Origin of the sequence: Nonomuraea deserti, from assembly GCF_004348685.1 — a bacterium.
Lineage (GTDB): Bacteria > Actinomycetota > Actinomycetes > Streptosporangiales > Streptosporangiaceae > Nonomuraea > Nonomuraea deserti.
Map to the genome: position 1 here is coordinate 1 of NZ_SMKO01000074.1, position 42,884 is coordinate 42,884.

Sequence of the window (42,884 nt, forward strand, 5' to 3'; positions counted from 1 at the left end):
GGCGCGGGCCACGCAGTCGATCGAGAGCGGCATCGGCGGGGTCAAGATCAAGGTCGGTCAGCCGGACATGAAGGAGGATCTGCGCAGGCTGGCGGCGGTGCGTGAGCACCTGGGCGAGGGCGTTCCGCTCATGGTGGACGCCAACCAGCAGTGGGACCGTCCGTCGGCGCTGCGGTTCGGGCGGGCGGTCGAGGAGCTGGGCCTGGTCTGGATCGAGGAGCCGCTCGACGCGTACGACGCCGAAGGGCACGCCCGGCTCGCCGACGCCCTCGACACCCCCATCGCCACCGGCGAGATGCTCTCCAGCGTCGCCGAGCACGTCCGGCTCATCGAGGCCCGCGCCGCCGACATCATCCAGCCCGACGCCCCGCGCGTCGGCGGCATCACCCCCTTCCTGCGCCTGGCCACCCTCGCCGACCACGCGGGCCTGCACCTCGCGCCGCACTTCGCCATGGAGATCCATCTTCACCTGGCCGCCGCCTACCCGCGCGAGCCGTGGGTCGAGCACTTCGAATGGCTCAACCCCCTGTTCGACGAGCGTCTGGAGACCCGCGACGGCCGCATGATCGTCCCCGACCGTCCCGGCCTCGGCTTCACGCTGAGCGAGCAGTGCCGCGCGTGGGTCGTCGACAACGTCGAGTTCGGGCGGGCGTGACCGTGACGCCGCCGGGCGACCGCGTCGAGTACGTGCGGTTCCGCCGCTACGCCGTTCCCCTCCCGTCCCCCGTGAGCGACGCCAAGGTCGCCACGGGACGCCAGCGCCCGCTGTCCCGGATCGACGTGCTGACCTGCGAGGTCGCCACGGCCGACGGCCTGGGAGGGCTGGGCTTCTCCTACACCACCCGCGCCGGCACCGCCGCCCAGTACGCCCACGCCAAGGAGACAGGGGAGCGCCTGCTGGGTCAGGATCCGTCCGACGTCGGCAAGGTCTACGACCTGCTGCTGTGGGCGGGGGCGTCCGTCGGCAGGTCCGGGGCCGCGACGCAGGCGCTCTCCGCCGTCGACGTCGCCCTCTGGGATCTGAAGGCGAAGCGGGCGGGGTTGCCGCTGGCGAAGCTGCTGGGCTCCTATCGCGACTCGGTCAGGACGTACAACACCTCCGGCGGCTACCTCCAGGCGCCGATCGAGGAGGTGAAGGCGCGGGCCACGCAGTCGATCGAGAGCGGCATCGGCGGGGTCAAGATCAAGGTCGGTCAGCCGGACATGAAGGAGGATCTGCGCAGGCTGGCGGCGGTGCGTGAGCACCTGGGCGAGGGCGTTCCGCTCATGGTGGACGCCAACCAGCAGTGGGACCGTCCGTCGGCGCTGCGGTTCGGGCGGGCGGTCGAGGAGCTGGGCCTGGTCTGGATCGAGGAGCCGCTCGACGCGTACGACGCCGAAGGGCACGCCCGGCTCGCCGACGCCCTCGACACCCCCATCGCCACCGGCGAGATGCTCTCCAGCGTCCCCGACCTGGTGCGCCTCATCGACCTGCGCGCCTGCGACGTCCTCCAGCCCGACGTGCCCCGCGCCGGCGGCATCACCCCCTACCTCAAGGTCGCCGCGCTGGCCGACCACGCCGGCCTCCAGGTCGCGCCGCACTTCGTGATGGAGATCCACGTGCACCTGGCCGCCGCACACCCGCGCGACTCCTGGGTCGAGCACATCGAGTGGCTGTCGCCGCTGTTCAACGAGCGGCTCACGATCGAGGGCGGCCGCATGCGGGTCCCCGACCGGCCCGGCCTCGGGCTCAGCGTCGCGGACGAGGCCGCGGCCTGGCGCCTCGACGCCGTCGAGTTCCGCGCGGCGGGCGGGTAGATTGTCACCCGTGCCGCCGGACAGAAAGCTCGATCGCGACACCGGGCGCGGCCTCGCCCACGAGCTCGTCGAACGGCTGAAGGCCCGCATCCTGGCCGGCGAGATCGCCCCCGGCCAGAAGCTGCCGACCGAGTCCTCGCTGGTCGAGGAGTTCGGCGTGAGCCGCACGGTGGTCCGCGAAGCCATCTCGCGGCTGCAGGCGGCGGGGCTCGTCGAGACCTTCCAGGGCCGCGGCTCGTTCGTGCTCGACCTGCCCGCCCCCGCGCCGTTCTCCGTGGAGGCCTCGCGCGTCCGCACGCACCGCGACGTCCTCGACATGATCGACTTCCGCATCGGGGTCGAGTCCGAGTCGGCGGGGCTGGCCGCGGAGCGCCGCACCGACCTGCAGCTCAAGGCCATCGAACGCGCCCTCGTCGACCTCGGGAGCTCCGACCGGCACCCCGGTCACGCCGTCGAGGCCGACTTCCGGTTCCACCTCAAGGTCGCGCTGGCCTCCGGCAACCGGTTCTACTCCGACCTGCTCGCCTCGCTCGGCCCCATGATGATCATGTTGCCGCGCACGCGGCTGGCGCACGGCTACACGGTCTCCGACGCCACCCACCTCACCCGGGTGACGCTCGAACACGAGAACGTCTACCGCGCCGTCGCCGACCAGGACGCGGCGGCGGCGCGGGCCGCGATGCGGCTGCACCTGTCCAACTCCCGGGCCCGGCTGCAGGCGCCCTAGCTACCAGCGGGCCGTGTTGGGCGTGAAGTCCGGCACGACCGTCCGCATGTAGGCGGTGTCCTCGCGGCCGCGCTGCCCGCACGTGACGTACTGCTCGTGCAGGGCCGCGAGCGCGTCCTCGTCCAGCTCCACGCCCAGACCCGGCCCGGCCGGCACGGCCACGCTCCCGTCGCGGAACTCCAGCACCCCAGGCCTGATGACCTCCTCGGTCTTCCACGGGTAGTGCGTGTCGCAGGCGTAGGTGAGGTTCGGGGTCGCGGCGGCCAGGTGCGTCATCGCCGCCAGGCTCACGCCGAGGTGCGAGTTGGAGTGCATCGACAGGCCCATGCCGAACGTCTCGCAGATGCCGCCCAGCAGCGCCGAGCGCCGCAGGCCGCCCCACAGGTGATGGTCCGACAACACGACCTGCACGGCGCCGGCGGCGACGGCGGGCTGGAGATGGTCGAAGGCGATGACGCACATGTTGGTCGCGAGCGGCAGGTCGCTCCGCCGGGCGACGGCCGCCATGCCGTCGATGCCCGGCGTGGGGTCCTCAAGATATTCGAGCACGCCGGAGAGCCGGCCCGCGACCTCGACCGAGGTCTCGACGGTCCAGGCGCCGTTGGGGTCGATGCGCAGGGCATGCCCGGGGAAGGCCGCGGCCAGCGCCTCGACGGTCTCGATCTCGTGGCGGGGCTCGTACACACCGCCCTTGAGCTTGATCGCGCCGAAGCCGAAGTCGTCGACCATGCGCCGCGCCTGGGCGACCATCTGCTCGGGCGTGCGGCCCTCGCCCCACGAATCGCCGTCCCCGCCCGGGTGGCCGGCCCACTTGTAGAACAGGTACGCCGAGTACGGAACGCGCTCGCGTACGGCGCCGCCGAGCAGGTCGCTGACCGGGCGGCCGAGCGCCTTGCCCTGCAGGTCGAGCAGGGCCACCTCGAACGGCGCCGCCACGGTGTCGACCGCGCTCGACAGGTCGAGCATGCCGCCGAAGCTGGCTCCCGCGCCGCCGGTGGACGCGCCGAGCGCCGCCTCGACCACGCGGCGCAGCCCGTTGAGGTCGAACGCGTCGAGGCCGGGAAGGGCGGCGGCGACGGCTTCGAGGCGCTGGAGGTGGGCCCGGTCGGCGTACGTCTCCCCGAGCCCGGCCAGCCCGGCGTCCGTGTGCACCTGGACGATGGCGCGCAGCACGAAGGGCTGGTGCACGCCGACGACGTTGAGCAGGGGCGGGTCGCGGAAGGCGACGGGGGTGACGGAGACCCAGCTGACCCGGCCGCCCGCGCGCGCTCCCGCGTCGACGGCCGCCTCCGGCCTGGGCTGGTCTCCGGCGGGCGTGGTCATGGCGCGTTCTCCTCCACGGTGTCGTCCGCGCGCCCGGCGGGTCTCCGCCGGCGCAGGGCCTTGAGGATCAGGGGCAGGACGGCGACCAGCACGACCAGCGCGAGCACCGTGCCCGAGATCGGGCGGGTGAAGAAGCCGGTCGGGTCGCCGCCGAAGATGAGCAGCGACTGCCGCGAGGAGTTCTCGATCATCGAACCGAGCACGAACGCCAGCACGAGCGGCCCCGGCTCGAAGCCGAGCTTCTTCATCAGGTAGCCGAGCAGGCCGAAGACGATCACCAGGAAGAGGTCGTAGACCTGGTTGTTCACCGTGTACGCGCCGAGCAGCGTGATGAGCACCGTGATCGGCGCCAGGATCGCGGGCCGGACGCGCAGGATCCGCACGAAGACGCCGACCATCGGGATGCTCATGATGAGCAGCAGGATGTTGCCGATGTACATCGAGTTGATGACGCCCCAGAAGACGTCGGGGTGCTGGGCGACGAGTTGCGGGCCCGGCTGGATGCCCTGGATGAGCAGCGCGCCGAAGATGAGGGCCATCGTGGCGTTGGCCGGGATGCCGAGGGTCAGCAGCGGGATGAACGACGAGGTGGCGGCCGCGTTGTTGGCGGTCTCCGGCGCGGCCACGCCCTCGACGGCGCCCTTGCCGAAGCGCTCGGGCCGCTTCGCGCGCCGCTTCTCGAACGCGTACGCGGCCAGGGAGGACAGCGTCGCGCCGCCGCCGGGCAGCACGCCGAGGAAGAAGCCGATGAGCGAGCCCCGCCCGATCGCGCCCTTGGACTGGCGGAGGTCTTTGCGGGACGGCCACACGTTGCCGACCTTGGCGGGGGAGTGGACCTGGTTGTGGCGTTCCTCGATGTTGTAGAGGATCTCGCTGAGCCCGAACAGGCCCATGGCGAGCGGCACGAAGTCGATGCCCTCGGCCAGGTTGAGGCTGTCGAAGGTGAAGCGCTCCGCGCCCGTGAAGGTGTCGCGGCCCACGGTCGCGAGCAGCAGGCCGACGCAGGCGGCGATGATGGCCTTGAGCTTGTGGCCGTTGCCCACCGACGAGATCAGCAGCACGCCGAGCACGCCCAGCGCCGCGTACTCCGGGGGCCCGAAGTCGAGCGCGAAGCCGGCGACGATCGGGGCCAGCAGCGTCAGGCCGAGGATCGAGACGGTGCCCCCGATGAAGGAGCCGATGGCCGCGATCCCGAGCGCGGTGCCGGCCCTTCCCTGCTTGGCCAGCGCGAACCCGTCGAAGACGGTCACCACCGAGGACGCCTCGCCCGGCAGGCGCAGCAGCACGGACGTGATGGTCCCGCCGTACTGGGCGCCGTAGAAGATGCCCGCCAGCATGATGATCGCCGGTACGGGCCCGATGCCGTACGTGAGGGGCAGCAGGATGGCGATCGTCGCGCCGGGGCCGAGCCCGGGGAGCACGCCGATGAGCATGCCGATGATGACGCCGGCGAAGCAGTAGAGCAGGTTGGCCGGCTCCAGGACGACGCCGAAGCCGTTGAGAATCGGGGAGATGTCCATGTGACTTTCTCAGATGAGGCGCGGGAGCGGGACCTGCAGCAGCAGGACGAAGAGCACGTAGAACGCGGCCACGGTGCAGACGCTGATCACGATGGACGACAGCCACGACTCCTTGCCCAGCCAGCGCAGCCAGACGAACATCAGCAGCAGCGACGGGATCTCGAAGCCGATCACGGGGAGGAGCGCGGCGAGCAGCACGAGCGTCACCAGCGCGACCAGGGTGAGCAGGCTCGCCTTCGAGAACCGCTCGGCGTCCTCCAGGCGGCGGCCCGCGGCGACGAGCGCCGCGGACAGCACGACGATGACGACGCTGATGGCGAACGGCCACAGGCCGGGCCCCGGCTGGGTGAGGCTGCCGAGCCCGAGCGCGTACGATCCGACCGCGCCGAAGATCCCGGCGCCGAGTCCCACCAGGGCCGCCGCGATCTGCGAGGGGGGTCCCGCGTGCGGCGGCCGTGACTCGTCCAGCTCGGCCTGGAGCCGCTCGGTCTCGACGGCGACGTCGTCGAGCGGATCGGGCGACCTGGCGGGGTCGGGCATGGACATGCTCACTCCTTGGTGGCGGGCGGACGAGCGGGCGGGGGCGGCCTGCCGGGACCTCGGTCAGCCGGCCAGGCTGATCCCGAACTCGTCCAGCTGCTTCTTGTAGGTGGCGGTGTCGCTCTGCAGGGAGCTGAGGACCTCTTCGGGGGTGACCTCCATCGGAGTGAGCGAGTTCTGCTCGTTGAACTTCTTGTACTCCGGCGTGGCGAACGTCTTCTTGGCCGCGTCGAGCAGCTTCGCCTTGACGTCCTGCGGCGTGCCCTTGGGCGCGGTGAGGAAGCGGTACTGCGTCACCTGCACGTCGAAGCCCTGCTCCGTGGCCGTCGGCACGTCGGGCATGTAGGGGATGCGTTCCTTCGAGAAGACCGCGAGCGGCACGAGCTTGCCCGCCTTGACGTTTTCGATCGCCTCGCCGATCTGCATGGTGGAGACGTCGACCTGGTTGCCGAGCAGGGCGGTCAGCGCGGGGGCGCCGCCGTCGAAGGGCACGGCCGTGGCCTTGATGCCGGCCGACTTGAAGGTCAGCGCGGAGGCCAGCTGGGCACCCGTGCCCACGCCGGTCGTGCCGTAGCGGATCGTCTTGCCGGCCTTCTTCATGTCCTTGATGGACGTGTAGCCGGACTTGGGGTTGGTCGCCATGACGTAGTCGTCGCGCGAGACGCCGGTGATGACGTCGAACGAGTCGATCTTCGTGGCCTCGGCGGGTGACACCGTGAGCGGCGTGATGGTGAAGAGCGAGGCGTTCTGGACGGCGATCTTGTAGCCGTCGGGGGCCGCCGACTGCAGCTCCTTGGCGTTGAGCGCGCCGTTGGCGCCCGGCTTGTTGAGCACCGGCGTGGAGACGCCGAGCTCCTTGGCCATGCCCTGGGCCAGCGCCCGGGTGATGAGGTCGGTCGAGCCGCCCGGCGAGGCGCCGACGCTGAACTCGATGTTGCCCGACGGATATTCGCCGCCGTCACCGCCGGTGGAGGTCGTCTTGACCCCACCGCACGCGGTCAGCGCGATGGCGGCGGCGGTGCCGAGGACTCCCGCGAGAACGCGGCGGGGGGCTGTCCGGGATGCCGGCATGGACTTCTCCTTCGTGCGGGCGGTGCCACGCGTGGTGGGCGGTGGAGCGGAGAATCGGACGGACGTCAAGTGTGGTTTTGTTCCGTTCTCGTAGTCTCCGGAGACTAGGGAGCAGCTTCGATGCCTGTCCAGGCTCAATTCGGTATTAAGTGATACTCTTTCCGCATCATGCTAACACTCGATCAGATCCGGGCATTCGTGGCAGTTGCCGAGGAGCTTCACTTCGGCCGGGCCGCTGATCGGCTGCGCATGACCCAACCCCCGCTCAGCCGCCACATCCAGAAGCTGGAACGGGTGGTCGGCGTGACCTTGCTGGAACGCGACAACCGGCGCGTGGTCCTCACCGACGCCGGCCGCTCCTTCCTGGACGACGCGCGGCGCATGCTCACGCTCGTCGACACCGCGGGCGACCGCGCGCGCAGGATCGCCAGCGGCGCCGCCGGGACCGTGCGGCTCGGCTTCACGGCCGTCTCGGCGATCAGCATGCTGGGCGCGCTGCTGCGGCGGCTGTCGGAGCAGCTGCCGGAGATCGACGTCATCCTGCACGAACGGGTCACCGCCGGGCAGGTCGACGGACTGCTACGCGGCGAGCTGGACCTGGGGCTCGCGCGCCCGCCGTTCGACATCGCCACGCTCGACTCGCGGGTCGTCTTCCGCGAGCCGCTGTGCGCCGTCGTGCCCATCGGACACCCGCTCGCCGGCCTCGGCCGGCCGCTCGTGCCCGACGACTTCGACGGCCTGCCGGTGATCAGCTACAACCCGGTGCAGTCGCGTTACTTCCACGAGCTCACCGTGCACTTCCTCACCAACGCCCACCCGAGGATCGAACAGCAGGTGCACCAGATCCTCACCGCGGTGCTCCTCGTGGCGGCCGGACGGGGCGTCGCGCTGGCGCCCGCCAGCGCGCGCTCGCTCGGCGTGGACGGCGTGACCTTCTGCGACCTGGCACGCGGCGGCGGCGATCCGCTGGAAAGTGACGAGAGCGCCACGGGCGAGCCGGTCGAACTGCACGTGATCTGGGACCGCGACTCGACCAACCCCGCGCTCTGGCGCGTCCTCGAGCTGCTTCCCGACCTGGGAGCGGCGCCCCAGGAGCGGTCCTTGATGCCTTGACGGCATCGCCGGATACGAAAATGCACTTGGACAGGAATCGCCCCTGCTCTCTAGCCTGGCGGCAACAGACCTGACCTGCGGCGCACGGGGGATCCCACTGCCGCGCGTAAACAAAGGACCGCCATGCCCAGCTTCACCCCGCAAGAGCTCGCGACCCAGCTCAAAAGCGGCCTGCTGTCCTTCCCCGTCACCCACTTCACCGAGGACCTCCGGTTCGACGAGGCGCGCTACCGCGAGCACCTCGCCTGGCTGAGCAGCTTCCCGGTGGCAGGCCTGTTCACCGCCGGGGGCACCGGCGAGGGCTTCTCGCTGACCTCCGCCGAGATCGACCAGGTGGTCCGCGCGGCGGTCGACGAGGTCGGCGGCAGGCTGCCGGTCGTGGCCCCCGCCACCGGCGGCACCGCCAACGCCGTCGCGCAGGCCCAGGCCGCCGAGGCCGCGGGCGCCGACGGGCTGCTGCTCATGCCCCCCTACCTCACGGAGGCCGGTCAGGCGGGTCTGATCGAGCACGTCAGCGCCGTCTGCCGCAGCACGGGGCTCGGCGTGGTCGTCTACAGCCGCGCCAACGCCGTCCTGACCGACCGTTCCGTCGAGATCCTGGCCGACAGGAACGAGACCCTCGTCGGCTTCAAGGACGGCGTCGGCAACATCGAGAACCTCGCCCGCATCTACGCCGGCGTCGGCGACCGCCTGGCCTACATCGGCGGCCTCCCGACCGCGGAGACCTTCGCGCTGCCGCTGCTCCAGCTCGGCATGAGCACGTACTCCTCGGCCATCTTCAACTTCGTCCCGCAGTACGCGCTCGACTTCTACGCCGACGTCCGCGCCCAGGACCGGGAGGCGGTCTACCGCCGCATCAGGGAATTCGTGGTCCCCTACCTGGACATCCGCGACCGCGTGAAGGGGTACGCCGTGTCCATCATCAAGGCCGGGCTGACCGCCGCCGGACGCCACGGCGGGCCCGTGCGGCCGCCGTTGCAGAACCTCACCGAGGACGAGCTCGCCGACCTGACCGCCCTCGTCAACAAGATCAGCTGAGAGGGTTCCCGCCCGTGTCTCCCACCATCCAGAGCGTCGAGGTCGTCCCGGTGGCCGGGTACGACAGCATGCTGCTCAACCTCAGCGGCGCCCACGGACCGTTCTTCACCCGCAACGTCGTCATCACGACCGATTCCGACGGGCGTACGGGCCTCGGCGAGGTGCCGGGCGGCGAGGCGATCCGCCGCACCGTCGAGGAGGCGGCGGCACTCCTGGCCGGCCGGCCCGTGGCGCGCCACCGCAGCCTGCTGCGCTCGGTGGCCGCCCGGTTCGCCGAGCGGGACGCCGGAGGGCGGGGGGTGCAGACCTTCGACCTGCGCACCACGGTGCACGCGGTCACCGGGCTGGAGTCCAGCCTGCTCGACCTGCACGGCCAGTACCTCGGTGTCCCGGTGGCGGAACTGCTCGGCGAAGGGCAGCAACGCGACCGGGTGCCGATGCTGGGCTACCTCTTCTACGTCGGCGACCCGGGCAGGACCGACCTGCCCTACCGCGTCGATGACGGCGGCGACGACGCCTGGTCGCGGCTGCGCCGCCGCGAGGCCCTGACACCGGACGCGGTGGTCGCGCTGGCCGAAGCCGCCCAGGAGCGGTACGGGTTCGCCGACTTCAAGCTCAAGGGCGGGGTGCTGCCCGGCGAGCAGGAGATCGAGACGGTCCGGGCGCTGGCCGGCAGGTTCCCCGGAGCGCGGATCACCGTCGACCCCAACGGCGGCTGGCTGCTGGCCGACGCCGTGCGGCTGTGCGCGGGGCTCGGCGGCGTGCTCGCCTACGCCGAGGACCCGTGCGGGGCCGAGGGCCGCTTCTCCGGCCGGGAGACGATGGCGGAGTTCCGGCGGGCGACCGGCCTGCGCACCGCCACCAACATGATCGCCACCGACTGGCGGGAGATGGCGCATGCCGTACGCGCGAACGCCGTCGACATCCCGCTCGCCGACCCGCACTTCTGGACCATGTCCGGCTCCGTCAGGGTCGCCCAGCTCTGCCACGACTTCGGCCTGACCTGGGGTTCACACTCCAACAACCACTTCGACATCTCGCTGGCGATGTTCACGCACGCCGGAGCCGCCGCTCCGGGCGAGATCACCGCCCTGGACACGCACTGGATCTGGCAGGACGGCCAGGCCCTCACCACCGGGCCGCCACGGATCGTGGACGGCGCCGTCGACGTGCCCACCGCCCCCGGGCTCGGCGTCGAACTCGACCGCACGGCCCTCGCCGAGGCCCACGAGCTCTATCTCCGCCACGGGCTCGGCGCCCGCGACGACGCCGTGGCCATGCGGTATCTCGTGAAGGACTGGGTGTTCGACCCGAAACGCCCCTGCCTCGACCGCTGACCTAGGGTGGCCCCATGGGCATGGTCAGGACGGTCGGGCTGGTGCTGCACCCCCAGCGCGACTCAAGGAAGGCGATCGACACCATCCTGGGCTGGGCGGCCGGCAAGGACGCCACCGTGCTCGGCCTGCCCGAGGAGGTGGGCCGCATCGACTGCAGCGCCGTGCCGGTCGACGCCGACACGCTCGTCGACCGGTCCGACCTGCTGGTCGGGCTCGGCGGCGACGGGACGATGCTGCGCACGATGCGGCTGCTCGCCGGGCGGCGCACGCCCATCCTGGGGGTCAACGTGGGGCGGCTCGGGTTCCTCGCGGAGATCGACGTGAGCGAACTGGCCGAGACGCTGTGGGCGATCGACGGCCACCGCTACACGATCGAGCCGCGCATGGCGATCAGGAGCGAGGTCGGGGGCGCCGACGTGACCGCGTTCAACGACATCGCCCTCGTGCGGATCCCCGGAGAGGGGCTGGCGGGCGTCGCGGTGAGCCCGGCGGGCAGCGACTTCGTCCGTTTCGCCGCCGACGCCGTGATCGTGGCGACCTCCACCGGGTCCACCGCCTACAGTTTCTCCGCCGGCGGGCCCATCGTGTCACCCCGGGTGGAGGCCGTCCTCGTGGTTCCCTCCGCCGCCCACTCGGCCTTCAACCGGGCCCTGGTGCTGCCCGCCGACGAGGAGGTGACGCTCCAGGTGCTGCCCACCAGCGGACGGCTCGCGGTCGAGGTCGACGGGGCCGTGGTCGGCCACCTGTGCCCGGGTGACCGCATCACGGTCGCCGCCTGGCCGGGGGCGGCCCAGGTGGTGCGGCTGGGCACCACTTTCTACGACCGCGCCCGGCGCAAGCTGCGCGTGAACGGCAGCGCCGAGGCGTACTGACCCGCGCGGGCCCGCGAACAAGCGCACGGCCCGGCTCGGGAGCCTGCTCAGGTGCTCGCGCGCCGGCGGTGGCGGGCCGGGCGTTCGGGCGCCCGGCGGGTCTCGTCCTCCGGGCCGGGGAGAGCGTCCCGCTCCTGGAAGGGGTGCGGGGCGAAGAAATCCTCCCGCGGGGCCTGGGCCGCACGAGGTTCCACGGGGCTCCCGCGGCGGGTGGAGGCGGGCTCCCCTGGGCCTGATCGGTGGTGGGAGGCGGGCTCCTCTGGGCCTGATCGGTGACGGGAGGCGGGCTCCCCGTGGCCGGCGCGATGGCGGGAGGAGGCGTCCGCGGGCCCTTCCCCGCGGCGGGTGGCCGCCAGGGCGGCCAGGGCTGTGGTGATGGGGACGGCGGCGATGAGGCCGAGCGTGCCGGCCACGCTGCGGACGATCTCCTGGGCGATGACCGGAGTCGTCAGCACCTGCCCCAGAGGCTGCTCCCCGATGCTGAACAGCAGCAGCAGCGGCAACGACGCCCCCGCGTACGCCAGGATGATCGTGTTGATCACCGAGGCGATGTGGGCCCGCCCGATGCGGCTGGCCGCCTGGTAGAGGCGGGCGAAGCCGTACGACGGGTTGGCGTGGGCCAGCTCGGCCACCGTCACCGCCTGCGTGACCGTGACGTCGTCGAGCACCCCCAGCGCCCCGATGATGATCCCGGCCAGCAGCAGCCCCTGCGTGTCGATCGACAGGCTCATGCCCAGCGTCAGCGCGCTGTCGTCGGTGATCCCGTTGAGCCGGGCGAGCCCGAGCGCCGCGTACGACAGCGCGCCCGTCAGCGCCAGGCTGGCCAGCGTGCCGAGCACGGCCATGGACGTGGGCAGCGAGAAGCCGTGGGTGAGGTAGAGCACCGTCAGCATGATCGCCGCCGCCCCGACGATGGCCACCAGCATCGGGGGCCTGCCCTCCAGGATGCCGGGGATGACGAACGTCAGCAGCAGCACGAACGTGACCGCCAGGCCGATCAGCGCCGTCACCCCGCGCCAGCGGCCGAACGCGATCACCGCGACCGCGAAGGCCACGCCGAACAACCACAGCGGCGTCGACCGGTCATGGTCGGAGATCTGGTGGGCCCCGTCGGCGTCGCGCAGCAGGATCACGCCGTCGCCCGGCGCGAAGCGCTGCGCCCCCGGACCGCCCGGCAGGCGGAGCGTGACGTCACGGCCGGCGTCGCGCCCCTCACCGAGCTTGACCGTGGCGGTGCCGCAGGTGGCGGGGTCGGGCCGCGGCGCGCCCTCGGGGGCGGCGGGGCAACGTTTGAGCGTGACACCGGTGACCGTGCCGGTGAGCCGCTCGACGGCCGACGGCTGCGCGCCGTCCAGCTCCGGCCGGCCGTCCGGCCAGAGCCACAGCAGGGCCGCCAGCGTGACGACGGCCACCGGCACCAGGACGGCCAGGCTCGCCATCGTCGCGCGCCGCGAGCGGGGTGCGGACGCGCCGTGCCCGTGTCCGTGCCCGGCGCCCATCAGATAACGCCCATCGGGTGAAAGGTCCTCCTCGGCTGACGAACAAGGACAGTACTGCACGCGGCGGGCCTGGGTAGCTGCAACGGCATGACATGCCTGGTGGGCACCTCGGGGTGGCAGTACAAGGACTGGCGGGGCGTGCTGTATCCGCAGGGGGTGCCGCAGCGGCTCTGGCTGGAGACGTACGCGGCGGAGTTCCCCACGGTCGAGAGCAACAACGCCTTCTACCGCCTGCCCCGCCCCGAGTTGTTCGCCGCCTGGCGCGACAGGACGCCCCCGCGCTTCGTGATGGCCGTCAAGGCCAGCAGGTTCCTCACCCACATCAAGCGGCTGGCCGAGCCGGAGGAGCCGGTGCGGCGGCTGATGGACGCCGCGTCGGAGCTGAAGGACAAGCTCGGCCCGGTCCTGCTGCAGCTCCCGCCCACCCTCCAGGTCGATCCCGGCCGCCTCGACCGTTGCCTGGCCTGCTTCCCGTCGCACGTCAGGGTGGCCGTGGAGCCGCGCCACGACTCGTGGTGGACCGGCGAGGTGCGCGACATCCTGCGCGCGCGGGGTGCCGCGCTGTGCTGGGCGGACCGCCGCGGCCGGCCGCAGAGCCCGTTCTGGCGCACCGCGGAATGGGGGTACGTACGCCTGCACCAGGGGCGGGCCGGCATCGCGTACGGCGACACCGCGCTGAGGACGTGGGCCGGGCGGGTGCGCGAGGCGGGCTGGCGGGACGCCTACGTCTACTTCAACAACGACCCGGGGGGAGCGGCGGTGCGTGACGCGAGACGATTCGCCAGACTCTGCTAGTGCGTACGCGTCTCTACCGGAACGGCGTCCTCGAGAAGGAGGGCTTCCCCCTCGAGGAGCTCTCCGGGCATGTGGCGGATCGGGGCAACGTCGTCTGGCTCGACCTGTGCCGCCCCTCGGCCGCCGAGCTCACCGCGGTCGGCTCGGAGCTGGGGCTGCACGAGCTGGCGATGGAGGACGCGCTCACCGACCGGCAGCGGCCGAAGGTCGACGTCTACGACAACCATCTGTTCGTCACGGTCTACGGGGTGCACGTGGAGAAGGGGCGGCTCCGTCCCGTCGAGGTGAACGTCTTCGTCACCGCGAACGCCCTGGTCACCGTGCGCGACAGCGACGCCTTCGACATCGACGAGGTGGTCAGGCGCTGGGACACCCTGTCGCGCCTGGCGGCGCACGGGGTGCCGTTCCTGCTGCACGGCCTGCTCGACTACGTGGTGGACGGACAGCTCGACCTGGTGGAGGAGCTCGACGCGCAGGCGGAGGCCCTGGAGGAGTCGCTGTACGAGGAGGATGCGGGCGACGGCAGGCGGCTGCAGCGCACGATGTTCGACCTGCGCAAGAACACCACCAGGGTCCGCAAGATCACGATGCCGATGCGCGAGGTGATCGGCACCCTGCTCCACCGCGACCAGGACATCGTCGCCGACCCCGTGATGGCCCCCTACTACGCGGACGTCTACGATCACGTGCTGCGGGCGACGGAGTGGGTCGAGGGGATCCGCGAGATGCTGGCGAACGTCCGCGAGACCCGCCTCGCCCAGCAGGGCTTCCGGCTGGACGAGATCATGAAACGGATCACCAGCTGGGCCGCCATCATCGCGGTGCCCACCCTGATCACCGGCTTCTACGGCCAGAACGTGCCCGTTCCCGGCACCGGGCAGAGCTGGGGGCTCTGGGCGTCCACGGTCCTCGTGGCGCTCACCTCGGTGGTGCTGTACTCGGTGTTCAAGAAGAACGACTGGTTGTGAGCACCTGCCCGGCCGCGCGTAGCCCGTCGTACGGCGGCCGGCAGGGTCGTCCGCGCACGTCGGGCGTGAGCCGCACCGCGACCCGCACCTGGGCGGCGCCGGACGCGGGATAGAGGGGCAGGCAGCGGCCGCCCGCGAGCAGGGTCCTGCGGCCGATCGAGGTGGTGAGCAGCGACAGCCCGTCGTACGTCGCGGGCGCCGCCAGGCGCAGCACCCACAGGCCCTCGGGGGTGCGGGCCCGCGTGCCGTCGAGGGCGTAGTAGTCGAGCACGCTGTCGTTCGCCGAGACGACCGCCCGCATGGTGAACCGCCGCCCCTCGACGGTGAACACCTCCGCCGAGGGCGCCTTGTAGACCGAGTGCACGTACGCGATCGCGAAGGAGCCGGCGACGACGGGCAGGCCGTTCACGGTGAGGCGCCCGGCGCCGCCGCCGGAGCCGAGCGCCGCCACCAGGGCGAGCGCCAGGAGCAGCCGGGTCAGGCCTGCTCCTTGTAGTAGCGGGCGGCGCCCGGGTGCAGCTGGACCGGCGCCACCTGCTGGCCCAGCTTGACGTCGAGCTTCTCGGCCTCGGGGTGCACGGCCGTCAGCTCGGCCTTCTTGGCGAACAGGGTCTTGGTGATGTCGTAGGCGAGTTGCTCGTCCATCGAGTCGGGCACCAGCAGCAGGTTCGCGATGCCGACGGTCTTGATGGCGCCGGACAGCTTGTAGACGGACATGTCCACGTCGAGGGGGACGTACTGCTCCCCGTATGTCGCGCGCATCTTCTCCAGGACGTCGCTCGTGTCGAGCAGCTTCATGTCGGGCTTGCTCGTCGCCAGGTCGGTGATGCCGGCCGTGGGCAGGCCGCCGACCCAGAAGAACGCGTCGATGGTGCCGTCCTTGGCCGCCTGCACCGACTCGTTGATGGACAGCTGCTGCTTGGTGATGTCGGAGTCGGGGTTGATGCCGGCCGCCTCCAGGATGCGCCTGGCCACGACCTGGGTGCCGGAGTTGGCGGGCCCGAGCGAGACGCGCTTGCCCTTCAGGTCGGCGACCTTGGCCGCCTCGACGCCGGGGGCGACCACGACGTGCGCGTAGTTGTCGTAGATGCGGGCGATGGCCCTGATGGGCTGTTTCGCGGTGAAGGTGTCCTTGGCGTTGACCGCGTCGGCCGCGGTGTCGGCCTGGGAGAAGCCGATGTCGGCCTTGCCGCTGGCGAGGAGCTTGATGTTCTCGACCGACGCGGAGGTGACCGACGCGGTGGCCTGGGTGTTGGCGATGTTGGACGACAGCTGCTTGGCCAGGCCGCCGCCGTAGACGTAGTAGACGCCCGTCGTGCCGCCCGTGGCGATCGACAGCCGGTTGCCCGAGCCGCCGCCCGCACCCCCGCCGCAGCCCGCCACGGCCAGGACGGTCGCTGCGACTATCGCAAGAATCCGCTTCACGCTGGGTCCCTTCTCCTTCTTCTGACCAGATGCACGGCGGCGGCCACGGCCAGCACGGCCAGACCGGCGACGATGGGGACGGGCTCGAGGAACAGCAGCAGCACCGCGGCCACGGACGCCAGCACCCGTTCGAACCAGCCGGACAGGCCGCCCATCGCCATGGCCAGGGCCGCCACGGCGACCGCCGACACGGCGGCCATCAGCAGCACGGTGCCGATCGGCCCCTGCCCGAGCAGCGCCTGCCCGTTGGGCGTGAGCACGAAGGCGAACGGCACCAGGAAGGCCGGCAGCGTGTAACGCCAGGCCATCATCATCGTGCGGTACGTGTTGCCGCCGGTGATCGCGGCCGCCGCCACCGCCGACAGCGCGGTGGGCGGGCTCACCTCCGACAGCACCGCGTAATAGAAGACGAACATGTACGCCTCGGCCTGCGTCACGCCGAGCGCGGTGAGCGCCGGGCCGATGATGACCGCAGCGATGATGAAGCTCGCGGTCACCGGCACGGCCAGGCCCAGCAGCATGACAGCGACGGCGGACATGAGCGTGGTCAGGACCAGGTGGCCCGCGGCGAAGTCCACGATGATCGAGCTGAGGTTGAGGCCCAGGCCGGTCTGGGTGATGACGCCGACGATGATGCCCGCCGCCGCGCACACGGCCGTCACGGGCAGCACCTCCAGCGCGCCCTTGGCCAGCGCCTGCCCGACGCGTTTCGGGCCCATCCGGTGTTGCGGGTCGAGGAACGACAGCGCGAACGCGACCGCCGTGGCGATCACCACCGCCTGGAACGCCGACCGGTCGAGCGCCATCAGCACGACGATGAGGATCAGCGAGCTGAAGTGGTAGCCGAAGCGCAGCAGCAGCCGGCCCGCACCGGGCGCGTCGACCGGCACGGCGTGGGTGTCGAAGCGGCGCGAGTCGATCTCGATGGCCAGGAAGATGCCCAGGTAGTAGAGAAGGGTCGGGATCGTCGCGTACAGCAGCACCTCGAGGTAGCCGACCCGGAGGTATTCGGCGATGATGAACGCCGCCGCGCCGAGCGTGGGCGGCGACAGGATGGCGCCGATGCCGCTCGCGGCCAGGATGCCGCCGGCCGGCTCCTTCGGGTAGCCGGCCCGCCTGAGCACCGGCCAGGCGACGCTGCCGAGGCTGACCGTGGTGGCCACGCCCGAGCCGGACACGGTGCCGAGCAGGAAGCCCGCGGTGGCGACGGTGCGGCCGGGGGCGGAGCGGGACTTGCGGAAGGCGGCGAAGCTCAGGTCGATGAAGAACCGGCTCGCGCCCGAATAGTCCAGCACGGCGCCGTAGATGGTGAACAGGATGATGTAACTCGCGGCCACCTGCATCGGGACGCCGAAGAAGCCTTCGGTGCCGGTGTAGAGCTGCGAGACGATCTGGCTGAGATCGAAGCCTCGGTGGCCGATGGTCCAATCGATCGGCAGATATGCCCCGTAATAGGCATAAATCAGGAAAATGACGCAGATAATGGCCAGCGCCATGCCGACGGTCCTGCGTACCGCCTCCAGCAGCAGCACCGTCAGCACCAGCCCGGCCACGATGTCGAGGTCCGTCAGCGCCGCGCCCGAACCCCGGTTGCGGAAGTCGTCGATGGCGGCCAGCGGATAGACCAGCACGGCGAGCGAGGCCGCGGCCAGCAGCCAGTCCATGACGCTCGGCCGCTCGGACAGCAGCGCGCCGGCCCCGGCCTCGGACGGGCGCACGTCGGGAGGGCGCCGCAGCCGGAGCAGCCCTGTCACCCGCCGCAGGTGGTTCGACATGCCGGAGCGGTAGCAGACGAACACCAGCGGCAGTGCCACGGCCAGGAACGTCATCCGGTGCTGCAGCGCCTCGACCGGCCGGAAGACCACCACCAGCGCATAAACCGACAGCAGCCCGCCGAGGATCCACACGCCGAGCCGCAGGGCCCCGCCGAGCTGCCGCGCCGGGCGTTCCTGTTCGTGCGCGGAAACCAGGTCGGCCTCACGGTCGCTCAGCTCGGTCAAGTCGTCCTCCCGACAGGGCGCGTTGCAGGGACTTTACGAGTCCCTTACTTGATCTGGGAAGAGGCCGTTACCTATTTGGTTTCCGTTATCAGTACAAGGGACGCGAATCGGCCGCCAGCCGCTCGACGGGCACGTCACCGGCCTGGCTGCCGTCCCGCCGCCGCACCGCGATCCCGCCGTCCGCCGCCTCGCGCGGCCCCACGACGAGCTGGTACGGCACCAGCCGGTGCGCCCGGATCCTGGCCCCGAGACTGCCCCGGTCGGCGGGCGCCAGCTCCGCCCGCAGCCCGGCGGCCAGGCAGCGCCGCAGCACCGACTCGGCGGCGGGCAGCTCCGCGTCGGACAGCGGCAGCACCACCGCCTGAACGGGCGCCAGCCAGGAGGGGAACGCGCCGCCGTGCACCTCGATGAGGTGCGCGACCAGGCGCTCGACGCCGCCCACGACGCTGCGGTGCACCATGACGGGCCGCTCGCCGCCGGCGTAGCTCAGGTCGAAGCGCCGCGGCTGGAAGTAGTCGACCTGGACGGTGGACAGGGTGCTCTCGCGGCCGGCCGGGTCGGTGATCTGGATGTCGATCTTCGGCCCGTAGAAGGCGCCTTCGCCCCGCTCCTCGTCGTAGTCGCGCCCGCGCTCCTTCAGCACCTCGCGCAGCACCGCCTCCGACCGCGCCCACATGGCGGGGTCGTCCACGAACTTGTCGCCGTCGCCCCGCAGCGACAGCCGGTAGCGGGCGGCCCGGATGCCGAGCTGGGCGTGCGCGGCCTCGATCAGGTCGAGCGAGGCCGACACCTCGGCGGCGGCCTGCTCGGGAGCGCAGAAGACGTGGCCGTCGTTGAGCTGGATGGCGCGCACCCTGGTCAGCCCGCCGAGCACCCCGGACAGCTCCGAGCGGTACATCCCGCCCAGCTCCGCCAGGCGCAGCGGCAGTTCCCTGCGGCTGCGCCCGCGCGAGCGGTAGATGAGCGCGTGGTGCGGGCACAGGCTGGGCCGCAGCACGAACTCCTCGCCGCCCACGTTCATGGGCGGGAACATGTCCTCCGCGTAGTGCGCCCAGTGCCCCGATCGTTCGTACAGCTCGCGCTTGCCGAGCACGGGGGAGTTGACGTGCTGGTAGCCGTTGCGGCGTTCGAGCTCGTGAACGTAGTCCTCGACGGCCTTGCGCACGGCCGCGCCCGCCGGCAGCCAGCAGGGCAGGCCGGAGCCGATCAGCGGGTCGGTGTCGAAGATGCCCAGCTCGCGGCCGAGCCTGCGGTGGTCGTTCATGATCGTCCTTTGCGTGGAAAGGGCGAACGACCGCGTTCCCGGGCGTTCGCCCGGGAAGCATGGAATCAGCGCGCCGGGACGAGGTCCGGCGTCGTCGTGACGGAAGCGCGCTGCATGCGACGACCATAACATCCGGCGCGCCTCGGCTGTCACCGTGAAGGAAACCTTCACGAGAGTCCCAAGGAATGGCAAATGATATAAAGAGGCCGTGGCCGAGATCACCCTGGACGTCCGCCAGTTGCAGGTGTTCGCCGAGGTCGGCTACCAGGTCGCGGGCGGTGGGGGCGCGTACGCCGCGATGGCGGCGCTGCGCCGCGTGGTCCCGCTCGACGCCTACGAGTTCGTCGCGTTCGACCCCGCCACCGGGCGGCACCAGAGCGTCGTGTCCGACGGGCACCCGCGCATCGACCGCGACGCGGCGGAGGAGTACGCCGGGCTGGAGGCCTACCGCAGGGCGCTGGCCACCAGAGCGCCGGTCGGCATGCCCGAGCCGGGCACCGAGCGCTACTTCCGGCGCCATCTGGCCCCTTACGGGTGGCGGGCCGGGCTGACCGCGCCGCTGTTCCTCGGCGGCGGCCGCTACACCGGGCTGCTGCACCTGGTCTCCCGCGACGACTTCCCGCGCCGCACGAAAGCGCTCGTGGCCGCCGTCAGCCCCATGCTGGCCCACGTCACCGACCTGACCCGATGCGTGATCGACCCGGTGGGGCTGCCGGCCGACTTCCGCGCGGTCGCCTTCGACCGGCTCGGCATCCGGCGTGAGGTGCCGGGGCGCGAGATCTCGCCCGCGCTGCGGGACGACCCGGCGATGGCCGCCTTCGCCCGCGCGTTCATCGACTCGCGCGAGCTGAGCAGGCACGGGCTCTGGCTCGACGGCGCCGGCGGATGGCACGAGCTGCGGCTGCTCAGGGCGGGCGTCGGGTTCCAGGGAGCGCTGCAGGGGGCCGTCGCCGCCGAGCGCCCGTGCCCGCTGCCCTACGACCTCACGGGCCGGGAGGTCGACGTGCTCACCAGGGTGGCCGCGGGCGACTCCAACCCGCAGATCGCCGCCGCGCTCGTGCTCAGCGTCCGCACGGTCACCACCCACCTGGAGCACATCTTCGCCAAGCTGGGCTGCGACAGCCGCACCCGCCTGACCACCAAGGCCCTCGCCGAGGGCCTGTGCCGCCTCGACGTGCGGGGCGCGTTCGAGAAGTGACGGAGTGGCGATCGCCCGGAGCGCCACGGAAGGGTGTTCGCCGTGCAGGACGACGTCTACCGCTACAACGAGGAACGCTGGGAAGCCCTGGTGGAGGCGGACGCCTTGTTCACCCGCCCCATGCTCGACCTGGACGCGGAGCGGGCCCGCGACTATCTGAGCCTGGAGAGGCTGGGCCTTCCCGGCGACCTGGCGGGCAGGAAGGTGCTCTGCCTGGCGGGAGGAGGCGGGCAGCAGTCCGCGGCCTTCGCCCTGCTCGGAGCCGACGTGACGGTGCTCGACATCTCGCCGGGGCAGCTGGCGCGTGACCGCTCGGCCGCCGAGCACCACGGCGTCGGCGTCCGCACCGTCCAAGGAGACATGCGGGACCTGTCGGTTCTCGGCGGCTCCTCGTTCGACCTTGTCTGGCATCCGTACTCGTTGACGTTCGTCCCGGACTCCCGGATCGTCTTCCGCGAGGTCGCGAGAGTCGTCGCGCCAGGCGGGCACTACTACCTGATGTGCGCCAACCCGTTCTTCTCCGGGCTCACGCACGAGTCGTGGAACGGGGAGGGCTACACGCTCGAGCAGCCCTACACCGACGAAGCCATGACCTGCTATCCCGACCAGGACTGGGTCTACGACCGCACGCCGTCGGGCCGCGTCGTCCGCGAGCCCAGGGAGTACACGCAGACGTTGAGCCGGATCGTCAACGGACTGACCCGGGAGGGTTTCGTGCTGAGGCTACTCTCCGAGGTCCGCGGCGATCGCCGCGACGCGGAACCAGGGAGCTGGGAGCACTTCATGACGGTGGCCCCGCCCTGGCTGGAATTCGTCTGGCAGTACCGCCCCGGCGCCCCCGGAAGCTGAGGGACCGTTCCAAAGGCGGACCTAAACGGCCAGCTGCGCGGCCACGCGACCCTGGAGCAGCTCGAACCAGACGGTCGTCGAACCGTCCTCGCGGGTGAAACCCCAGCGGTGGCTGAGCGCCTCGATCAACGGCAGGCCCCGGCCGCTGGTCGCCTGCGCACTCGTACGGCACACGCAGGGAGGCCCCTCCGACCCGGCGTCCGCCACGAACACCCGCACCAGCGTGTCCGAGCGCGTCACGGTCACCGTGAACGACCCCCCGGCGCCGGACCGGCTGTGCAGCACCGCGTTCGTGGCCAGCTCGCTGGTGAGCAGCACGACGTCGTCGTGGAGGGGGTGATCGCGGCCGAGCGCGTCCGTCACGAGGCTCCTGGCCCTGGAGACCTGGGAGGGACTCCCCGGCAGCCGGGCCACGAGATCGTGGCCGGCGGGTGGATCGCCCTCTTCGGTCCCATCGACGCGGTGCGAGTCCGGCGGTGCCACGGCGACCTCCCCCAAATCCGGTGACTCTATGAGACGCGCGAGATGGGTGCTGGAGATTATCGCGAAAAGGTAGGAATGGGCTTTCCCAAGGTCGCCTGCGCTACCTCCGGCGGCGACCGAGTACGCTGCGATCGACGAGTCGTCCGGACCCCGGAGGAGCGCAGCGTGCGAGGAGGTGGCGTGAACAGCCTGGATGCCGTCTGGGTGCGGCCGTACGACCGGCCGGGTGCGGCGGTCGTGACCGGCGTCTTCGACATCCTGCACGTGGGCCATGTGCGCTATCTGGGAACGGTGGCCGAGCGCGGGCTGCCGCTGGTCGTCGGCGTCGAGGACGATCCGCGGGTGCGGGCGTGGAAGGGCCCCAGCCGGCCGCTCAACCCGGCGGCCGAACGCGCCGAGGTGCTGGCCGCGCTCCGCTTCGTGACCGGGGTGTTCATCGTGACGGGGCCGCCCGAGGCGCACGGGCCCGAGGACTACATCGACCTGCTCGCCCCGATGCGGCCGGGCGCGCTCGCGCACACGGCGGGCGACCCGCACGCGGGCGCGCGGGCCGCCGCCGCGGCGATCCTGGGCGCGGAGTGCTGGGAGATGGACGCCATTCCCGGCCGCTCGACCACCCGCATCGTGAACGCGGCGGGAAAGGGCTGACCACCGGGGGCGGGAGCCTGTGCCATGTCGGGCCCGCCGCGCGGGCCCGCCGCGCGGGCCGGCCGCCCGTCAGGCGTCCCGCGCGGGCCGGGCGCAGGCATGTCGCCGGGGCCGCGCGCCATGATCGCGTAATCTTGGCTGTCATGACGGGTGACCTCGTGGCGAGACAGGTGACCAACGTGCTGGCACCGCAGGTGCTGGTCATCGTCATGCCGCCGGTCGTGGGCCTGCTCGCGCAGGGCTGGAGCGGGGCGGCGTGGGGCCTGGTCGCCTCGGCGTTCTGCGGCGGAGTGCCGGCGGCGGTGATCGCGGTCGGCGTGCGCTCGGGGCGGCTCGACTCGCACCACATCGTCGACCGCGCCCGCCGCACGCGCCCGCTGCTGGCCGCGGTGGCAGCGGTGCTGGTGGCGCTGGCGCTGCTGGTCCTCATGGGTGCGCCGAGGTTGCTCGTCGCCACCGTGACCGCGATGCTGGCCGCGCTGGCGGTGACCGTGCCGATCACGCTGCGCTGGAAGATCTCCTTCCACGCCGCCGTCTGCGCGGGCACGGTGGTGGTGCTCGCGCACGTGCTGCCCTCCTGGCCGGCCGCGGTCGCCGGCGCCGCCGTCGTGGCGCTGGTGTGCTGGGCCAGGGTGCGCCTGACGCACCACACCTGGCCGCAGGTGGTGGCGGGCACGGCGGTGGGGGCGCTGGTGACGTGGGCCACGCTGGCCGCGTTCGGCCTGAGCTGATCACCGGGGATGATCGCGGAATAGCGGGGTGCGCGCGGCGGTTGCCGCGAGCATGGATGCCACGAAACGCGGCCGGGTACGCGTCGAGCGCACGGCCAAACGGGTGCGGACCTACCTCGGCGGCCGGGTGGTGGCCGACACCACCTCCGCCCTGCTGGTGTGGGAGGTCCCCTACTATCCGGCCTACTACTTCCCGCCGGCGGACGTCGACGAGTCGGCGCTCAAGCCGGCCGGCACGGCCAAGCACTCGCCGAGCAGGGGCGACGGCCTCGTGCACACGGTCACCGCGGGTGGCAAGGAGGCCCCCGGCGCGGCGCTGGTCTACCGCGACTCCCCGCTGGAGGAGATCCGCGGCCACGTGCGCTTCGAGTGGGACGCCATGGACGCCTGGTTCGAGGAGGACGAGGAGGTCTTCTTCCACCCGCGCGACCCGTACACCCGGGTGGACATCCTGCCGAGCTCGCGGCACGTGCGCGTCGAGGTGGACGGGGTGACCGTGGCCGACTCCCGCAGCCCGCACATCCTCTTCGAGACCGGGCTGCCGGCCCGCTACTACCTGCCGAAGCCGGACGTCCGGCTCGACCTGCTGGAGCCCACCGGCACGATCACGCACTGCCCGTACAAGGGGTCGGCCGAATACTGGTCGGTCAACGGCAAGGAGGACCTCGCCTGGTCCTACCGGACACCGCTGCCCGAGAGCGAGCGGGTCGCCGGGCTGATCGCTTTCTACGACGAGAAGCTCGACATCTACCTCGACGGCGAGCTGCAGGAGCGTCCCAAGACCAAGTTCGCCTGAGTTGACAGATCGCGAACTCGTACAACACCCTTTCACTATTCAAATAGTGAAAGGGTGTTGTAGTGATCGATTTCCAGCTCGACCGAGGGTCGGGGGTGTCGACCTACCTGCAGCTCGTCCACCAGGTCAGGCAGGCGCTCAGGCTCGGCACGCTGCGGCCGGGTGACCAGCTGCCGACCGCGCGCGAGGTGGTCGAGCGCCTGGCCATCAACCCCAACACCGTGCTCAAGGCCTACCGCGAGCTGGAGCGCGAGGGCCTGGTCGAGGGCCGGCCCGGCATGGGGACGTTCGTGCGCCGGGGGATCGCGGGCCCGACGCTCGCCGAGCACACCCGGTTGCGGCGCGGCCTGGAGGAGTGGGTGCGCGAGGCCCGCGCGGCCGGGCTCGACCAGGACGACCTGCGGGCGCTGTTCACCGTGGTCCTGGCCGACGCCGCGAAGGAGGGGGCGGCATGAGGCCCGCGCTCGAGGCGACCGGGCTCGGCGTGCGTTACCGCCGCACGTGGGCGCTGCGCGACTGCTCCCTGGCGGTCCCCGCCGGGCGCGTGGCCGCGCTCGTGGGGCCGAACGGCGCGGGCAAGTCCACGCTCATGCACGCCGCCGTCGGGCTGCTGCGGCCGGCTCGGGGGAGCGTCGGCGTGGCGGGCGAGGTGGCGTTCGTGGCGCAGGACAAGCCGCTGTACGAAGGTTTCACCGTCGCCGAGATGCTCTCCTTCGGGCGCAGGATGAACGCCCGCTGGGACGATCAGGGCGCCCGCGACCGGCTCGGCGCGCTCGGCATCCCGCTCGACCGGAAGGCGGGCCGCCTGTCGGGCGGGCAGCGCGCCCAGGTGGCGCTCACGCTGGCGCTGGCCAGGCGGCCCGACCTGCTCGTGCTGGACGAGCCGCTGGCCAACCTCGACCCCCTCGCCAGGCACGACGTGATGCGCACCCTCATGGGAGAGGTGGCCGAGCGGGAGCTGACCGTGCTGCTGTCCTCCCACGTCGTCTCCGACCTGGAGGAGACCTGCGACTGGCTCGTCGTGCTCAACGGCGGGCGGCTGCAGGTCAGCGGCGACATCGAGGACCTGCTGGCCGATCACCTCGTGCTCACGGGCCCCGCCGAGCTGGCCGGGGCGCTGGCGGCGCGGCCGACCGGCGGGGCGGGGGTGGTGAGCGGCGGCCCGGCCGGACGGCAGGCCACCCTGCTCGTACGCGGCGCCCCCGCGCTCGACCCGCGCTGGCAGGCACGGCCGGCGGGCCTGGAGGAACTCGTCATGGGCTACCTGCGCAGCCCCGAGTCGGCCGCCCTGCCGGGGCTCGCGGGGGTGGGCACGTGATCTGGCTGACCTGGCGCCAGCACCGGGCGCAACTGCTCGTGACGGCCGGCTTCCTCGCGCTGCTGGGGCTGCTCCTGCTGGGCTCCGCCGTGGAGGCCAGGCTGTACGTCGCCGGTCACGCGGCCCCCGGCTGTCCCGGGCCCGGCGTGGCGTGCGCGGACCTGGAGGTCGCGCTGGGGCGGCGCTACGACGCGGTCTACTCCGTGTTCGGCTGGATGCCGCTGGTGCTGCCCGCGCTGATCGGGGCGTTCTGGGGCGCGCCCCTGCTCGGCCGCGAGTACGAGCGTGGCACCCACCGGCTCGCCTGGACCCAGTCCGTGCCCGCGTGGCGGTGGCTGGCGGTCAAGCTGTCCCTTCTGGGCGGCGCGGTCGTGGCGTGTGGTCTGCTGCTGTCGCTCATGGTGAGCCTGTGGCGGCCGGTGTTCAGGGACGGGATCGACTCGTCGTTCGGGAACGTCGGCGTCTTCAACATGGTCGGGGTGGCGCCCGCCGCGTGGTGGTTGTTCGCGTTCATGCTCGGCACCGCGGCGGGGACCTTCTTCCGGCGTACGCTCCCGGCGATGGCGCTGGCCGTGGCCGTGGTGGCGGCGACGATGTTCACGCTGTTCGGGGTCAGCGACCACTACGCCGAGCCCGCGCGCGTGGAGCTGACCGGCACGGTGATCCTCGACGACACCGACGCCCGGCTGGTCGGCGCGTCCTGGGTCGACCCGTCGGGGCGGGAGATCCCCGAGCCGGGCTCCGCTAGCGGCTGCCCGCGCCGCGTGGACGCGGGGCGCAGCAGCCGCAACGCGGAGGCGTGGCAGGCGTGCCTGTTCGGCAAGGGATACAGGTACGCGGTGTACTACCATCCGCCGTCCCGGTTCTGGCGTTTCCAGTGGACGGAGGCGGGCATCCTGGTGCTCGCCTCGGCGGCCCTCACCGGCCTCACCGTCCGCCGCACCCTCCGCCACGCCGCCTGAACCCGGGAGGCGGCCGCAGGGCGGCTCAGGCGATCAGGCGGGCGAGCACGCGGGTGCCGAACTCCAGCCCCTCCACCGGCACCCGCTCGTCCTTGCCGTGGAACATCCCGAAGTAGTCGAGGTCCGGCCGGAGCATGAGCGGCGCGAAGCCGTACCCCTTGATCCCGATCCGCGCGAACGACTTCGCGTCCGTGCCGCCGGCCATCACGTACGGCACCGGCCGCGCGAGCGGGTCCTCGGCCACGAGCGAGCCCGCCAGCTCGTCGAAGAACGCCGACGGGTACGGCGCGGCGGGCGCGTCCTCCAGGTTGACGAACTCGCGGGTGATCTTCGGCCCGAGCAGCGCGTCGATCGTCTCCAGGAACTCGTCCCGCAGACCCGGCAGGTAACGCCCGTCCACGTGCGCCCCGGCGGTCGAGGGCACCACGTTGACCTTGTAGCCGGCGTCCAGCATCGTCGGGTTCGCGGAGTTGCGGATCTGGCCCTTGAACAGGCTGCCCAGCGGCCCCAGCCGGACCGCCTCCTCGTCCAGGCGGTCGAGGTCGATGCGCTGCCCGGTGATCTCCGACAGGTTCTCGACGAGCGCCGCGACCGACGGCGTCAGGCGTACCGGCCACTGGTGTGAGGCCACCCGCGACAGGGCGTGCGCCATCGTCGCGACCGGGTTGTCGACGGCGGGGCGGGAGCCGTGGCCGGCCACGCCGTGCGCGGTGAGCCTCATCCAGGCGGTGCCGCGCTCGCCCACCGCGATCGGGTAGACCCGGTGCTCGCCGGAGGCCACGCTGAACCCGCCCGACTCGCTGATCGCCTCCGTGACGCCGTCGAACAGCTCGCGGTGCTCGGTGACGGCGTGCCGCGAGCCGAAGTCGCCCGTCGCCTCCTCGTCGGCGAGGAACGCCAGCACCAGATCGCGCTTCGGGCGCACTCCCCGCGCGGCCAGGTCGAGCACGGTCGCGAGGGTCATCGCGCACGAGCCCTTCATGTCGACCGCGCCCCGGCCGTACACGCAGTCGTCCACGATCTCCCCGGAGAACGGGTGCATCCGCCACTCGGCCGGGTCGGCGGGCACGACGTCGAGGTGGCCGTGGATGAGCAGCGCGTCGGGGGAGTCGCCGTCGATCCTGGCCACGACGGTGGTCCGCTTCGGCGCCGACTCGAACACCACGGGCTCGAACCCGGCGTCGGCCAGCAGCGTGGCGACGTACTCGGCGGCGGGCCGCTCGCCCGAGCCCGGGTTGGTGGTATCGAACCTGATCAGATCCGAGCAGATCTCGGCAACGCTCTTCATGCTCTCCCCTTAAGCGTCAACGGCGGCACCTCGGGCGTCTCCAGGTCGAAGATCAGCCCGTAGAAGGCCAGCTCGGCCTCCAGCACCGCGACAATGGTCTCTTCCCTGCGCCAGCCGTGCTGCTCGCCAGGGAACGTCAGCAGGGCCCACGCCTTGCCGTGCCTGTCCAGCTCGGCGGCGAACCGCTCCGCCTGCCCGACGTCCACGATCGCGTCCTCCAGGCCGTGCAGCATCAGGCACGGGCCCGACGCGCGGGCGGCGTTCAGCAGCGGCGAACGCTCGGTGTAGCGCTGCCGCGTCTCGGGCAGCGGGCCCACCAGGCCGTCCAGATAGCGGGACTCGAAGTCGTGCGTCTCCGCGGCCCAGCTCTCCGGGTCGGTGATCGCGTAGTGCGCGACCCCGCCCGCGAACACGTCGCTGTGGACGAGCGCCGCCACCGTGGTCCAGCCCCCGGCGCTGCCACCGCGGACGGCGATCCGCGACGCGTCGGCCCGGCCCAGCTCCACCAAGCCACGGGCCACCTTGGCGCAATCCTGCACGTCGACCACGCCCCACTGGTGGCGCAGCCGCTCCCGGTAGGCCCGGCCGTAACCGGTCGAGCCGCCGTAGTTCACCACGGCCACGCCGATGCCCCTGCTGGTGAAGTAGGCGATCTCCAGGTCGAGCACGATCGGCAAATGCCCGGTCGGCCCGCCGTGCACGAAGATCACGTACGGGCCCGGGCCGGTGGCCCCCGACGGCGGGTAGAGGTGCGCGTGCACGCCCTCGATCGTCATCGCCTCCGGCGTGGGCAGCAGGTCCCCGTGCGGCAGCGGCTTCGGCGCCGACACGATCTCGTACGCGCCGTCGAGGTCGACCAGCGCCACCTCCAGCGGCGTGTACGGCGTCGCGCGCACCGCCGCCGCCTTGCCGCCCGCCACCGACACGGTCGAGGACCAGTGGGTGGCCGCGCCGCCGATCTCGCGCAGGTCGCCCGTCTCCGGGTCCAGCACGCCCAGGCGGCGGCGGTCGGCGGTGCCGTACACGACGACCAGGTCGCCGTCGTCCGCGAGCGCCAGGTACGTCATGCCCGGCTTCCACGCCGCGCCGCCGAACTCCAGCTCCATCGGCGTGAGGTTGCGGCTCGGCCCGCCGTCGGCGGGCACGAGGTGCACGTTCCACCAGCCGGTGGGGTCGGTGACCGCGTACAGGGTGGTGTCGTCGCGCCACTCGGCCTGGGCGACCGACTCGGCCGGGCCGCCCGCCACCACGCGGTGAGGGCCGGCCGTGCCGTCCGCGCGCAGCTCGGCGACGCAGAGCTCGGTGCCGTCCCAGGGCATGTTGGGATGGTCCCAGCCGATCCATGCGACATGGCGGCCGTTGGGTGATATCCGGGGATTCATCAGGAAATGGTGGGCTTTGACGATAACTCTGGTCCGGCCTCCGTCCAGCGGCACCGCCACCAGGTCACGCGCGTTCTCCGTCTCCCTGACCGCCCACACCTCCTCACGTCCCGGGGGCAGGTACAGGTCCGCGTAACGGTACGTACCCACGGGAGTGATCGCCATCGGGTCCCCACCCGCGTCGAGGCGGTAAAGGCGCTGGTCGGCCCAGTTGGTGAAGACGAGCCCGCCGCCGGGCAGCGGGCGCCAGGAGCGGCCGCCGTACTCGACCACCCGGTTGCGCGCGTTCCAGCCGGGCGGCAGGACGTCCACGCGGGAGCCGTCAGGGAGGCGGCGCACCACGCAGCGCCTCCCGCCCTCATGCGGGCGCGGCTCGTCCCACCAGGCCTCGGTGCCTGAGGGCGTGGCCACCGCCTCCACCCACTGAGGGCCGCCGTCGGTACGGGCCACGTCGATCGGTCGAATGCTCATGAACTCACCAATTGCCATTCGTACAGTCAGGAAGGGGATGTTCGGGTGGGTGGAGGACGTACACGATGCCGCCGCTGCCTGGACTCCTGAGCCACACGCGCTCGAAAGCGGCCCGCGGGTAGACCCGGCGGACCTCGGCCTCGGCCGGCGCGGCAGGGTCGTTCACGACGACGTCGCCCCCGGCGGTGAAACCCGTCACGACCATGATGTGCCCGTCCGTGGAGTAGCCGGAGCCGGGCAGCTCGTGCGCCTGGAACGACTGGGACGTGATCACGGGGATCCCGGCCCGTACGAACCGCTCCAGCTCCGCCGCCGACCGCAGCCGCGTCACGAACCCGGCCAGCCCGTACCGCCCCGCGTACGCGACGTTGAACGGCCAGTTGCCGGTGCCCTGGTAGCTCTCGTCGTACACGCCCATGGCCGCGTGGTCCACCATCGGCGCGGGGTCGTCCGCCCCGACCCAGGCCAGCTCGCCGGGGTCGGGGCCGCGGCCCCAGAAGCCGAGCACCATGGCCACCGAGGCGGGGCTGCACCAGTTGGCGCCGCCGCCGTCCCAGCGCGGGTGGTGCCCGGCGTGCGCGTACTGCGAGTGCCGGGGCACCGCCAGCTCGACGGCCCCCGCCCCGCGGCCGACGTCCGGCCTGGTGTCCGGGTTCGGTCTGGTGTCCGGGTTCGGTCTGGTGTCCGGGTTCGGTCTGGTGCCCGGGTTCGGCATGGTGCCCGGGTCCGGCCCGGCGTCTGCGCCCGGCGCGGCGGCGTCGCCCCCGCTGGCGTCGGCGCCCGGCTCGCCGACGGTGCCCGGCGGGAGCGAGGGCCGGGGCAGGGCCGAGGCCATCACGCCCAGGCTCGTGACGCGGACGCCCCCGCCGTGCCGGGTGACCCGCAGCTGGCAGGCCACGACGGGACGCCTGGCGACGAACGTGTCCACCGCCACGTCGCCGTCCCCGTCGCCCTGGCCGGGCACCGAGGTGCGCGGATCGCCGTGCTCGGACCAGCGGCCCATGACGTACCACTTGGTGCGGGCGCCGGACGCCGTCGTGGCGCGCAGCGCGATCTCGATCCACGTGCCCGGCGGGGTGCGGGCGGTCCACGAGGGCACGAGCTGCGTGGCGGCGAAACCGATCGGGTGCTCCTCACCGATCCAGGTGCGCGGCCCTCCGTCGGGCACCGCGAAGCGGGCGAAGGCAACGGGGGACAGGTCGACGGTGAGCACCACCCATATTGTGGTTTCGCACTCCATGTCGCACATCGGATGGTTTACGTACCGGCTCGCCCGCGCTGCCCCTCCAGGATGAGCGGAACCGCGCCGGAATCGGGGACGCCGCACACCTGCCTGTCCTGAGCGGATGCGCGGGCCCGGCGGTCAGAGGTACAGGCCCGTGGAGTCGTTGTCGAAGGAGTGGGGGATCTCGCGGCCCGCGCGGAGCGCGTACAGCTCCGCGAGCGTCGCCCCCGACGGGCCCACGCCCTGCGACGTGCCGAGCCACGCGATCGCTTCGTCCCTGCTCAGCGGCCCCACCTCGAGCTGCGCCAGGCAGCGGCCCGGGCGTACGACGGCGGGGTGGAGGCGGGCGAGGTCTTCGTTCGTCGTGATCGCCACGAGCACGTCGCGGCCCTGGCCGAGCAGGCCGTCCGTCAGGTTGAGCAGGCGCGACAGACCCTGACCCGCCTGCGCCTTGGCACCGGCGCTGATCAGCTCGTCGCAGTCCTCCAGGACGAGCAGCCGCCAGCGCTGGGCGTCCTCATCGGTGTCGTAGCCGACCGCCACCTCCATCAGGTACCCCGGCTCGTTGAACAGCCGCTCGGGGTCGAGCACGCAGTCGACCTGGCACCAGTCGTGCCACTGCTTGGCCAGCGTGCGCAGCAGCGTGGTCTTGCCCGTGCCCGGCTGGCCGTGCAGGAGGATGAGCCGGCCGTTCACGTCGGAGGGCGTGACGGACATCAGCTTGTCGAGGGACGCGCGCACCTTGCCGGAGTAGTTGGCGCTGATCTCGTTCCACGGCTGCGCCGTGATCGGCCGCTCCGAACGGGTGCCGCCGTGCGTGCCGCGCCACCAGAAGCCCATCTCGACGTGGTCGACGTCCGGCATGGCCTCTTCCGCGCCGTCGATGGTCTCGTGCAGCACCGACTTGGCCAGTTCCTCGCTCACCGCCGTCACGCTGACCGTGGCCGTGCGGTCGCGGTGGCGCACGACGCGCAGGGTCCAGCCGTCGCCGCAGATGAGCCGCGACTCCGGGCCGTCCTCGACCCGCGCGGTCCGCAGCACGCGGCCTTCGGCGGGGCTGAGCGTGGCCTCAGGGCGTACGCGGTCCAGGTTGGCCAGCCGGGACCAGGGCTGCGCACCCGTCGCGAACGGCGACAGCGCCAGGGCGTCGATGAGGTCGATGGCGGAGTCGGCGTCGTCGATGCAGATGTTCATCGGCAGCCCTGAGGCGTCCGGGCTGGGGAACGGCACCTCCCTGATCACTGACATATCGGTAATGATCTCCGCAGGGTCGTCGGATGTCGAAGGGTTTCCGGGAGGAGAAGTGGTCATTCCTTGTTGAGGGTACCCGTCTGCGAGATGAGACCGAGGCCCGGAACGTCGCGCCAGGTATAGGTGAGCGAGCCGCCCTCCAACGCCAGCACGATGGTGCCGGGGACGCAGGCGCCCTCGTTCCGGCCCAGGGCGAAGGTCAGCCGGGTCTCCTCCACCTTTATCAGGGTGATGGTGCCCCTGCAGTCGTCGTCGCCGTCGCGTTCCCGCCACTTGGCGGTGGACTCGCCCTCCTTCAACTCCACCGTGTTCTCGTTGTCGTCGGGGTCCATCGGGTTGGTGCTGGTGGTACGGCCCGTCCAGACGCCCTCGAAGCGGACCGGGATCCGCAGGCCCGCACCGGGCGGCGGCTCGGACCCGGTGGGTGTGGCGCCGGCGGAGGCGGTGCTCGATCCGGCGGTCGACGGGGTGCCCGACGGCCCGGTCGGCGACTGCGTGGGTGGAGCGGCCGTGGGCGAGCGGTCGCCCTCCGCGAGCGGGGGGCGTATGAGCAGGGCCGCGGTGGTGGCCGCGGCGGCGGCGACCACGACCGCCATCGCGCCGATCAGCAGACCACGCCTGCGGACGCGCCGTGTCTTGCCCGTGGCCTTCGCGCTGCTGAGCGGTCCCGTGGGGCCGGTGCGGCCGGCGTGCGGTGACGGTGCGGCGGAAGGCGCTCCCGATCCCGCGGGCGGTCCTGCCGGGCGGTCGGGGTTGACCAGGGACACCATGAGCTGCTGCGCCGAGGGGCGGTGCGCGGGGTCCTTGGACAGGCAGGACGCGATCAGCCCGCGCAGGCGCGGCGGCAGCGGTGACAGGTCGGGCTCCGCGTGCAACACCCGGTGCAGCACGGCGGGGACGGTGTCGGCCCCGAACGGGCTCGTGCCCGTGGCCGCGTACACCATGGAGGCGGCCCACGCGAAGACGTCGGAGGCCGGAGCCGCGGGCGTGCCGTTGATCTGCTCGGGCGCCAGGTAGGCGGGCGTGCCGATCAGGCCGGAGGTGATGGTCGCCGCCCCCTCCGCCCTGGCGATGCCGAAGTCGACCACCCTGGGCCCGTCGGGGCCGAGCAGCACGTTGGACGGCTTGAAGTCGCGGTGCACGATCCCGGCCGCGTGGATGGCGGCCAGCGCCGTGGCCGTGCCCACCACCAGGCGTTCCAGGTCGCCGCCCCGCAGCGGGCCGCGCTCGCGTACCCGGTCGGTCAGCGAGGGGCCTTCCACGTATTCGCTCACGACGTAGGGCCGCGGCCCGCCGGTGGAGACGTCGAGCACCCGGGCCGTGCAGAAGGAGGCGATGCCCGCCAGCGCGTCGAGCTCGCGCGCGAGCCTGGCCCTGGTCTCGGCGTCGCCGGTGCCGAGCAGCTTGACCGCGACCAGCTCGCCGGAGGGGGAGCGGGCCAGGTAGACCACGCCCTGCCCGCCCTCGCCGAGCCTGCCGTCCAGGCGGTAGTCGCCCACTGACGGAGGGTCGTCTGGTGTCAGGGGGGTCACCATGGGCGATACGTTACCGTCGTCACGCACGCGGCAAAGATCCCATCGCCATGCGGATGCCAAGATCCACCGGTACTTTAGATCGTTGGGTTATTTTCACTCCTTACGCGGAGGTATCAGGGGAAGTGTCGAAGATCACGTTCCGCGAAAGGGCGCGGTACTGGTTCGACAACACCATGTCCAGGGGGACGGCTTCGCTGATCGGCTGGCTGGCCCTGGTGTCGGTCGCGCTCCTCGTCGTGGTCACGGTGCTGACGCTCTGGCTCGCGCCCAACGAGCCGGAGGGCGTGACCGGTCCCGGACACGTGCTCTGGGTCGCGCTCATGCACGCGCTCAGCCCCGGCAAGATCTCCAGCGATGAAGGCTCGACGGCCTACATGACGGTGATGTTCGTCGGCTCGCTCGGCGGCATCTTCATCGTCAGCATGCTCGTCGGCCTGCTCTCCAACGGGCTCAAGCAGAAGGTCGACCGCCTGCGCAGGGGCCGCTCGCGGATCGTCGAGTCCGGTCACACGGTGGTGCTCGGCTGGTCCGACCAGATCTTCACGATCGTGGCCGAGCTGGCCAAGGCGCAGGCGAGCCAGCGCAACTCGGTGATCGCCATCCTGGCGGAACGTGACAAACTGGAGATGGAGGAGCAGATCCGCGAGCACGTCGGCGACCTGGGCAAGACGCGCGTCGTCTGCCGCACCGGGCGGCCCACCGAGCCGCACGACCTCGACCTGATGAACCTGGCGGCGGCCCGGTCGGTCGTCGTGCTCTCGCCCGAGCGTGAGGATCCCGACGCCCACGTCATCAAGATCCTGCTCGCGCTGGCCAAGCGCGAGGGCGTGCACCCGCCGGCCGTCGCGGCGCTGACCTCCAGCCGCAACATCGCCGCCGCCCGCCTGGCCGGCGGCCAGGAGGTGCACCTGGTCGACTCCGACGACACCGCGTCCCGGCTCATCGTGCAGTCCTCGCGCCAGTCCGGCATGTCCGTGGTGTGCATGGACCTGCTCAACTTCGACGGCGGCGAGATCTACCTGCGCACCCCGAAGAAGCTCGTCGGCGTCACGTACGGCGAGGCGCTGCACGCGTACCAGACCGCCTCCGTGATCGGCCTGCGCCGGCCGTCCGGCGTCGTGCTGAACCCGCCGGGCGACACCGTCATCGACGCCGACGACCAGGTCATCGTCATCGCCCACGACGACTCCCACGTCCGCCTGGCGGCCGGCATGCCGTCCATCGAGGACGGCGCCGTCGTCGAGACGGAGCGCACGCCCGCCGAGCCGGAGCGCACGCTGCTGCTCAACTGGAACGGCAGGGCCGAACAGATCGTCCGCTACCTCGACGGCTACGTCGCCCCCGGCGCCGTCCTGGAGATCGCCGCCGACCACCCCAAGGCCGGCACCGGCCTGGCCGGCCTGCGCCACCTCACCGTCAACGTCAAGGACTGCGACACCACCGACCGCTTCGCCCTCGAATCGCTCGGCGTCGGCCTCTTCCAGCACGTCATCGTGCTCAGCGACGACCGTTTCGACCCGCACCACTCCGACACGCGCACGCTCATGACGCTGCTCCAGCTCCGCGACATGCAGAGCGCGCTCGGCGAGCACTACTCGATCGTCAGCGAGATGCACGACGAGAACAACCGCTCCCTGGCCGAGGTCACCGAGGCCGACGACATCGTCATCAGCGACACCGTCATCGGCCTGCTCCTCGCCCAGCTCGCCGAGAACCGGCACCTGGCCGACGTGTTCGGCTACCTGTTCGACTCGCGCGGATCGGAGATCTACCCGCGCCCCGCCGGCTCCTACGTGAAGACGGGGGTGCAGGTGTCGTTCTCCACGGTCGTGGAGTCCGCCAGGCGCAGGGGCGAGACGGCCATCGGCTACCGCAAGAACACGGCGAGGAACGATCCGCCGCACTACGGCATCGTCCTCAACCCGGACAAGTCCGAGCCCGTCGTCCTGGAGGAGGCGGACTCGGTGATCGTGCTCGCCGAACGCTGACCCCGCGCCGCGATGGGTCGCGGTGGGTTACCGTGTGCCCCGTGAGGACCATTGACTGGGTGGACGGCGCGGTCGAGCTCGTGGACCAGACGCTGCTGCCCGACAAGTGCGTGATGCTGCGCATCCACACTGTGGACGACCTCGTCGACGCCATCAGGCGGCTGGCCGTGCGCGGCGCCCCCGCGCTCGGCGTGGCCGGGGCGCTGGGCGTCGTGCTGGCCGGGGGCGACCCCGGCCGGATCGCCAGGCTCCGCGCCGCCAGGCCGACCGCGGTCAACCTCGCGTGGGGCGTCGACCAGGTCGCCGCGCACCTGCCGGAGGGCCGCGACGCGGTGCTCGCCGCCGCGCTGCGCGTCCGCGACGCCGACATCGCCGCCTGCAGGTCCATGGGGGAGCGCGGCGCCGACCTCCTCGACGGCGACCGGCTGCGGATCATGACCGTCTGCAACACCGGCGGGCTCGCCGCCGTCGAACGCGGCACCGCGCTCGGCGTCGTCCAGACGCTGCACGAGCGCGGGCGGCTGGCCGAGGTGCTGGCGCTGGAGACCCGGCCGCTGCTGCAGGGCGCCCGCCTCACCACGTGGGAGCTGGCCAGGATGGGGGCGCCGCACCGGCTCATCGCCGACTCCGCGGGCCCCTACCTGCTGGCCAAGGGCGAGGTGGACGCCGTGCTCATCGGCGCCGACCGCATCGCCGCCAACGGCGACACCGCCAACAAGATCGGCTCGTACGCGCTCGCGCTCGGAGCGGAACGCGCCGGGGTGCCGTTCGTGGTGGTCGCGCCCGAGTCCACGATCGACCAGAACACCCCGTCCGGCGAGCACATCGCGATCGAGGACCGAGGCGAGGACGAGATCGTGGCCATCAGAGGGGTGCGCGTGGCTCCGGAGGGCACGCGTGCGGTGAACCCGGCGTTCGACGTGACACCGCACGACCTCATCACCGCGATCGTGACGGACCAGCGGGTGATCCGCCCCTGAGCAAATCCCCCATCTCCAGGACCTGTCCGCGCCACCCGCGTTACGCTCGGTCGTCACCGACAGCGACCCCCGGAGCTCACCTGTGGCCATCGACCTGGTATCAAGGCGCGACTGGAACGCTCGCGCCCCACGCGGCGACTACACACAGCTCGACTCCACCAAAGGGGTGAAGGTCCACTACACGGGTGGCAGGATCGACCCCGGCATCGTCTCCGACCACAACGCCTGCACGGCCTTGGTACGTTCCATCCAGGGTCACCACATGGACGGCAACGGCTGGATCGACATCGGCTACTGCGTGGACGAGAAGACCGACATCCTCACCCGGCAGGGGTGGAGGTCCTGGCGTGAGCTGCGCCCCGGCGACATCGCGCTCACGCTCGACCACGGCACGGGCATGTCGGAGTGGCAGCCCGTGCTGGAGGTGTGCGTGTTCCCGGCGCGGGAGCGGGAGATGATCCGGATGGAAGGCCCCGGCCACTCCTCGTTGACCACGCCCCATCACCGGTGGCCGGTGGAGCGCCGTCGCCGCGGCCCCGGCTCCGTACGGTGGAGGGGCCCGGAGGCGAAGTGGCTGCCCGCCGCGAGGGCGGCCCCGACGGTCACCCTTCGTGAGCGCCGGTGGGCGACCACCGAGACCATCGGCCAGGACGACCGCATCGCGATCGCGGCTCCCTGCGCCGACCTGCCGTCCGAGCCGAAATGGTCGGACGCCTTCGTGGAGCTGGCCGCGTGGTTCTGGACGGCTGGGGTCGTCGAGCGCACCCGGCCTCTGGGCGGCGTCGCGATCCACCGGTCACCGGATGACGACGCGCATCTCGCGCGCATCCGTGCCGCGCTCCACGGGGTCTTCGGCCCTCCCGCCGGTCGGCTCCGCCGGCAGGGGAGCGGCGGTCCCCGATGGCGGGAGACGACGACGGGCGATCGCGTCACCTTCCGTCTCCCGGCCGGCGCGGGCCGGCGGCTGCTCGAGGTGGCGCCCGGCAGGGTGCCCGCGCTCGACTTCCTGCTCTCCCTGTCGAGGGCGCAGCTCGCCCTGTTCGTGGAGACCTCGCTGACGGCGGGTGACGCCGGGCCCGACGGGCTCGTGCGGAAGGACCGGGCGGCGGCGGAGGCCTTCATGTTCGCCGTGCTGCTGTCAGGGTCGGGAGCGTCGCTGCACCGCGTGCCGCCGGTCGGTGACACGGGAACGGACGGGTGGACGGTCTCCGTCGACAGACGGCGGCACGTCGTGCCGCGACCGGCCGCACAACACGGCGACGCCGGCTTCACCATCGGGAAGGAGACGTACCACGGCCAGATCTGGTGCCCCAGGACCGCGAACCAGAGCTGGCTGGCGCGCAGGGACGGGACCGTCTACTTCACCGGCAACACCATGATCGCCTGCCCGCACCGGAAGGTGTTCCAGGGGCGCGGGCCGCATCACCTGCCCGCCGCCAACGGCCCCGGGCTCAACTCCGGCCACTACGCCGTGCTCGGGCTGGTGGGCAACGCGGGGCTCGTTCAGCCGCCCGACGGCGTCCTGCACGCGATCGTCGACGCGATCGAGCACCTGCGCGGACGCGGCCGCGCAGGCAAGGAGATCAAGGGGCACCGCGACGGCTACGCCACCGACTGCCCCGGCGACCCGCTCTACGCCTGGGTCAGGCGTGGCGCCCCGCGTCCCGGCACGCCCGCGCCGCCGGCGCCCTCGACGCCGCCGTTCCCCGGGCGGCTTCTTAGGTATCCTCCGGTGACGCGCGGCGAGGACGTGCGGACGTGGCAGGCGCAGATGAGGAAGCGCGGCTGGGACATCGACGTGGACGGCGCGTACGGTTCCGAGTCGCGCGACGTGTGCCGCAGTTTCCAGCGCGTGCAGGGAGTCGACGACGACGGGATCGTGGGCCCGATCACGTGGCGGCTGACGTGGGAGGCCCCGACCAGCTGATCTCGTGTAGGGGTGGACCCTGGGTTACTGGGTTCGCGGCCTTCCGCCTACTATCCGAACATGGAACTGGCAGCGGGGTTCGCGCCCGTGTCGCGCGAAGACTGGCGGGCGCTGGCGGTGGCGGTGCTGCGCAAATCCGGGGTCGAGGCGGACTCCCCCGAGGAGGCGCTGTCGACCCTCACCTACGACGGGGTGACGGTCGCGCCGCTCTACGACGCCGGCGACCTGCCTGAAGATCCAGGGCTGCCAGGCGCGGCCCCATACGTCCGCGGGGCCAGGGCCGTGCCCGGATGGGACGTGCGGCAGCGGCACACCGTGGCCGACCCCGAGGCCGTGCTGGCCGACCTGGAGAGCGGCGTCACCTCACTGTGGCTGGTCGCCGGGCCTGGCGCCATCCCGGTGGGCGAGCTCGGCACGGTGCTGAAGGACGTCTACCTCGACCTGGCCCCCGTCGTGCTGGAGGCCGGTGAGCTCGCCGCTGAGGCGGCCGAGTCGCTGTTCGCCCTGGCCGCCGCCCGCGGCACCACGCTGAGCGGCAACCTGGGGGCCTCCGGCGCGCTCGGGGCCGAGCTGGCGCGGCGCTGCGTCGCCGACTTCCCCGGCCTGCGGGCCGTCGTCGTCGACGCGACCCCCTACCATGACGCCGGCGCGAGCGACGCCGAGGAGCTCGGCTGCTCGATGGCGCGGGGCGTCGCGGAGCTGCGGGCGCTCACCGGCGGCGGGCTCTCCGTCGAGCAGGCGCTGGGGCAGATCGAGTTCCGGTACGCCGCCACCGCCGACCAGTTCGCCACCATCGCCAAGCTGCGCGCGGCGCGCCGGCTCTGGGCCAGGGTCGCCGAGGTCTGCGGCGCCGCCGAGCACGGGGGCCAGGCGCAGCACGCCGTGACGAGCGCGGCCATGATGACCGCCCGCGACCCCTGGGTGAACATGCTGCGCACCACGCTCGCCTGCTTCGCCGCCGGCGTGGGCGGAGCCGAGGCGGTCACGGTGCGGCCGTTCGACGCCCGCCTCCGGCTCCCGGACGCCTTCTCCCGCCGCATCGCCCGCAACACGCAGGCGCTGCTGCTGGAGGAGTCGGGTGTGGGGCGGGTGATCGACCCCGCCGGCGGCTCCTGGTACGTCGAACGCCGCACCGCCGACCTGGCCGGGCGGGCGTGGGACTGGTTCCAGGAGATCGAGGCCTCCGGGGGGATCGTGGCGGGGGCCGGGCTGGTGTCCGATCGGATCGCCGCCACCCGTGCCCGCCGTGCCGACGACATCGCCCACCGGCGCCACCCGATCACGGGCGTGAGCGAATACCCCGACATCCACGAGAAACCCCTCCGCCCCACCCCGGCCTCCGGCACACCCCCGCAGGGGACGCCTGACGACGTCCGGAGGGACGCGTCGGCAGAAGGGGCCGGTCCTCCGGCCCCGCGGGGAGTCCCGGATGACGTCCGCAGGGATGCCGCGTCCGTGGAGCGTGCCGCTCCTCCCGACGCGCCGCGGGCCGGCGGCGCCGCGGAGCCGCCGGAGGGCGGCGGGAGCGCGGCGTTGCCGCGGGTGCGTTACGCCGAGCCGTTCGAGGAATTGCGCGACCTGGCCGACGCGCAGGCCGAGCGCCCCAAGGTGTTCCTCGCCACCATCGGCCCCGTGGCCGCCCACACCGCCAGGGCCGCGTTCGCGGCGAACCTGTTCCAGGCGGGCGGCCTGGATACCGAGACCGCGGGCCCGGGAACCGATCCCGAGCAGATCGCCACCGCCTTCGCCGTCAGCGGCACGACGGTCGCCTGCCTGTGCTCGACCGACAAGCTGTACACCCAGCACGCCGCGGCCGTCGCCACCGCCCTGCGCAGGGCAGGGGCGAAGAAGGTGTGGCTGGCGGGGAAGGGAGACTACGACGGCGTGGACGCCACCCTCCACGCGGGCTGTGACGCGCTGGCCGTGCTCCGCACGACCTTCGACGACCTGGAGGTGACCCGATGATCCCGGACTTCTCCGGCATCCCGCTCGACGGCGGGCCCAAGCCGGGGACGGACGCCCCCGATCCGGCGGGCGAGGTGTGGGAGACACCCGAGGGCATCGAGGTCAAGCCGCTCTACACCGCCGGCGACCTCGACGGTCTCGATTTCCTGCGCACCTATCCCGGCGCGGCCCCCTACCTGCGCGGCCCGTACCCCACGATGTACGTCAACCAGCCGTGGACGATCCGCCAGTACGCGGGATTCTCCACGGCCGAGGACTCCAACGCCTTCTACCGGCGCAACCTCGCCGCGGGGCAGAAGGGCCTGTCGGTCGCGTTCGACCTGGCCACGCACCGCGGCTACGACTCCGACCACCCCCGCGTCGCCGGGGACGTGGGCATGGCCGGGGTGGCGATCGACTCCATCTACGACATGAGGCAGTTGTTCGACGGGATCCCGCTCGACCGCATGTCTGTCTCCATGACCATGAACGGCGCCGTGCTGCCCGTTCTCGCGCTGTACATCGTGGCGGCCGAGGAGCAGGGTGTCGCGCCCGAGCAGCTCGCGGGGACGATCCAGAACGACATCCTCAAAGAGTTCATGGTCCGCAACACCTACATTTATCCCCCGGCACCGTCGATGCGGATCATTTCGGATATTTTCGCGTATACGAGCGAGAAGATGCCGAAATTCAATTCGATCAGCATTTCCGGCTACCACATCCAGGAGGCCGGCGCCACGTGCGACCTCGAGCTGGCCTACACGCTGGCCGACGGGGTCGAATACCTGCGGGCCGGGGTCGCCGCCGGCATGGACATCGACCGGTTCGCGCCGCGGCTGTCGTTCTTCTGGTGCATCGGCATGAACTTCTTCATGGAGGTCGCCAAGCTGCGGGCCGCCCGGCTGCTGTGGGCCAAGCTCGTCTCCGGATTCAACGCGAAAAACCAGAAATCGCTGAGCCTCCGTACGCACAGCCAGACCTCCGGCTGGTCCCTGACCGCGCAAGACGTGTTCAACAACGTCGCCCGCACCTGTGTCGAGGCCATGGCCGCCACCCAGGGCCACACCCAGTCGCTGCACACCAACGCCCTGGACGAGGCCCTCGCCCTGCCCACCGACTTCTCCGCCCGCATCGCCCGCAACACCCAGCTGCTCCTCCAGCAGGAGTCGGGAACCACGCAGGTGATCGACCCCTGGGGCGGCTCCTACTACGTCGAACGCCTCACCCACGACCTCGCCGAACGCGCATGGGAGCACATCCAGGAGGTCGAGGCCGCCGGCGGCATGGCCAGGGCCATCGAGGCGGGCCTGCCCAAGCTGCGCATCGAGGAGGCGGCCGCCCGCACCCAGGCCCGCATCGACTCGGGCCGCCAGCCCGTCATCGGCGTGAACAAATACCGCGCCACCGGTGACGAGGACATCGAGGTGCTCAAGGTCGACAACAGCTCCGTACGCGCCCAGCAGCTCGACAAGCTCGCCAGGCTCCGTGCCGAGCGCCACGAGCCCGACGTCCAGCACGCGCTCGACGCGCTCACCAAGGCCGCCGACAACCCCGCGCCCGGCTTGGAGCACAACCTGCTCAAGCTGGCCGTCGACGCCGCCCGCGCCAAGGCCACGGTGGGCGAGATCTCCGACGCGCTGGAACGGGTCTTCGGCAGGCACGCCGAGCAGGTCCGTACCATCTCAGGGGTGTACCGCGACGAGTCAGGCCCCTCAGCCGCCATCGAACGCGTCCGCCAGGCCTGCGCCGACTTCGAGCGCGCCGAAGGGCGCCGCCCGCGCATCCTCGTCGCCAAGATGGGCCAGGACGGTCACGACCGCGGCCAGAAGGTCATCGCCACGGCTTTCGCCGACCTCGGCTTCGACGTCGACGTCGGCCCGCTGTTCCAGACGCCGGAAGAGGTCGCCAGGCAGGCGGTCGAGGCCGACGTGCACATCGTGGGCGTGTCGTCGCTGGCCGCCGGCCACCTCACGCTGGTGCCCGCGCTGCGCAAGGCGCTGGCCGACCACGACGCCGGCGAGACCATGATCGTGGTCGGCGGCGTCATCCCGCCGGACGACCACGACGCGCTGCGGGCCGCCGGCGCCGCCGCGATCTTCCCGCCGGGCACCGTGATCGCCGACGCCGCCCTCGACCTCATCGACCAGCTGAGGAGGCGTCCATAGGGCTACTGCGGGCACATGGTGACGGAGACGGTCCGCTGGGTGGTGAGAGGAGAGGTGATCCGCAACGTGACCTTGTGGACGCCCCCCGCACTCGTGAGGCTGCGGGGCGCGGCCAGATAGCGCCGGCCGTTCCGCGAGATCCCCGCATTCGCGCGGCCTATCGCGGAGCCGTCGACGTACCAGGTGTAGGCGAAGTTCACCGCCTCGCCGGTCCGCTCGACCAGCGCCTGGAGCGTCGCCTCACCGCCCGCCCAGCAGTCGCCGTTCCTGGCGCCCCCGGCTCGTACGTAGACCAGCCTCAGCCGGCCCTCCGTGGCGCGGCCGGTGCCGGTCGAGTCGTCGGGCTGGGGGGTGGTGGTACGGCTGCGCCTGGGCCGCTCGGACCTGGTGGCGGACGGAGAGGCCGTCGGCGCGTCGCTGACGACGGCGAGTCTCGTGGTCTTGGGGGTGGGCG

38 protein-coding genes are annotated in these 42,884 nt (G+C 72.1%); 22 read left to right on the forward strand and 16 right to left on the reverse strand.

Going from position 1 to position 42,884, the window contains the following annotated elements:
* The 3 genes from E1292_RS25335 to E1292_RS25345 form a co-directional block, all read left to right on the forward strand.
* A partial coding sequence (locus tag E1292_RS25335) for a mandelate racemase/muconate lactonizing enzyme family protein (protein ID WP_132597707.1) occupies positions 1 to 655 on the forward strand: 655 nt, incomplete at its 5' end.
* The gene (locus E1292_RS25340) at positions 652 to 1,797 is read left to right on the forward strand and encodes an L-talarate/galactarate dehydratase (RefSeq protein WP_246090321.1); all 1,146 of its coding nucleotides are present in this window, start codon (positions 652 to 654) and stop codon (positions 1,795 to 1,797) included. The genes E1292_RS25335 and E1292_RS25340, both read left to right, overlap by 4 nt.
* Before the next feature lie 10 nt (positions 1,798 to 1,807).
* Positions 1,808 to 2,524 (forward strand): FadR/GntR family transcriptional regulator, encoded by a 717-nt coding sequence (locus E1292_RS25345; RefSeq protein WP_132597708.1) that lies wholly within the window; start codon positions 1,808 to 1,810, stop codon positions 2,522 to 2,524.
* Here the strand turns inward: E1292_RS25345 and E1292_RS25350 are convergent, their stop codons facing one another.
* The 4 genes from E1292_RS25350 to E1292_RS25365 are packed head-to-tail and all read right to left on the reverse strand — an operon-like array spanning position 2,525 to position 6,978.
* Complete coding sequence (locus E1292_RS25350) at positions 2,525 to 3,847, reverse strand: enolase C-terminal domain-like protein (protein WP_132597709.1); 1,323 nt, start codon at positions 3,845 to 3,847, stop codon at positions 2,525 to 2,527.
* On the reverse strand, positions 3,844 to 5,367 hold the full coding sequence (locus E1292_RS25355) for a tripartite tricarboxylate transporter permease (RefSeq protein WP_132597710.1): 1,524 nt from the start codon (positions 5,365 to 5,367) through the stop codon (positions 3,844 to 3,846). Before E1292_RS25355 ends, E1292_RS25350 begins: the two co-directional genes overlap by 4 nt.
* Positions 5,368 to 5,376: 9 nt before the next feature.
* Positions 5,377 to 5,913, reverse strand: coding sequence for a tripartite tricarboxylate transporter TctB family protein (locus tag E1292_RS25360; RefSeq protein ID WP_132597711.1), 537 nt, complete (start codon positions 5,911 to 5,913; stop codon positions 5,377 to 5,379).
* A gap of 57 nt (positions 5,914 to 5,970) precedes the next feature.
* Complete coding sequence (locus E1292_RS25365; RefSeq protein WP_132597712.1) at positions 5,971 to 6,978, reverse strand: Bug family tripartite tricarboxylate transporter substrate binding protein; 1,008 nt, start codon at positions 6,976 to 6,978, stop codon at positions 5,971 to 5,973.
* 168 nt (positions 6,979 to 7,146) lie between these two features.
* Between E1292_RS25365 and E1292_RS25370 the strand changes: the two genes are divergently transcribed.
* From E1292_RS25370 to E1292_RS25385, 4 genes are all read left to right on the forward strand, one after another.
* Positions 7,147 to 8,091, forward strand: a complete 945-nt coding sequence (locus E1292_RS25370) for a LysR substrate-binding domain-containing protein (RefSeq protein ID WP_132597713.1) — start codon at positions 7,147 to 7,149, stop codon at positions 8,089 to 8,091.
* A gap of 123 nt (positions 8,092 to 8,214) precedes the next feature.
* Entirely contained in the window at positions 8,215 to 9,129 is a 915-nt protein-coding gene (gene kdgD / locus E1292_RS25375; RefSeq protein ID WP_132597714.1) for a 5-dehydro-4-deoxyglucarate dehydratase, read from the forward strand.
* Positions 9,130 to 9,143: 14 nt separating this feature from the next.
* A complete protein-coding gene (locus tag E1292_RS25380; protein WP_246090322.1) occupies positions 9,144 to 10,466 on the forward strand; it encodes an enolase C-terminal domain-like protein in 1,323 nt (440 codons plus the stop codon).
* A 14-nt stretch (positions 10,467 to 10,480) separates the two neighbouring features.
* Positions 10,481 to 11,338, forward strand: a complete 858-nt coding sequence (locus tag E1292_RS25385) for an NAD(+)/NADH kinase (RefSeq protein ID WP_132597715.1) — start codon at positions 10,481 to 10,483, stop codon at positions 11,336 to 11,338.
* A gap of 47 nt (positions 11,339 to 11,385) precedes the next feature.
* On the opposite strand, the gene E1292_RS25390 is transcribed toward E1292_RS25385, so the two are convergent.
* Positions 11,386 to 12,837, reverse strand: a complete 1,452-nt coding sequence (locus E1292_RS25390) for a YibE/F family protein (RefSeq protein WP_132597716.1) — start codon at positions 12,835 to 12,837, stop codon at positions 11,386 to 11,388.
* Between the two features lie 87 nt (positions 12,838 to 12,924).
* On the opposite strand from E1292_RS25390, the gene E1292_RS25395 reads away from it, so the two are divergent.
* Both E1292_RS25395 and E1292_RS25400 read left to right on the forward strand, forming a co-directional pair.
* Positions 12,925 to 13,632, forward strand: a complete 708-nt coding sequence (locus E1292_RS25395) for a DUF72 domain-containing protein (RefSeq protein ID WP_132597717.1) — start codon at positions 12,925 to 12,927, stop codon at positions 13,630 to 13,632.
* Positions 13,632 to 14,600 (forward strand): magnesium transporter CorA family protein, encoded by a 969-nt coding sequence (locus tag E1292_RS25400; protein WP_165974729.1) that lies wholly within the window; start codon positions 13,632 to 13,634, stop codon positions 14,598 to 14,600. The genes E1292_RS25395 and E1292_RS25400 overlap by 1 nt, the downstream gene beginning before the upstream one ends.
* Here the strand turns inward: E1292_RS25400 and E1292_RS25405 are convergent.
* From E1292_RS25405 to thrS, 4 genes are all read right to left on the reverse strand, one after another.
* Positions 14,578 to 15,051: a DUF1850 domain-containing protein gene (locus E1292_RS25405; protein WP_165974730.1), complete on the reverse strand. Its 474-nt coding sequence runs from the start codon at positions 15,049 to 15,051 to the stop codon at positions 14,578 to 14,580. The genes E1292_RS25400 and E1292_RS25405 overlap by 23 nt on opposite strands.
* A gap of 26 nt (positions 15,052 to 15,077) precedes the next feature.
* A complete protein-coding gene (locus E1292_RS25410) occupies positions 15,078 to 16,025 on the reverse strand; it encodes a TAXI family TRAP transporter solute-binding subunit (protein ID WP_132597720.1) in 948 nt (315 codons plus the stop codon).
* Positions 16,022 to 18,025: a TRAP transporter permease gene (locus E1292_RS25415; protein WP_132597721.1), complete on the reverse strand. Its 2,004-nt coding sequence runs from the start codon at positions 18,023 to 18,025 to the stop codon at positions 16,022 to 16,024. The genes E1292_RS25410 and E1292_RS25415 overlap by 4 nt, the downstream gene beginning before the upstream one ends.
* 88 nt (positions 18,026 to 18,113) lie before the next feature.
* Complete coding sequence (gene thrS / locus E1292_RS25420; RefSeq protein WP_132597739.1) at positions 18,114 to 19,421, reverse strand: threonine--tRNA ligase; 1,308 nt, start codon at positions 19,419 to 19,421, stop codon at positions 18,114 to 18,116.
* Between the two features lie 76 nt (positions 19,422 to 19,497).
* Between thrS and E1292_RS25425 the strand changes: the two genes are divergently transcribed.
* Together E1292_RS25425 and E1292_RS25430 are read left to right on the forward strand one after the other, a co-directional pair.
* A complete protein-coding gene (locus E1292_RS25425) occupies positions 19,498 to 20,487 on the forward strand; it encodes a helix-turn-helix transcriptional regulator (protein ID WP_132597722.1) in 990 nt (329 codons plus the stop codon).
* 42 nt (positions 20,488 to 20,529) lie between these two features.
* Complete coding sequence (locus E1292_RS25430) at positions 20,530 to 21,336, forward strand: class I SAM-dependent methyltransferase (protein WP_132597723.1); 807 nt, start codon at positions 20,530 to 20,532, stop codon at positions 21,334 to 21,336.
* A 21-nt stretch (positions 21,337 to 21,357) separates the two neighbouring features.
* Here E1292_RS25430 and E1292_RS25435 read toward each other — a convergent pair whose 3' ends face one another.
* Positions 21,358 to 21,819, reverse strand: a complete 462-nt coding sequence (locus E1292_RS25435; protein ID WP_132597724.1) for an ATP-binding protein — start codon at positions 21,817 to 21,819, stop codon at positions 21,358 to 21,360.
* Positions 21,820 to 21,999: 180 nt separating this feature from the next.
* Here E1292_RS25435 and E1292_RS25440 point away from each other — a divergent pair, with 180 nt between their 5' ends.
* The 6 genes from E1292_RS25440 (at position 22,000) to E1292_RS25465 (ending at position 26,274) form a co-directional block, all read left to right on the forward strand.
* The gene (locus E1292_RS25440) at positions 22,000 to 22,467 is read left to right on the forward strand and encodes an adenylyltransferase/cytidyltransferase family protein (protein ID WP_132597725.1); all 468 of its coding nucleotides are present in this window, start codon (positions 22,000 to 22,002) and stop codon (positions 22,465 to 22,467) included.
* A gap of 143 nt (positions 22,468 to 22,610) precedes the next feature.
* Positions 22,611 to 23,198 (forward strand): hypothetical protein, encoded by a 588-nt coding sequence (locus E1292_RS25445; protein ID WP_132597726.1) that lies wholly within the window; start codon positions 22,611 to 22,613, stop codon positions 23,196 to 23,198.
* 52 nt (positions 23,199 to 23,250) lie between these two features.
* Positions 23,251 to 23,994: a DUF427 domain-containing protein gene (locus tag E1292_RS25450; protein WP_132597727.1), complete on the forward strand. Its 744-nt coding sequence runs from the start codon at positions 23,251 to 23,253 to the stop codon at positions 23,992 to 23,994.
* Between the two features lie 62 nt (positions 23,995 to 24,056).
* Entirely contained in the window at positions 24,057 to 24,449 is a 393-nt protein-coding gene (locus tag E1292_RS25455) for a GntR family transcriptional regulator (RefSeq protein ID WP_132597728.1), read from the forward strand.
* Positions 24,446 to 25,312, forward strand: coding sequence for an ABC transporter ATP-binding protein (locus E1292_RS25460; RefSeq protein ID WP_132597729.1), 867 nt, complete (start codon positions 24,446 to 24,448; stop codon positions 25,310 to 25,312). The genes E1292_RS25455 and E1292_RS25460 overlap by 4 nt, the downstream gene beginning before the upstream one ends.
* A complete protein-coding gene (locus E1292_RS25465) occupies positions 25,309 to 26,274 on the forward strand; it encodes an ABC-2 membrane transporter-related protein (RefSeq protein WP_132597730.1) in 966 nt (321 codons plus the stop codon). The genes E1292_RS25460 and E1292_RS25465 overlap by 4 nt, the downstream gene beginning before the upstream one ends.
* Before the next feature lie 25 nt (positions 26,275 to 26,299).
* On the opposite strand, the gene E1292_RS25470 is transcribed toward E1292_RS25465, so the two are convergent.
* From E1292_RS25470 to E1292_RS52820, 5 genes are all read right to left on the reverse strand, one after another.
* A complete protein-coding gene (locus E1292_RS25470) occupies positions 26,300 to 27,562 on the reverse strand; it encodes a M20/M25/M40 family metallo-hydrolase (protein ID WP_132597731.1) in 1,263 nt (420 codons plus the stop codon).
* Complete coding sequence (locus E1292_RS25475) at positions 27,559 to 29,415, reverse strand: dipeptidyl-peptidase 5 (RefSeq protein ID WP_246090324.1); 1,857 nt, start codon at positions 29,413 to 29,415, stop codon at positions 27,559 to 27,561. Before E1292_RS25475 ends, E1292_RS25470 begins: the two co-directional genes overlap by 4 nt.
* A 4-nt stretch (positions 29,416 to 29,419) precedes the next feature.
* A complete protein-coding gene (locus E1292_RS54040; RefSeq protein ID WP_246090325.1) occupies positions 29,420 to 30,655 on the reverse strand; it encodes a C39 family peptidase in 1,236 nt (411 codons plus the stop codon).
* Between the two features lie 123 nt (positions 30,656 to 30,778).
* On the reverse strand, positions 30,779 to 31,888 hold the full coding sequence (locus E1292_RS25490; RefSeq protein WP_132597732.1) for a DUF5925 domain-containing protein: 1,110 nt from the start codon (positions 31,886 to 31,888) through the stop codon (positions 30,779 to 30,781).
* Positions 31,889 to 31,947: 59 nt separating this feature from the next.
* Positions 31,948 to 33,426, reverse strand: coding sequence for a serine/threonine protein kinase (locus tag E1292_RS52820; RefSeq protein WP_220447056.1), 1,479 nt, complete (start codon positions 33,424 to 33,426; stop codon positions 31,948 to 31,950).
* Positions 33,427 to 33,548: 122 nt separating this feature from the next.
* Between E1292_RS52820 and E1292_RS25500 the strand changes: the two genes are divergently transcribed.
* From E1292_RS25500 to scpA, 5 genes are all read left to right on the forward strand, one after another.
* Positions 33,549 to 35,414: a CASTOR/POLLUX-related putative ion channel gene (locus E1292_RS25500; protein ID WP_132597733.1), complete on the forward strand. Its 1,866-nt coding sequence runs from the start codon at positions 33,549 to 33,551 to the stop codon at positions 35,412 to 35,414.
* A gap of 41 nt (positions 35,415 to 35,455) precedes the next feature.
* Positions 35,456 to 36,394 carry an S-methyl-5-thioribose-1-phosphate isomerase gene (gene mtnA, locus E1292_RS25505; RefSeq protein ID WP_132597734.1) on the forward strand — a complete coding sequence of 313 codons (939 nt, stop codon included), beginning with the start codon at positions 35,456 to 35,458 and terminating at the stop codon, positions 36,392 to 36,394.
* Positions 36,395 to 36,476: 82 nt separating this feature from the next.
* On the forward strand, positions 36,477 to 38,321 hold the full coding sequence (locus tag E1292_RS54045; RefSeq protein ID WP_246090326.1) for a peptidoglycan-binding protein: 1,845 nt from the start codon (positions 36,477 to 36,479) through the stop codon (positions 38,319 to 38,321).
* Positions 38,322 to 38,381: 60 nt separating this feature from the next.
* Positions 38,382 to 40,286: a methylmalonyl-CoA mutase subunit beta gene (locus tag E1292_RS25520; protein WP_132597735.1), complete on the forward strand. Its 1,905-nt coding sequence runs from the start codon at positions 38,382 to 38,384 to the stop codon at positions 40,284 to 40,286.
* A complete protein-coding gene (gene scpA / locus E1292_RS25525) occupies positions 40,283 to 42,430 on the forward strand; it encodes a methylmalonyl-CoA mutase (RefSeq protein ID WP_132597736.1) in 2,148 nt (715 codons plus the stop codon). Before E1292_RS25520 ends, scpA begins: the two co-directional genes overlap by 4 nt.
* Before the next feature lie 2 nt (positions 42,431 to 42,432).
* Here the strand turns inward: scpA and E1292_RS51340 are convergent.
* The coding region (locus E1292_RS51340; RefSeq protein WP_165974732.1) for a hypothetical protein at positions 42,433 to 42,884 on the reverse strand (452 nt) is incomplete at its 5' end.

What these genes read in the sequence shown, in the direction of transcription:
- E1292_RS25350 (WP_132597709.1), bottom strand. Translation starts at nt 3,847, where the DNA reads ATGACCACGCCCGCCGGAGACCAGCCCAGGCCGGAGGCGGCCGTCGAC.
- E1292_RS25355 (WP_132597710.1), bottom strand. Translation starts at nt 5,367, where the DNA reads ATGGACATCTCCCCGATTCTCAACGGCTTCGGCGTCGTCCTGGAGCCG.
- E1292_RS25360 (WP_132597711.1), bottom strand. Translation starts at nt 5,913, where the DNA reads ATGTCCATGCCCGACCCCGCCAGGTCGCCCGATCCGCTCGACGACGTC.
- E1292_RS25365 (WP_132597712.1), bottom strand. Translation starts at nt 6,978, where the DNA reads ATGCCGGCATCCCGGACAGCCCCCCGCCGCGTTCTCGCGGGAGTCCTC.
- E1292_RS25370 (WP_132597713.1), top strand. Translation starts at nt 7,147, where the DNA reads ATGCTAACACTCGATCAGATCCGGGCATTCGTGGCAGTTGCCGAGGAG.
- kdgD (WP_132597714.1), top strand. Translation starts at nt 8,215, where the DNA reads ATGCCCAGCTTCACCCCGCAAGAGCTCGCGACCCAGCTCAAAAGCGGC.
- E1292_RS25385 (WP_132597715.1), top strand. Translation starts at nt 10,481, where the DNA reads ATGGGCATGGTCAGGACGGTCGGGCTGGTGCTGCACCCCCAGCGCGAC.
- E1292_RS25390 (WP_132597716.1), bottom strand. Translation starts at nt 12,837, where the DNA reads ATGGGCGCCGGGCACGGACACGGGCACGGCGCGTCCGCACCCCGCTCG.
- E1292_RS25395 (WP_132597717.1), top strand. Translation starts at nt 12,925, where the DNA reads ATGACATGCCTGGTGGGCACCTCGGGGTGGCAGTACAAGGACTGGCGG.
- thrS (WP_132597739.1), bottom strand. Translation starts at nt 19,421, where the DNA reads ATGTTATGGTCGTCGCATGCAGCGCGCTTCCGTCACGACGACGCCGGA.
- E1292_RS25445 (WP_132597726.1), top strand. Translation starts at nt 22,611, where the DNA reads ATGACGGGTGACCTCGTGGCGAGACAGGTGACCAACGTGCTGGCACCG.
- E1292_RS25450 (WP_132597727.1), top strand. Translation starts at nt 23,251, where the DNA reads ATGGATGCCACGAAACGCGGCCGGGTACGCGTCGAGCGCACGGCCAAA.
- E1292_RS25460 (WP_132597729.1), top strand. Translation starts at nt 24,446, where the DNA reads ATGAGGCCCGCGCTCGAGGCGACCGGGCTCGGCGTGCGTTACCGCCGC.
- E1292_RS25470 (WP_132597731.1), bottom strand. Translation starts at nt 27,562, where the DNA reads ATGAAGAGCGTTGCCGAGATCTGCTCGGATCTGATCAGGTTCGATACC.
- E1292_RS25475 (WP_246090324.1), bottom strand. Translation starts at nt 29,415, where the DNA reads ATGAGCATTCGACCGATCGACGTGGCCCGTACCGACGGCGGCCCTCAG.
- E1292_RS54040 (WP_246090325.1), bottom strand. Translation starts at nt 30,655, where the DNA reads ATGGAGTGCGAAACCACAATATGGGTGGTGCTCACCGTCGACCTGTCC.
- E1292_RS25490 (WP_132597732.1), bottom strand. Translation starts at nt 31,888, where the DNA reads ATGTCAGTGATCAGGGAGGTGCCGTTCCCCAGCCCGGACGCCTCAGGG.
- E1292_RS52820 (WP_220447056.1), bottom strand. Translation starts at nt 33,426, where the DNA reads ATGGTGACCCCCCTGACACCAGACGACCCTCCGTCAGTGGGCGACTAC.
- E1292_RS25520 (WP_132597735.1), top strand. Translation starts at nt 38,382, where the DNA reads ATGGAACTGGCAGCGGGGTTCGCGCCCGTGTCGCGCGAAGACTGGCGG.
- scpA (WP_132597736.1), top strand. Translation starts at nt 40,283, where the DNA reads ATGATCCCGGACTTCTCCGGCATCCCGCTCGACGGCGGGCCCAAGCCG.